We start from the raw sequence: 54,274 nt of genomic DNA, 5'->3' as shown, positions 1-54,274 counted from the left end.
CCTCAGACCTCGCCGCCCCCGACCCGCCCGCCTCCGTGCCCGCGCCCCCGACCCGCCCGCCTCCGTGCCCGCGCCCCCGACCCGACCCGGCCCGCCGCGACCGCTTCGGCCTCCCCTACCCCCGGTCCCCCGCCGGTCTCGCGTCCCAGCGCCAGCCGTTCGCGCGGTCCGGCAGGCCGGGCAGTGAGGCGCGGCCCGTGGCCCAGCGGAGGGTGGGCCACGGGGGTGCGAGGTCGCGGGGGACGTCGGGGAAGAGGCGGTCCAGCGACCGGGCGACCTGCGCCTCGGGCGGGTTCCACTCCAGGCCCAGGCCCTGGGCGAGGTCATCGGTGTGCACGAGGGTCTCCACGATGCCCATCGCGGCGAACCCGGCCGCGTCCGCCCGGCCGAAGACGTGCTGGGCGCGGGCTTCGGGCGGCGTGACCCGTACGACCGCCGCGAGCAGCCCGCCGCACGCGTCGATCACGCGCAGGAGCCCGGCAGGACCGTGCGCGGGATCGGCGCGGATCGTGTTCGCGGGGCCGCCGGGTGTCGTGCTCTCCCAGCGGAAGGGCACGTCGTCGTCCGCCGGTGGGGCAGCGGGGGCCAGTTGGGCCGCGTAGGCGAAGAGGTCGTCGGCGAGGTGCTCGCCCGTCTCCCAGCAACTCCACGTCAAGGGCCCCGCCGGGACCGACCATGACGGGGCGCCTTCGCTGGTGGCGGGCGCGAGTGCCGCCATGGCGCGGGCGACGGTCTCCCGCACGTCGTCGGCCCAGCGGGCCCCTTCGTACTCGGCGGTGGTTCCGCTCACTTGGTCAACTCCCTGATAGACAAGGCTGGTTTTTCCGCTGTGGCGACTCGGCGCCCGTGCCCGCCCGGCAGCGGACGGTGTCCAGGCCGAGGCGGGAAGCGCGAGCATGACGGCGGACCCGTCGCACAGCGCGCCCGCTGTCTCGCGCCCGGCGGCGGGCACGAGTCGGCCCCGACGGCGGTCCGCGCAGTTCCTCGACGTCAGGCAGCCCCGAAGCGGCGAAGGAGCGCAGTTCGTGCTCCAGGAAACGCGGTTCGTGGGCAGACAGGCGTGCTGCCGGATCCGGCGCGGGCTCCCACGGGTCACCGCCCATCCTCGTCCCTCGCGGCGAACCCGTGCCCCGGCGGCGCCCATCCCCTCCCGTACGAGCGTCCCGTGCAACGACGCGAGGAACGCCGCGTGCCCCCTAGGCACCGGCACCGCCACGGTCAACAGGCCGAAGGTTGAGGGCTCCTGAGCGAGGACGCGGCGCACGAGGGCCGGGTGCCTGGCAAGCGGGTCCAGGCGGACGAGCGCCCCGCCGCACGCACTCCCTGATCACGACGGCGGGTCTCCGCCCCGAAGGAGGCGCGCCGCCGAGCGCCGCCCTCTCCTCCGCCCGCAGCTCCACGACCGTGTGCGGACCGGCCGTCGAGCACGCCGCACGAGTACCGGCGCGGGTCGAGCGCGACGACAGTCCACGCGGCGGCCACCAGCAGCGCGAAGCTGTCATACGCCCCAGCGTCTCCCCCGCCGCACCGGAGCAACACCGGCCCGCCGCCCCGCACTCCGCCGGGAATGCGCTCCCCGGCACGGGCAGGACCCCGACCTGCGAGCACGCAAGGTCACCCACCCCGCCGCCGCCTTGACCGCCCCCTCCGGCTCCGCACTCCCCCGTCTTCACGAGGCGCGAGGCTACGGCCCGCCCCTCGCGCCCGCGAACCCTTTTCGCCCACCCGCGCCGAGACCCTCGACCTCACCCCATGCCCCCCCCAGACCGCCGCCCGCCCTCTCACCGGACGTCATGCCCGCCGCCGCACCACCAAACCCACCAGCCACGCACAAGCCCCCGATCGAGTGACACACCGGACGAACGGGAACTCACCGCCCACGAAGGCACGCCCCTGGCCGACCTCCCGGCGCGGGCTCCGGGCCGTCGTCCCACCGACCCCTGTCCGGCACGCGCCACGCACCAACGCGCCCCGCGCGCCCCGTTATTCGGTGGCCGTAGGTCCCGCGCCGTGTTCCCCTCCCTCCATGGCTTCTCTCATCAGGCACCTGACCGTCGACTGCACCGACCCTCACACGCTCGCGACCTTCTGGGCCGCCGTCCTCGACGGCTCGCTCGCCGAGGACGACTTCCCCGGCGATCCCGAGGCTTCGGTGCGCACCCCGGACACGGGGCTCCTCTTCGTACGCGTCGACGAGCCCAAGACGACCAAGAACCGCTGGCACGTCGACCTCCAGCCGCAGGACCGCACACGTGACGAGGAGGTGGAGAGGCTGCTCGGTCTCGGCGCCACGCTCCACGAGGACCACCGGCTCGCGGACGGCCGTGGCTGGGTCACGCTGCGGGACCCCGAGGGGAACGAGCTGTGCGTGGAGCGGAGCCAGGCCGAACGGTGAGGAGCGACGGCGCGGCGACCACCCGACCGGTGAAGCCGAACGCTGAGGCAGCCGCCCGGTGAAAGGCGACCGCTGACCACATCCGGCGGGCAAAACGAACGCTGACCGCAGGCGAGCGTTCAAAACAGGCGAACGCTCAAGACCGGCGCGCCGTCGGGACCGGCACGCCGTCGCGACCTGCGCGCAGTGCAGACCTGCGCGCGGTCGAAGCGCCCGGTCAACGCGTGCGCGCGCCGCGACCTCCCCCAGCGGCGGGCGGGCAGGGGGGCCGGTCGGCGGACGGGGCCCTCTTCGGCGGTAGGCCGCGAGGACGACACGGTAGGCGTGAGGAGGACAGCGCAGCCGAGACGCGAGGACGTACGAGATGAGCCAGGAACAGCGCACGCACCGCGCGATGCGGGTGGAGGCGGCCGGCGAGCCCTTCACCGAGGCGCGGGTCGAGACCGGGGAGCCGGGGCCCGGGCAGGTGCGGATCGCCGTCGAGGCGTGCGGGGTGTGCCACTCGGACACGGCTGTCGTGAGCGGCGCGCTGGGCAACCCCTTCCCTGTCACGACGGGGCACGAGATCGCCGGGCGGATCGACGCGCTCGGCGCGGGGGTCGACGGCTGGGAGGTCGGGGACCGGGTCGCCGTCGGGTGGTACGGCGGGAGCTGTGGGCACTGCGACGCGTGCCGTACCGGGGACGGAGTGCTCTGTCCCGAGGCGGAGATCCCCGGTGTCGCCTATCCGGGCGGGTACGCGGAGTCCGTGATCGTGCCCGCCGTCGCGCTCGCCGCCGTCCCGGACGGGCTCAGCGCGGTCGAGGCGGCACCGCTCGCCTGCGCCGGGGTCACCGTCTACAACGCCTTGCGGCGCAGCGCGGCGCGGGCCGGGGACACGGTCGCGATCCTGGGGCTCGGCGGGCTCGGGCACCTCGGCGTGCAGTTCGCCACGAAGATGGGTTTCCGCACGGTGGCTATCGCCCGTGGGGCGGAGAAGGGCCCTTTCGCGGCGGAGTTGGGCGCCGCGCACTACGTCGACAGCACGAGGCAGGATGTCGCGGCCGAGCTCCGGGCGCTCGGCGGCGCGAAGGTCGTGCTCGCGACCGTCACCGAGGCCCAGGCCATGGCCGACGCCTTCGAGGGGCTCGGCCGCCGGGGCGAACTCGTCATCGTCGGCATCGCCCCCGAGCAGCTCGGCCTCAGCGCCGCGCAGTTCGTGGACAGGGCCCGCCGCGTCTACGGCCACGCCTCCGGAATCGCCGTCGACACGCAGGACACGCTCCGTTTCGCGGCGGACACCGGCATCCGCCCCTGGACAGAGGAACGGCCGCTCGCGGAGGCGGACGAGGCGTTCGACCGGATGCGGCGCGGGGAGGCCCGCTTCCGGATGGTGCTGACGGTGTGAGGGCCGGGCCGGTCGGACGAGATCGGACGGGGGCGGGGCACGACTGAGCGGTGACGGTACGAGGCGCGCGGCACCACGAGGACGAGCGGGCCGGTACGAGGACGAGGGGGCGGGCGGTACGCGCAGGGGCCCCGATCGGGAGCGCGCCCCGGGCCCGGCTTGCCTGACGTCCCGCCCGTACCGGGCGGCGCACGTCCAGCCGCCCCGAGGACCCGCGTCCCAGCACACCGCAGGACGCGCATCGTGCTCCACCACCGACCGCCCCGCCCGGCGGCCTCGCGGCTCCGCCGCCTCGGGTCCGCGCGGCGAACCCGTTCGTTACAGTGAACGGGCCCGGGGCCGCTCCGGGCCGTGACGGCGAGGCGAGGCGAGCGAGGGACATGGACGGCGACGACACCACGGACCCCGCGCCACCCGGCGGCCGGGCCCCCGCGTCTCCACGCCGCGCCGCCGCGCCCCGTACCGCCGCCCCGCGCAGCCGCCGCGACCGCCCCGCGAAACCGGCGCTGAGCCGCTCCGGCATCGTCGCGGCGGCGATCCGGGTGATGGCCGCCGAGGGCCTCGACAAGGTCACGATGCGGCGCCTCGCGAAGGAACTCGACACCGGGCCCGCCTCGCTCTACGTGTACGTCGCGGGGACGACGGAGCTGCACGCGGCGATCCTCGACGAACTCCTCGGCGAGGTGGAGGTCCCCGCGTCCGCCGAGGTCGCTCCCGAGGTGGACGCGGCGGGGTGGGAGCGGCGGCTGATCGGCCTGCTCCACTCGTACACGCTCCTCCTCTTCCGTTACCCGGGCCTCGCGCGCTCCGCGCTCGTCGCCCGCCCCAGCGGCCCGCACTACCTCGACCTCATCGAGCGCATGCTCGCCCTCCTCGCCGAGGGCGGCGTCGCGGCCGACCGGGCCGCCTGGGGCGTGGACCTGCTGCTCCAGCACGCCACGGCCACGGCCGCCGAACAGACCGACCGCGACGCCTCACCGGTCGCCGACGAGGAGTGGCAGGCGATCCGGCACGCCGTCCACGGCGCCGACCCCGCCCGTCACCCGCACATCCGCGCGGCCTCGTCGCGCCTCCTCTCCGGCACCCCCGACGCCCGCTTCACGTGGTCCTTCCGCGCGCTGCTTCACGGCATCAGGCACACCCCGCTGCCCCCGGACGGTCCCTCCCGGGACTGACCACGGGCAGGCCCCGGCCGGCCCTCGGACAGTTGCCGTCCGTCCTCCGCCGGGTCGCGGCCCGGCTGACGGCGTGCGCGGGCGTACGGTCACGGCCGCACCGACCGGAAGCGGCCACCGGCCGAGCACCGCCACCCCCACCACCCCGAAGCAGCCACCGGCCGGACAGCGCACTCAGCCAGACCGTCCGCCGACGCGACGCGCCCTCACTCCCCCACCCGCCCGTCCGTCAACTCCCGCACCACGTCGAGGTGTCCCGCGTGCCGCGCGTACTCCTGGAGGACGTGGAAGAGGATCCACGACAGCGTGGGCGGCTCGGCCGGGGGCGGGAAGCGGCCCGTGCTCGCCGCGCGGTCCTGGAGCCCCGCCGCCGCGACGATCCGCCGCGAGTGCGCGCACTCCCGCGCGAAGAGGTCCCTGATCCCCGCCGGGGACTCGTCCGCGCGCACGTGCCAGCGGCCCGATTCCGGGTCGTTGTCGCCCCAGGCCGTGGGCTCGTCCATCTTCTCGCCGAGGAAGCCCCAGCGCAGCCAACGACGTTCGACGTACGCGAGGTGCTTGAGCAGTTCGAGCGGCGACCAGCCGGAGGGCAGCCTGCTCCCGCGCAGCTCGGCCTCCGAGAGCCCGTCCAGCTTGGCGAGCACGGTGGCGCGGTAGTAGTCCAGGTAGGCGGGGAGCAGCGCCGCGGGGTCGGTGAGCGACCACGGGGGCTCGACGGGCGGGCCGGGGAGGGGCGCGTCAGCATTGGGGGGCGAGTTGTCACTCATACGAAAACGCTAGCCCCCGCGTTCGCCCCGCTCCACCCGTGCGCCCCGCTCCACCCGTGCGCCCCCGGCGCCCCCATCACCGCGTCCGTTCCACCACTTGCCTGGAGTCCACTCCAAGGCGTTGGCTGGATGGCATGAGGTACACGCAACTCGGACGTACGGGACTTGAGGTCAGCAGGCTGGTCCTGGGGACGATGAACTTCGGGCCGCAGACCAACGAAGCCGACAGTCACGCCATCATGGACGCCGCGCTCGACGCGGGAGTCAACTTCTTCGACACGGCCAACGTCTACGGCTGGGGCGAGAACAAGGGCCGGACCGAGGAGATCCTCGGGACCTGGTTCGCGCAGGGCGGCGGCCGGCGCGAGAAGGTCGTGCTCGCCACGAAGGTCAACGGCTACATGGGCGCCGGTGACCCCTGGCCGAACCACCACAAGCTCTCCGCCGCCAATATCCGCCGCGCGGTCGACGCGAGCCTCAAGCGGCTCCAGACCGACCACATCGACCTGTACCAGTTCCACCACGTGGACCGGAACACCCCGTTCGAGGAGATCTGGCAGGCGATCGACGTCCTGATCCAGCAGGGCAAGATCCTCTACGCCGGTTCCTCGAACTTCCCCGGCTACAAGATCGCCCAGGCCAACGAACTGGCCTCGCGGCGCGGCATGGTCGGCCTCGTGAGCGAGCAGTGCCTGTACAACCTGGCCGAGCGCCGCGCCGAGATGGAGGTCGTCCCGGCCGCGCGCGAGTACGGGCTCGGGGTCATTCCCTGGTCGCCGCTGCACGGCGGGCTGCTCGGTGGCGCGCTCAAGCGCGAGCGCGAGGGCACGGCGAGCGGCCGCAGCGCGAGCGGTCGCAGCGCCGACGCGCTGAAGAACTCGGCCGTGCGGGACCAGATCGAGCGGTACGAGGCACTGCTCGACAAGCACGGGCTGCTGCCCGGCGACACCGCCCTCGCCTGGCTCCTCACCCGTCCGGGCGTGACGGGCCCGATCGTCGGTCCGCGTACGAAGGAGCAGCTCGACTCGGCGCTGCGCGCCGTGGACGTCGAGCTCTCGGAAGAGGTCCTGAACGGCCTCGACGAGATCTTCCCCGGCCCCGGGCCGTCCCCGGAGGCGTTCGCCTGGTGACGGCGGGCCTCCGGCAGGAGGCGCGCGCGGTGGCGGCGGTGCGGGGCTACTGGCCCACGGCCGCCGCCACCGCCACGACGACGAACATCATTACGAGCACACCGGCCATGATCCGGTTCCGGGTCTTCGGGTCCACGTTTCGAGCCTAGCCGTCCCGCCGGGCAGGCCCGGCCAGGGGGTACGTCGCCTCCGTCACGTACTGGTTCGCGATCCCGTGCCCGCCCGGCACGCTCCGCAGGAGCCGCACACGGTCGGCGGTCCAGGCCCGGCCGGAGAAGGACCCGAGCAGCTCGTCGTGCGAAGCGAGCAGTGCTTCGCACGCGCGGGGGGACATCCTCCGCGAGACCCGCGCCAGCGACAGGTGGGGCCGGTAGGCGTGCTCCGTCGCCGCGCCCAGGGCCCGCGCGTCCCCGGCGAGGGCGCGCAGGGCGGCGATGTCGCCCCGTACTCCCGTCCACAGCGTCCCGCCACGGAAGTCCCCCGCGCCCGCGAGGGACAGGCGCAGGGGCGCGTGGGCGGCGGCCAGAGCGGTCAAACCCCGTATCAGCGGCTCCTGTTCGGCGTTCCCGTAGAACGCCAGCGTCACGTGCCAGCCGTCGGGGCGGGTCCACCGCACCTCGTCGGCGCCCGGCAGGCGGCGCAGCGGGCGGACGGCGGCGGCGAGTTCGTCGAGGGCCTCGGGCGGGGGCAGGAGCGCGGCGAAGAGTCTCATGGTGCCGGGAACGATTCCACAGGCGCCGAGGGAATTCCCGCCCGCCTGTGGATAACCGGGCAGGCAAGCCGATGGTCCGACAAGCGGCCGAGGTGCCCGAGGCGGCGCCTCGACGCCCGCGAAACGTCTCCCGGGGCACAGTGGCGGCACGCGGCCAGCATCCGGCGCCCCGCTCCCCTACCCTCGCGGGCATGGACACCTCCCGAGCGCTGACGCTCAGACCCGGCAAGGCAAGGGACGTCCCCGCCGTCCTCGCGCTCCTGGACGGGGCGGTGGACTGGCTGACCGCGCAGGGGTTGTCGGGGCAGTGGGGCACCCGGCACTTCACCGACAGGCCGCGCGCCGTCGAACTGGTCGAGGAGTACTTCGCGAAGGGCGAGCCCTGGGTCGCGGAGCTGGACGGGCGCGTCGTCGGCTCCATGACGCTGAGGGAAGGCCCGGGGCCCTCCCCCGGCCCCGCGCCCGAGCCGGAGCGCTCCCTGCACTTCCTCGTGAGCGACCGGAGCCTCGCGGGTCACGGCATCGGCGCCGCGCTCGTCGCGCACGCCGTCGCCGAGGCGCGGCGCGCGGGGGCCGGGCTGCTCCGCGTCGACTGCTACGCGGGCGACGACGGACGGCTCGTCGACTACTACGTGGCGTGCGGATTCCGCCCTGCGGAGCGCTTCGACCAGGACGGGTGGCCGGGCCAGGTCCTCACGATCCGCCTCGACGACGCCCGGAGCGCGTAGGGCCCGCGCGCCGAGCACCGCGCCGCCGACCCGGCCGCAGGCACCTGCCGCAGACGGCGGGGCACGCCCCACGCCCCCGCTGCCGCACAGACGCGGAGAACGACGCCGACGCCGACGCGGACCACGCTCTCCCGCGAACCGTGCTCCGCGTCGGCCCACTCCCGTACGCCGTCACCGCACTCCCGTAAGCCGTCGCTCCTCCCGGAGGGCGCTTCCGTAGCCTGTGCCGCGTGACCGAGAGCCGTCCCCGCCGTCCCCGCCGTCTCCGCCGCGTCGCCGTCCTCGTGCTCGAAGGCGCCAAGCCGCTCGACGTCGGCATTCCCGCGCAGGTCTTCTCGACCCGCGCGAGCATGCCGTACGAGGTACGCGTGTGCGGCGCCGCGCCGGGGCTCGTGACGGGCGGGGACGGTCTCTCGTACGGCGTCGCGCACGGGCTGGAGGCGCTGGAGTGGGCCGAGACCGTCTTCCTGCCCGGCTACCGCCACCCCGACCGCGAGGACCCGCCCGCCGAGGTCGTCGCGGCGCTCCGCACGGCGCACGCGCGCGGCGCCCGGCTCGCCGCGATCTCCACGGGCGCCTTCGCGCTCGCCGCGACCGGACTGCTCGAAGGGCGCCGCGCCACGACGCACTGGCACTACACGCGCGCCCTCGCCGAACGCCACCCGGGCGTACGCGTCGACGAGAACGTCCTCTTCGTCGATGAGGGCACTGTCCTCACCTCGGCGGGCGCCGCCTCCGGTATCGATCTGTGCCTGCACATCCTGCGCCGCGACCTCGGCGTCGCCGCCTCGCACCACACCGCGCGCCGCCTCGTCGCGGCGCCGTACCGCAGCGGTGGCCAGGCGCAGTACGTGCCGCGCGCCGTCCCCGAACCGCTCGGCGAGCGCTTCGCGGCGACCCGCGAGTGGGCCCTGCGCCACCTCGGCGAGCCCCTGAGCCTCGGCGTCCTCGCCCGGCACGCCGCCGTCTCCGCGCGCACCTTCTCGCGCCGCTTCGCCGACGACACCGGCTACACGCCCATGGAGTGGGTGACGCGCGTGCGGATCGACGCGGCGCGCGCGCTCCTGGAGCGCTCGGACCGGGGCGTCGAGCAGATCGCCGTCGAGGTCGGGCTCGGCACGGGCGCGAACCTGCGGCTGCACTTCCAGCGGGTCCTGGGCACGAGCCCGAGCGAGTACCGGCGCACGTTCTCCCGCGGCGAACCCGGAGAACACGACGGACGCGACGGGCATAACGGACGCAGCGGACACGACGGACGTGAGGGGCAGAACACACGCGACGGACGGAACGCGCGCGACGATCCCCGCGACTGAGCCGCTGGCGTGATCCTTGCGCACCCTGGCGCTTCCGCCTCGGCCACGGCCCGGCGCGCGGCGCGAGTCTGGTGGGGAAGGCAAGAGCCGCAGCGCAGAACGTCAGGAAGGGCCCTCACCATGACCCGTATCGCCATCAACGGATTCGGCCGCATCGGCCGCAACGTCCTCCGCGCCCTCGTCGAGCGCGACAGCGAGCTGGAGGTCGTCGCGATCAACGACCTCGGCGACCCGGGGACGCTCGGGCGGCTGCTGCGGTACGACACGACGGCGGGGCGCTTCGGGCGGCCCGTGAGCGTCGACGGGGACACCCTCGTCGTGGACGGGCGCCGGATCAAGGTGCTCGCCGAGCGCGAGCCGGCCCGGCTGCCGTGGGCGGAACTCGGCGTGGAACTCGTCCTGGAGGCGACCGGTCGTTTCACCTCCGCCGACGCCGCGCGCGCCCACCTCGACGCGGGTGCGCGCAAGGTGCTCGTGAGCGCGCCGTCCGCCGGAGCGGACGTGACGCTCGCGTACGGCGTCAACACCGAGGCGTACGACCCCGCGACGCACCACATCGTCTCGAACGCCTCCTGCACGACGAACGCCCTCGCCCCCCTCGCCTCCGTCCTGCACGAACTGGCGGGCATCGAGCACGGCTTCATGACGACCGTGCACGCCTACACGCAGGAGCAGAACCTCCAGGACGGCCCGCACCGCGACGCCCGCCGCGCCCGCGCCGCCGCCGTCAACATCGTGCCGACCACGACAGGGGCGGCGAAGGCCATCGGGCTCGTGCTCCCGGAACTGGACGGCAAGCTCTCGGGCGACTCGATCCGCGTGCCCGTCCCGGTCGGCTCGATCGTCGAGCTGAACACGACGGTGGCGCGCGAGGTGAGCCGCGACGACGTGCTCGCCGCGTACCGCGAGGCCGCCGCCGGACGGCTCGCGGGCGTCCTCGAATACGCCGAGGACCCGCTCGTCTCCTCCGACATCGTCGGCGATCCGGCCTCCGCCGTCTTCGATGCCGCCCTGACCCGCGTCGACGGCAAGCACGTCAAGGTCGTGGCCTGGTACGACAACGAGTGGGGCTTCTCCCACCGCGTCGTGGACACGCTGGGGCTGCTGGCAGGCTGAGGGAGCCCCTGAGGGGCGGCACCAGGCGCGCAAAACGCCCGTAGGGGTCTGTACAGATGTCTGTACAGACCCCTACGAGCGTTCCTCCGCGTTCCGCCACGGCGACCGACCGGCCGGAAGGCCGCAGACCCGGGGGCCGTGGGCCGGGGTCCGCCGGCCGGGCAGCCGGGATCGGCCAAGGGCTCACGCCACCGCCGCCAGCTCCTTCGCCCCCTGCCCCTCGCGGGGCACGAAGCGCAGGCGCGGGTGGCCGTGGTTCCAGCCGAACTCCATGCGCAGGCCGCCGATACGGGCCAGGACGAGCCCGACCGCGACGGCGGCGACCGCCGTGATCACGCCACCTGCCGCGAAGCCGACGCGGGCGCCGTAGGTGTCGGTGAGCCAGCCGAAGAGCGGGCCGCCGATGGGCGTACCACCGGTGAAGACCATCATGTAGAGGCTCATCACGCGCCCGCGCATCTCCGGCTCGGCGGCCATCTGGACGGCCTGGTTGGCGGTCGTGTTGGACGTCAGGCCGAACATGCCGATCGGCACGAGCAGCGCGGCGAAGACCCAGTAGGAGGGCACGACGGAGGCGACGATCTCCAGGACGCCGAAGGCGATCGCGGCCCCGACGAGGAGCCGCAGCCTGGTGCGCGCGCGGCGCGCGGCGAGCAGCGCTCCGGCGAGCGAGCCGACCGCCATGAGGATGTTGAAGACCGCGTACGTGCCCGCTCCCGCGTCGAAGACGTCGTCGGCGAAGGCCGAGAGCCAGACGGGGAAGTTGAAGCCGAAGGTGCCGACGAAGCCGACGAGGACGATCGGCCAGATCAGCTCGGGCCGCTTCGCGACGTAGTGGAGCCCCTCGCGGAGCTGGCCCTTACCGCGCGGGGTGCGGTGGCTCTCGTGCAGCTCGCCCGAGCGCATGAGGAGCAGGCCGACGATCGGCGCGACGAAGGAGAGCCCGTTGAGGAGGAAGGCGTAGCCGCTGCCGACCGCCGTGATGAGCGCGCCGGCGACGGCCGGACCCACGAGGCGGGCCGACTGGAAGTTCGCTGCGTTGAGCGAGACCGCGTTGCGCATCATCCCCGGGCCGACCATCTCGGAGACGAAGGTCTGCCGGGCCGGGTTGTCCACGACCGTGACGAGGCCGAGGACGAAGGCGGTGAGGTAGACGTGCCAGACCTGGACGTTGTCGCTGAGGGTGAGGACGGCGAGCGCGAGTCCCGTGAGGCCCATGACGGCCTGCGTGACGAGCAGCGTCTGCCGCTTCGGCAGGCGGTCGACGAGCACGCCGCCGTACAGGCCGAAGAGCAGCATCGGCAGGAACTGGAGCGCGGTCGTGATGCCCACGGCGGCCGAGGACCCGGTGAGGCTCAGGACCAGCCAGTCCTGGGCGATGCGCTGCATCCAGGTGCCGATGTTGGAGACGACCTGGCCGGTGAAGAAGAGCCGGTAGTTGCGGACGCGCAGCGAGCTGAACATCGAGGTGCGGCGCGGGGGCTCGGGATCGGCGGGCGGCTGGGGAGTGCCGGCGCGCTCGTGCTCGGAAGGCTTTCCAGGCACGGGGTGCGTGGAGGTGCGCGCCTCGGACGCGGTACGGGCGTCGCGCGCGCTACCGGCGTCGGACGCCGTACGGGCATCGGGCGCGGTACGGGCGTCGGGGCGCCCGGTGGCGGGTTCTTCGACGGGGACCGGGATCTCGTCCGGGTCCTCCTGGGCGGCGTCCGCTTCGAGAGCCTCGCGCTCCGCCGTGCGGCGGGCGGGGTCCTCGGCGGAGCCGGGAGCGGGGCGGGCGGTGGTGTCGTGGTGGTCAGGTGCGGGGGCGGAGTCTGCTCCGGGTCCCGTACTCAAAGAGTTTCGCCTTCCTTTCGCTCACAGGTGCGCGAGCTTCTCCAGCACCGGGGCGGCTGCCCGGAGCTTCTCCCATTCGTCCTCGTCCAGCTCGGCGGCGAGCTGGGCCAGCCACACGTTCCGCTTGCGGCGGCTCTCGGCGAGCATCGTCTCGGCCCGCTCGGTGGGGCTGACGACCTTCTGCCGACGGTCCTCCGGGTGCGGTTCGAGCCGGACGAGGCCCTTCGTCTCCAGGAGTGCCACGATCCGCGTCATCGACGGCGGCTGCACGTGCTCCTTGCGCGCCAGCTCACCGGGGGTCGCGGAACCGCACCGGGCGAGGGTGCCGAGCACCGACATCTCCGTGGGACTCAGCGACTCGTCGACTCGCTGGTGCTTGATACGGCGGGAGAGCCGCATCACGGAGGAACGGAGTGCGCTGACGGCGGCGGCGTCCTCACCCTGACTGAGGTCGAGCATGGTAGTTAGCGTAACTCATTACTCTGACTAAAGAGACTGTGGGGAGGGTGCCCCGACATGACCTGCCCCACACCCGCCCGCCACCTCCGGGACACTCGCACGCAAGACCGCACTCACCCGTACGAGTGAGTCCCGGCCGGAAAATATCGATCCCACCCCCAGTGCCGTGATTCTGGGCGTATGGGGACCGATGTGCTCAGCCTGCGGATCGACGGCGAACTGCTCGACCGGATGCGCGCGCACGCCGCGCGGCGCGGCATGACCGTGCAGGACTACGTGATCAGAACGCTCGTGCGGGAGGACTTCGACGAGCGCTTCAAGGTCGCGGTGGAGAAGACGGAGAAGTTCTACGGGTGAGGGCCCCGGGGCGGCGGGAGTGGGGTGGAGTGGGGGTGGGCGCGTGACGGGGCGGCGCGCGAGGAGGCGTGCGGGGCAGGGGGCGTCCCGAGTGGCGCGTGGGCGTGGACGGCGCGGGTGAGCGGCGCGCGAGCGTGGACGGCGCGGGCGAGCAGCGCCCCGCGCTCAGTGGGAATCCCGCCACCCGCCACGGTCCGAGTCCCGAGCCCCGGGGTCCTCGATCCCTGACCGCCGCCCCCGGAAAACGACCGACCCCCCGCAGCGCGCACCGCACGCCCCGGGGGGTCACCCGCATCTCCGGCGCCCTACGTGAGCTGGAGCGCCGGCATCAGGTAGTAGAAGGCGAACACGGCGGACACGATGTACATCGCGACCGGCACCTCGCGCCACCGCCCGACGACGATCCGCAGCACGGTGAAGGTGATGAAGCCGATCCCGATGCCGTTCGTGATCGAGTAGGTGAACGGCATCATCACCATGGTGAGGAACGCCGGGATGGCGATCGTGAAGTCGGTCCAGTCGATCTTCGTGATCGATCCCGAGAGGATCAGGAAGCCGACCGCGACGAGCGCCGGAGTCGCCGCCTGCGAGGGGACCATCGTGGCGACCGGGGTCAGGAAGAGCGCGAGGACGAAGAGCCCGCCGGTGACGATGTTCGAGAAGCCGGTCCGCGCGCCCTCGCCGACACCCGCCGTGGACTCGACGAAGCAGGTCGTCGCCGAGGAGGACGAGGCGCCGCCGACGGCGACGGCCACCCCGTCGACGAAGAGGATCTTGTTCATACCCGGCATGGAGCCGTCGGGACGGGTGAGGTGCGCCTCGTCGCCGACGCCCATGATCGTGCCCATCGCGTCGAAGAAGCACGAGAGCAGCACGGTGAAGACGAAGAGGATGCCGGTGAGGACGCCGACGTGCTGGAAGCCGCCGAAGATGCTCACGTTGCCGATGAGCCCGAAGTCGGGCGTGGAGACCGGGTTGCCCGGCCACTTCGGTTCGGTCAGGCCCCAGGCGCCCGGCTTGATGTCGGCGACCGCGTTGATGAGCACGGCGACGACGGTCATGGCCACGATGCTGATGAGGATCGCGCCCGAGACCTTGCGGACGAGCAGGGCGACGGTGAGCAGCGCGCCGAGGACGAAGATGAGCACGGGCCAGCCGTTGAGGTGGCCGTCGCCACCGAGCTGGAGCGGGACCGTGGTCTGGGCGACGTCCGGGACTCGGGAGACGAAGCCCGAGTCCACGAGCCCGACCAGGAGCACGAAGAGACCGATCCCGATCGAGATGCCCTTGCGCAGCCCGTTGGGGACCGCGCTCATGACGCGTTCGCGCAGCCCGGTCGCGACGAGCAGCATCACGACGAGACCGGCGAGGACCACCATGCCCATCGCGTCCGGCCACGTCATGCGGGGCGCGAGCTGGAGCGCGACGACCGTGTTGACACCGAGGCCCGCGGCGAGCGCGATCGGGACGTTGCCGATGACCCCCATGAGGAGTGTCGTGAAGGCGGCGGTGACGGCCGTCGCGGTGACGAGCTGGCCGTTGTCGAGGTGATGACCGTTCATGTCCTTGGCGGTGCCGAGGATGATCGGGTTCAGCACGACGATGTACGCCATCGCGAAGAAGGTGGCGAAGCCACCCCGGATCTCACGACCGAAGGTCGAGCCACGCTCGGAGATCTTGAAGAAACGGTCCGCGGCGTTCCGGGGCGGAACCCCGGACGGTCCTCCGGACGCGGGGTCCTGGGCGATTGCCGAGGTGGGCATGGGGGAAACCTCTGGTCAGGAGAGCGAAGGCAACGGGGACGACGGGTGGGACACGTGAGCTCCCGGTCGCTCTCCGTCGAGCAATTCGGTCGCTTTGTCGCTTCTTACGAAAGAACTCAGCCACACCCGAGCGGGTTCAGTATGAAGACCAGAACGCCAAATAGCTATCTCCGCGCGTAGAACGCAAGTCGGGCTGATACGGCGTGTCGCGTGGATCAAGAGATGACCTCGGGATATAAGCGCGGCGGAGTCACCCGGGGACCGCGCGCGTCCGCCGCGTAAGCTGGCCCCATGGAGAAGTGGACGCCGCGGCACGAGGCACCGGAACCGCTCGAAGGCCCGGTCGTGGCCACGGTCGCGACCGGTACGGGGATCTGGTTCCTGCTCTTCCTCGTCCAGCTCCCGTTCTACGGCTGGTTCGACGACCACGGGCACCTGTGGTGGCTGTGGACCTGCGCCGCCGGAGCCGGTCTCGGCCTCTTCGGCACCTGGTACGTGCGTCGCCGCGACGAGGCGATCAAGCGCCACGCGGCCGAGCGGGCGGAGGCGGAGCCGGGGGTCTGACCGGCTCGTGGTGGAGCCTGACGGGCTCGGTGGCGGGGGCCTGACGGGCTCGGTGGCGGGGGCCCGGGGGTCTAGAAGCCGGGGCCCGACGGCCCAGAGGCGGGCCTGAACAGCCCGGAAGCCGCTGCTCCGACGCCGACTCCCCGGCGGGGCCCCGGCGACACAGGGCGACGACTGCGCTCAGGGCTCGCGCGTGAAGTACTTCCGCGCGACCGCCACGTTGTACTTGCGGAACATCTCCCCGAGCACGCGCAGATCCGCCTCCTCCCAGTCCGCGAGGAGGTCGGCGAAGTCCTCCTGACGGCGTCGGCGCACCTCCGCGGCCAGGCGGCGGCCCGTCTCGGTGGGAGCGATGAGGCTGCGGCGGCGGTCGGCGGGGTCGGGGGTCGTGGTCGCGAAGCCCTTGCGGCGCAGGGCGGCGACCTGACGGCCCGCCGTCGAGGGGTTGAGGCCGAGCATCGCGGCGAGGGCGTTGATGTCGGGGGGTTCGGGGGCGGCGCCGAGCGTGCGGAGCATGAGGTACTCGGAGCGGTCCATCTCGCTGTGCGTCCGCGACCTGCGGTGGAGCAGTTCGAAGTTGCGGTTGAGGAAGGCGGTCTGCCGCTCGATCCGGTCGATGAGGTCCGGGCGGGGCGACTCGGCCCCGTCCGGCCGGTGCTCGACGGTCATCCTGCTGGCACTCCCCGTGAGGAATATCGGTACGGTACTTGTTATTATATGTAACGTACACGCTCCGGAGGCCTCGTCTCTTCGACCCGCCCGGGGCCCTCCTTCCCCGAGTGACAAGGACCAGATGGCAGAGGGCATACGCTCCGAAGCACCGCACGCCGCCTCCGCGGCCCCGCACCCCACGACCTCCCAGGCCGCGCCCCCTCCCGGCGCGCCGCACGCGACGACAGCCGACGGCCGCAAGGCCCCCGCACCGCGCACCCCCGCACTCCGCGTCCCCGTCGTGCCCCGCGCCTCCGCGCTCCGCGCCGCCGCCCACGGCATCCGGGATGCCCACCTCGGTTCCGACCCCGGACTCGGGCGGCTCCGGTCGGCGCTGACCGCGGGCCTCGCGATGGCCGGCGCGCTCGGCGTCGAGTACCTCTACGCGAGGCTCGCCGGTGCCGCTCCGCAGGACATGATCGTCTACATGATCATCGGCACGGTGATCGCCATGCTGGGCTCGAACGCCCTCGCCGGTCCCTCGGTCGTGGCGAACCTGCGCATCGCCGTGTTCTTTCCCGTCGCCCTCTTCGCCGGGCTCCTGCCGGGCATCGCCGTCGCCGCGCACGACGTGCCGATGCTGGCCGGTTTCGTCGTCGTGATGTTCGCCGCCGTGTACGTGCGCCGCTTCGGCCTCGCCTACTTCTTCTACGGCTTCATGGGCTGGATGGGGTACTTCTTCGCGGCCTTCCTCCACCCCCAGGTGTCCCAGCTGCCCGGCCTGGTCGTCGCCGTCCTCCTCGCCACCGTCTGGGTCACGGCCCTGTGCCTCGCCCTCCTGCGCCACCGCGCGGGCAACGCGCTGCGCCACGCGCGCGCCGCCTTCGGCGCTCGTGCCCGCGCCGTCGCGCGCACCGCCGCCGCGCTCCTCGCCGCCGAGCGACCGCGCCGCCGCGCGCGCCTGCGCCGCGAACTCCACCTCCGTCAGCTCGGCCTCGCCGAGACGGCGCTCCTCGTCGAGGGCTGGTCGACGGAGCCGGGCGCGCTGCCCGAGGGCTGGTCCCCGCGCGCGCTGCGCCGCCGCCTCCTGGAGGCGCAGCTCGCCATCGAGGCCATGGCGCACGCCGCCGACACGCTCGCGCGGCAGCCGTACGAGCCCGAGGGGCCGCGCGCCGCCGCGCACGCCATCGCGCAGGCCCTCGGCCACCACCACTACCCGCGGGCCGGCCGGCTCGCCCGCGCGCTCCTGGAGTCCCGCCGCTCCGACGCGCCGGGCTCCGCGCCGGGCGCCCTGCCCGCCGCGCGACAGCTCGCCGCCGCCGCCGCGACGTACACCGGGCTCGTGGGCCGCGTACCCGCGCCCGGCACGACGCCGCCCGCCGACAGCGGTTTCGAGCCGGCCGTCGCGCTGAGCCTCGGCAACCTGCCGGGCTCGCCGTCCGTCGCCAAGGACGTGCACGCGCGCGGACGTGGCTGGAATCCGCTGCGCAGGGTGCGGCTCTCGACGCGGCAGGCGTTCCAGGCCGCCTTCGCCGGAGGGCTCGCCATCGTCGTCGGCAAGGCGATCTCCGAGCAGCGGTACTACTGGGCCGTCATCGCCGCGTTCGTCGCCTTCACCGGTACGGCGACGCGCTCCGAGACCGTCATCAAGGCCGGTCACCGCGTCCTCGGGACGCTGCTCGGCATTATCGCGGGCATCGGGCTCGCGCACCTCACCACCGGGCACGACCTGCTCGCGCTGACCCTCATCGTCGTGAGCATGAGCGTCGGTTTCTACCTGGTGAAGGTCTCGTACGCCTACATGATCTTCTTCGTGACGATCATGGTGGCGCAGATGTACACACTGCTCCACGAGTTCTCGGCGGAGCTTTTGCTGCTGCGCCTGGAGGAGACGGCGGCGGGGGCGCTCGTCGGCATCCTCGTCAGTCTCCTGTTCCTGCCGACCAGCACGCGCGACACCGTGAACGCGGCGCGGGCCGAGCTGTTCGGGGCGCTCACCGAACTGCTCGAAGGGGTGGCGCTGCGCTTCGAGGGCGCGGCCGTGGAGGACGCCGACCCGGACGCGCTCGCCCGCGAGGTGGACCACCGGCTGCATGCCCTCGCGCTCGTCGCGCGCCCGCTGACCCGGCCGCTGGTCCGGCGCCACGACCCCTCGTACCTCCGCGAGCGGCTGCGCGTCTACGCGGCGGCGGCGCGCCGGGCCCGTGTCCTCGTGCCGCTCGCGAGCGCGGCGACGCACACGGCGGCCCCGACCCCGCCGCGCGCCCACCTGGCCACGGCGACCCGTGCCCTGGCCGCGGCCACCCGCGACCTGACGAGCCACCCGGACCGTGCCGTCGTCGCGACGGACGAGGTCCGCACCTCCCTCGCCGCGGCCCGCGCCTCCCTCGCGGCGGCGGAGGAAGCGGCCCGCGCCGAGCACACGAGGACCCCGCGCGCCCTCCTCCCCCTCCACCACCTGTGCGACCTCCTCGACGACCTGGCCACAGCCCCGGCCCTCCACCGCGGCGGCCCGGCTCCGGCGATACCGGCCCGGGAAACAGCGCCCGCCACACCGATGACGACAGCGCCGACGGCGGCCGCGCCGGTGACGCAAGCGGTGGTGGATGGCTCCCCGCTGGGGACCGCGCCAGTGGGGAACGTCGAGATCCCCCGCCTGACGGAGCGGCGGGGCTGAACGGGCAGGGGACATCCCCGTACGGCGCGGGTCCGTACCTCCCCACGTCCACGCCCCACCTGCCCCCCTCCCCCTCAGGCCCTACTGCGAAAGAATGACCCGCGCCCCGGGGGATCCCCCCACAGGCCGAAATCTTGCGTGGCACGCAGGTTTTTACTCTTCTCGACAGGTGGTGGGCCTGCTCAGCGCATACGGTCGGTTCCATGACGGATGGGGTGAAGGCCGACGAGGGGCCTGGGGGCGGGGCGGGGGCCGGTGGCGGGGTCGCCGCCGGGCTGAGTGATGCCGAGGTCGCGGAGCGGGTGGAGCGGGGGGAGGTCAACGACGTCCCCGTGCGCAGTTCGCGCTCGCTCAAGGAGATCGTGCGGGCGAACGTCTTCACGCGCTTCAACGCGATCATCGGCGTGCTGTGGCTGGTCATGCTCGCCGTGGCGCCCTTCCAGGACAGCCTCTTCGGGTACGTGATCGTCGCCAACACCGCGATCGGCATCTTCCAGGAGTGGCGCGCCAAGCGGACGCTGGACTCGCTCGCCGTGATCGGTGAGGCGAAGCCGACCGTCCGCAGGCAGGGGCGGTCCCGGGAGATCTCGGCGAGTGAGCTGGTGCTCGGGGATCTCGTCGAGATCGGGCCCGGGGACAAGATCCCGGTCGACGGCGAGGTCGCCGAGGCCGAGAGCCTGGAGATCGACGAGTCGCTGCTCACGGGCGAGGCCGATCCCGTCGTCAAGCGGCCGGGGGACCCGGTGATGTCGGGGAGCTTCGTCGTCGCGGGCGGCGGGGCGTTCACGGCGACGAAGGTGGGGCGCGAGGCGTACGCGGCGCGGCTGGCCGAGGAGGCCTCGCGGTTCACACTCGTCAGCTCGGAGCTGCGGACGGGGATCTCGACGATTCTGAAGTACGTCACCTGGATGATGGTGCCGACCGCGATCGGCCTCGTCGTCAGCCAGCTCGTCGTCAAGGAGAACAACTTCAAGGACGCCGTGGCCCGCACGGTCGGCGGCATCGTGCCGATGGTCCCCGAGGGCCTCGTGCTGCTCACGTCCGTGGCCTTCGCGATCGGCGTGATCCGTCTCGGGCGCAAGCAGTGCCTGGTCCAGGAGCTTCCGGCGATCGAGGGGCTCGCGCGCGTCGACACGGTGTGCCTCGACAAGACGGGCACGCTCACCGAGGGCGGCATGGACGTCGCCCGGCTCGCGCCGCTCGGCCCGTACGACGAGGAGCGGGCCGCGACCGTGCTCGGCGCCCTCGGCGCCTCCGACCCGCGGCCCAACGCGAGTCTCCAGGCCGTCATCGACGCCTACCCCGACACGAGCGGCTGGCGGGTCGAGCAGGCGCAGCCCTTCTCCTCGGCGCGCAAGTACTCGGGCGCCGTGTTCGCCGGGCAGGGCGGCTGGCTGCTCGGCGCCCCCGACGTCCTGCTGCCCGCCGGTCATCCCGCGCTCGCGGAGACCGAGGAGCTGAACCGGCAGGGACTGCGGGTGCTGCTCCTCGCCAGGGCGCGCGAGGGCGCGGCGCTCGACGCGCCCGGAGCGGCCGAGGGCGCCGAACCGGCCGCGCTCGTCGTCCTCGAACAGCGGTTGAGGCCGGACGCCGCCGAGACCCTGAGGTACTTCGAGGAGCAGCACGTCGCGGCGAAGGTCATCTCGGGGGACAACGCGGTCGCGGTGGGCGCCGTCGCGGCGAAGCTCGGGCTGCCGGGGGCGGACAGCGCGGTGGACGCGCGCGAGCTGCCGAAGGACCCGGCGGAGCTGGCCTCGGCGATCGAGAAGCACACCGTCTTCGGGCGGGTGACGCCGCAGCAGAAGCGCGAGATGGTCGCCGCGCTCCAGTCGCGCGGGCACACGGTCGCGATGACGGGCGACGGCGTCAACGACGTCCTCGCGCTCAAGGACGCGCAGATCGGCGTCTCGATGGGCTCGGGCTCCGAGGCGACCCGGGCGGTCGCGCAGATCGTGCTGCTCAACAACAGCTTCGCGACGCTCCCCTCGGTCGTCGCCGAGGGCCGCCGCGTCATCGGCAACATCACGCGCGTCGCGACGCTCTTCCTCATCAAGACGGTCTACTCGGTGCTGCTCGCGGTCCTCGTGGTCTGCTCGCAGGTCGAGTACCCGTTCCTGCCGCGGCACCTGACGCTGCTCTCGACGCTCACGATCGGTGTCCCCGCCTTCTTCCTCGCGCTCGCGCCGAACAAGGAACGCGCCCGCCCCCACTTCGTGCGGCGCGTCATGCGGTACGCGATCCCCTGCGGCGTCGTCGCGGGCGCGGCGACGTTCCTCGCGTACCTCCTGGCCCGCGCGCACTACTCGGGGCCCGGGGCGCTCGGCGCGGAGACGAGCGTGGCGACGCTGACGCTCTTCCTCATCTCGCTGTGGGTCCTCGCGATCGTCGCCCGCCCGTACACGTGGTGGCGCGTCCTGCTGGTCGCCGTGATGGGCTTCGCGTTCCTGCTCGTCCTCGCGGTGCCGTGGTTGCAGGACTTCTTCGCGCTGAAGCTCGTCGGGACGACGATGCCGTGGACGGGCGTGCTGATCGCGGTGGTCGCCTCGGTGGTCCTGGAGTTCGTGTGGCGCTGGGCGGGCCGCCGGTTCCCGAGCGAGCCGGCGGCGCAGACCCCGGCGCGGGCGCGGCGGCTCGCGCGGCGGGACGGGGCGCGGCGGGCGGGGTCGCGGAAGGACGGCTGACGCGGGAGGGATCGCGGAAGAGCGGCTGACGCGGGCGGGGCGCGGAAGGACGGCTGACGCGGGCGGGCCCCCGTACGCCGCTACGGGGGCCCGCTTCCAGCCGGGTGCGGCTTACTTCACGTCGACGTAGTCCGCCGTCGAGGAGACGGCGGGGGTCGTGGACGTCCCCGCGAAGGAGTAGCGGAAGTAGCCGTCCGCGGTGGCCTTCGTGGTCGTCTTCAGCTTGCCCTTGCTGTCCGTGGTGACGGTCTTGAGGGTCGTGTAGGTGCTCGACCCCTTCTTCTTGAACTGGAGCTTCACGGACTGCTTGGTGTAGCCCGCGTACGTGTCGGTGTCCCAGTTGGCGCGGGTCAGGGTGCCCGTGACGGTGATCGTCTTGTTCTTCTTCACCGGCTCCGGGGACGCGTTGGCGGTGAGCTTGGAGGCGCGCTGGAGGGTGGCGGTGGCGGCCTTGTGCTGCTCGACGGTGCTGATCTTCGCGGGGTCGGCTGTCTCCGGCTTCTGGCCGTTCCAGGCGACGGCGCCGAGGAAGAGCTTCCAGCCGGTGCCGGCGTCCGCGTTGGAGAGCTTCGCGGCGGGGACCGTGATCTTCGTGCTGCACGAGAGCGAGGTCGTGGTGGGCTCCGAGCAGGCGATGCCACCGCTCCAGAACTCCCTGGTGGCGTGGTCGACGTCGCTGCCCCGGTAGAGGCCGACGGCGAGGTTGACGCTGCCGTCGAAGACATCGACCTTCTTGCCGCGCTTGGCGGTGAAGGTGACCTTGACCGCGGTGGTGGCCTTGCCGGTCGTCGCGACGACGGGCTTGCCGCCGTTCACGGTCGCCTTGCCGAAGCTCAGGTCGAGCGCCGGGGGCTTCGTCGCCGCCTGGGCGGCGGGCGCGGTGACGGCGCCGAGGGCGAGGGAGCCCGCGAGCGCGGCGACGGCCGCGGTGGCACGCATACGCATGTGTGTCCCCTGGGGGAGAAGGGTGCCCGCGCCGCGCCGGGTCCGGGCGGCGCGCGTACGGGACGCGGCGCGGTGGACGCACGGGGGCGCGGGGCACGTGTGAGCGAGGAGCCTCGTGGCTCGTACGAGGAGACAGGCCAAGGGGCTCTCCGGTTGTCCTCGCCGCCCAGACTTTCCGATCACATTAATTTCACAGCGGCGCCACATGCCCCCGGTCGCCGGGCGCTCAGGCCGCGTGCCTGCGGACCTTCAGCGCGTTGTCCCTGCGGTGGTGGGCCTCGCCGTCCGGGGCGTGCTGCACGCGGTCGTGCTCGGCGGCGACGAGAACGTCCCACTCGTCCTCGGGCAGCCGCAGGCTCTCCAGGAGCTCCTGCGGCGAGGGCAGGTGGAGGGCGAGGTGCGGGTCGTCCTCCTCGTACGACTCCCAGGGCGCGGGACCCGCGTGGCCGAGGACGAGGAGCGTGCCGCCGGGGGCGACGGCCGCGGCGGCGCGGCGCAGGATGGCCTCGCGCGGGAAGGAGACGTCGGGCGAGTGCAGGAAGGACGCGGTGACGAGGTCGTACGTGCCCTCGGGGAAGCTCGTGCCGAGGACGTGCCGCTCGAAGCGCGTGCGGTCGGCGACGCCCGCTTCGGCGGCGTGCGCGCGGGCGCGGGCGAGGGCGGTCTCGGCGATGTCGGTGCCCGTGACGGTCCAGCCGCGCCGCGCGAGCCACACGACGTCGGCGCCCTCGCCGCAGCCGAGGTCGAGCGCGCGGCCCGGGGGCAGCTCGGAGACCTCGCGGACGAGCGCCGCGTTGGGCTCGCCGCTCCAGACGCGGTCGCTCTCCGCGTACCGCTCCTCCCAGAAGGCGTGCCCGTCGCCGAAGTCCTCGCCGACCGTGTGCCTCGGGTGCCCGCTCATGTCCGTCCCTGCCTCTCTCGCCCACGCCCGCGCGACCGCGGGGTGAGCTGCCAGGGTGCGGGCGGGGGCGGGCGCGCGCCAAGCGGCCTTGCCGTTCCGGCAACAGGGCGCGCGCCCCGGGGCGCTCAGTCGAACCAGCGGTCGCGCGCCAGCTCGGCCGTCCGCGAGTCGTCCTCCAGGAGCGCGGCGACCTCGAAGCGGCGCGGCCACTGCCCCGCCGCCCACGCGAGCCCCGCCGCGACGCCCTCGACCGTCGCGGCGTGCACGGTGCCGTCCGGCGTGTGCCGCCAGTCGACCTCGACGCCCCCGGCGGTCAGCTCCTCGTACTCGGTGTACGTGGCGGGTGTGCGCGGCCCGAGGAGCGTGCGCACGGCGGCGGGCACGTCGTGCACGGTGCCCTCGCCCTCGACGGTCGCCGGGACGGCCTCGCTGAGCCTGCCGACCTGGAGGAGTTCTGCGAGCGCCCCCGCCAGCGCGGGCCGGACGGGCAGGAGCGGGCGGTCCCCGGCGAGCGGCAGCAGGTCGGGGGCGTCGGCCACGTACGCCTCGGTGGCGTCCACGACGCACGGGGCGGCGCCGGGCCCGGCGGGGACGGCGCGCAGGTCCTCGGGGAGCGTGACCTCCTCCGGGTCGAGCGTCGCGAGCGCGGAGTAGAGGCCGTGGAGCTGGGCCGCGGAGACCTCGCGGGACGGGTCGGCGAGGCGGTCGAGGAGTTCGGCGGCGCCGCCGGGCTCGTCGAGGAGCGCCCTCGCGCTCGTACGGACCCCGAGGGCGCGCAGTACCTCGGCGTCCTCGAAGCCGCTCGCGTCGGCCTCCTCGTACAACCCGGCGAGGAGCGGGTCGCCGCCCGCGGCGAGGAGCCCGGCGGGGCGGCGCCCGCCGAGGACGGGGTGGCCGCGCAGCCACCAGGCGGTGTAGGAGCGGACGGACTCGGTCGTGCCGTCGGGGAGCAGCACGCGCACGGGCGCGGTGAGCGCCTCGCGGTAGGGGGGCTGGGCGAGGAGGGCGAGGGCCTGGGGCCAGCGGTCATCGGCGACGAGGTCGAGGTCGCGGACGGCGAGGAGTTCGGTCGCGACGGGCGGCACGGGCGTGTCGGGGAAGCGGTCGAGGACGTCCTCGCACCACACGTCGACGGCGTCGAGCAGTCCGGCGTCGTCGGGCTCGGGCCAGTCGCCCTCGCGGGGTTCCAGCTCGTCGGGGTCGAGGACGGTGTCGTGGGCGCGGACGAGCGCGAAGGAGCTGAGCACGCCGCAGGCGGCGAGGGGCTTCTCGCCCCAGCGCGCGGCGAGGCCGGCGTCCACGGCGGCGAGCGCGTCCGCGCGCATCACGGAGGCGAACGCGCCGCCGGGGAGGACGAGTTCGCAGGCGGGGGCGAGTTCGCCGTCCTCGTCGGGGAGCGCGAGGGCGCCGAGCCAGGGCTCGTCACCCGCTTCGATGTGCGCGTCGCGGACGAGCCCGAGGACGAGTTCGGCCAGCTCCTCGGGGTCCGGCAGCCCCTCGCTCTCCAGTCCGCCGTCCCAGGGCTCCTCGTCGAGCGAGGCGGCGACGGCGGCGCGGACCTGCGGCGTCGTGAGGACGGCGCGGGGGGTCGCGGGGAGCGCGCCGAGCTTTTCGAGGAGCGGGTGGGCGGCCTCGGGGTCGGCGACCTTGAGGCCCAGGCGCGCGAGGGCCTCGGCGGCGGGCCCGCCGTCCGGGAGCGGCAGGAGCAGGTGGCGGGGGCCGAGCGCGGTGCGTCCGGAGGCGAGCGGGACGGGCAGCCCGGTGAGCCGGTCCGGGTCGACGCCCGCGAGGGAGTCGTAGAGGCGGTACCACCAGCCGGGGGCGCGTTCCAGACCCGCGAGGCGGTCGATGGCCTCGGTGAGCGGGACGCGCGCGATGTCCAGCGTGCGCAGCGCGGGATGGCTCTCCAGCCCGGCGGGGAGCAGGCTCGGCAGGACCTCGGCGAGGACGTCGACGGTCTCGCGGCCCGCGCCCGAGGCGACCTCGGCCTCGACGGGCCGCAGCGCCGTGAAGCTGCCGGGCTCCTCGCCCTCGTGCGGCACGGCGGGCGCGAGGAAGGCGGTACGGGGCAGCAGGGCGAGGATCGCCGCGCGCACGGCGCCGTCCAGCTCGGCGCGCCCGAGCGGCCCCGGCACGAGGTCGAGGAGCGCCGGGGTGACGGGCCGCCAGTCCGCGAGGAGTTCCGCGTACGCCTCGGCGGCGCGGGCGACGAGGAAGTCGGTGAGCGGCCCCGGCGCGACATGGCGGCGGCTCGTGTCGAGCGGGAGCGTCGCGATGAGCAGCGCGGGCACCCCGAGCGGTTCCTCGCTCGGCGTCGGGGCGTGCACGACGGGCACGGTACGGGGCGCCTGGGGCGCGCCCTCGGCGTCGACGGGCACCGCCCAGGTCACGGCCCACCAGGGGCGCAGGCGTTCCTCGACGGGGCGGCCCGCGAGGAGCGCGGTGTCGAGGGCGCCGCCGTGGCTGACGGTGCGCCAGCGGCGGACGACGCCGTCGTCCTCGATGACGGTGTACGGGGCCTCGGCGCGGCGACGCAGGACGCGGGTGCCCTCGGGGGTCTCGACGACGATCTCGGCGAGCCCGGGCAGCGAGAGGAGGAGCGCGTCGTCGATCCCGGCGAGGAGGCGCTCGACGAGGTCCTCGGCGACGCTGTCGCGCAGCGGGAGGACGACGACGGTGTCGTAGCCCTCGGGCGCGGAGCCCTCGGCGGGGAAGGGGAGGCGGAGCAGCGGCACATGGCCCTCGCGGCGCCGTACCTCCTCGTCGAGCGCGGGCACGCCGAGCGCGGCGACGGCCTCGCGCGCCTCGGTCAGCGACCAGCGCACGCCACCGGTGCGGCCGAGCACGGCGGGCTCGTCGCTCACCGCGAGGACCGCGGCGAAGCCGACGCCGAAGCGGCCGACCGTGCCCGTGCCGTCCTCGCGCTTCGCGGAGGCGCGCAGGGTCGCGAGCGAGGCGACGCCGCTCGCGTCGAGGGGGGCGCCGGAGTTCGCGACGGCGAGGACCGGTGGGTTGTCCCCGGCGCGGTCGCGCAGGGCGATACGGAGCCGGCCCGGCACTCCGGCGCGGGCGGCGGCGTCGGCCGCGTTCTGCGCCAGCTCGACGACGACGCGGTCCCGGTAGCCGCCGAGCGCGAGGTCCTCCTCGGCGTTGGCGTCCTCGCGCAGGCGCGCGGGGGAAGCGGACCAGGTGGCGAGGACCGCGTCGCGGAGGCGGGCTGTGCCGAAGACGTCGTCCGCGGTGGCGTGGGGGCGGGGGGATTCTTCGGCTTCTCGGGTCACAGGGCTCACTCCTCGGCGATGCGTGTGCCCCTGAAAGTAGCGGGGAATCGGGGCGGGCCCGGGCCGCGTGGTCGGCCTGCGCCCCGGTGGGGCTTTTGTCCTCCTCCGCCGGAGGGGCCGGGTGGCGGGTTCTTCGGCCGGCGTTCGAGGAAGCGGGCGGGGCGAAGAAGGCGGGCGCGAAGAGGCGGGCGCGGCGAAGAGGCGGGCGCCGGGAAGAGACGGCCCGGCGGCCACGAGACGGGCGCGCCGGAAGAAGCGGGCGGGGAAGGGCCGGGCGCGGGGAAGGAGCGGGCGCGCGGGAGCCTCCGGCCGTGGCCTCGCACCCCGGACGGGCCGAGCGCCGCCGCCGAGGGCGGGGGGCGGAGCGGGTCGCCCGGCGGGCCGGGGCCTACTCCACCAGCGGTTCCCCGACCTCGTCCAGGCGCAGCGGGGGAGCCTCCGGGGTCTTCGGCATGACCGCCGCTTCCGAGTGGCCGCCGCAGCCGTAGGAGAGCGAGACGACGTGACCGTCCGCCGGGGCGAACTCGTTGGCGCAGAGGCCGAAGGACTGGCGCAGGGAGCCGGCGAGCGGGATCAGGAAGGCGCACGTCCGGCAGGGCGCGGGGGCCGCCTGGGCCATCTGGGTGCCCGGCCCGTACTGCTCCTCCCAGCGCTCGGCGGCGAGGTCCAGGCCGTAGCGGGAGAGGACGCGCGGGCGGCCGAGGCCCAGCTCGCGGCCGACCTCGGCGATCGAGCCGCGCGAGGGCGCGGTGGGCAGGCCGGCGGGCGGCCCGTCGCTGACCTGGGCGTCCTCGGCGTCGGCGCGCTCGGCCAGCTCGGGGCTCAGCGCGGAGTCCGGCGGCGGGGTGTCGTCGTCGCCGTCGTACAGGCCCGGCTCCAGGCGCGGGTCCTCGGCCTCGGTGGGCAGGAGGTCCCCCGGGCCCATGTCGCCGGGGCGCAGGCGCTCGCTCCACGGCAGCCACTCGGGCGCGAGGACCGACTCGGGGCCCGGCAGGAGCACCGTCTCGTCGAGCGTGACGACCTTGGCGCGCGAGGCGCGGGCCACGGTGACGGCCCAGCGCCAGCCCCGGTAGGCGACGTCCTCGCAGGCGAAGTAGTGGGTGACGACCCGCTCGCCCTCCGCGACGGCGCCGACGTGCGCGCCGACGACACCCGGCGCGGCGGTCTCCTCCGCCGCGGCGCGCGCCAGGTCGACCGCCTCGGCACACAGGCGGTCAGGGGTGCGGCTTCGCGTTGTCGCTGCGCTCACAGGTATCGCTTCTCTCCTACGCCGTCTCACGAGTGCGCCCGCTCCGGCGGGGCCCGGACACGGTCGGGGGTGCGGACGGAGCGGACCAGGGGACCGCGTCGACGTCCGTACCCGGTCGGTTGGGGTCCCGGGCGCGCCTCCACCATCCATTCTGAAGGATCGCGAAAGGGCGCGCGGCCAGGAGTAACCGCCGTGGGCGCGCTGTGCACGCTACCCTCTCCGCGCCCCGGGGCCCACACGGACGTCCCCCACTCCCCCGTTCGCGCCCCTCGCGGCACCCCGTACCACCACCCCGCCGGCCCCCTCGGCGACCCGCCGCCGCACCGGCCGTACGGACCGCTCCGCCGTCGCCCGTACGTCCCCTTCCCGCACAGGGGACGCACTAGGCGGCGCACTTCGGGGCAGGATGACGACGTGACCGCTTCCACGTCGTCGGGTGAGCAGCGTACGGAGCGCGGGGGTCCCCGGCTCCGGCGGACGCGTGCCGCCGGACGGGTCGCCGCGGCGCCCTTCGCCTCGACGGGCCGCCTGGTGCGGCGCGTGACGCACGCGCACGGCGCGGGCGAGTCGGGGCTCGGCAAGCTCATCGAGTTGCACGGCGTCAACGGCGCGGGCGACGTGATGATCACGGTCTCGCTCGCCTCGACGGTGTTCTTCGCGGTGCCGACGGACGAGGCGCGCGGGCGCGTCGCGCTCTACCTGGCGATCACGATGGCGCCCTTCACGGTGCTCGCCCCGGTGATCGGCCCGCTCCTCGACCGGCTGCCGCACGGGCGGCGCGCCGCGATGGCGACCTCGATGCTCGCGCGCGCCGTCCTCGCGCTCGTCCTGTCCCACGCGGTGGTGAGCGGGAGCCTGGAGCTGTATCCGGCGGCGCTCGGGGTGCTCGTCGCCTCGAAGGCGTACGGGGTGGTGCGCAGCGCGGTCGTGCCGCGCCTGCTCCCGCCACGGTTCTCGCTGGTCAAGGCGAACTCGCGGGTCACGCTCGGCGGGCTGCTCGCGACCGGCGCGGCGGCCCCCGTGGGCGCCGGGCTGCAACTGCTCGGGCCGCGGTGGCCGCTGTACGGGGCGTGCGCGCTGTTCGTGCTCGGCGCGTTCCTGTCGTTCCGGCTGCCGCCGAAGGTGGACTCGGCGAAGGGGGAGCGCAGGGCGCGGCTGATCCCCGACGAACCGGTGCGGCCGCCGCACGACGCGCCCGTGCGCCTGGAGAAGGACGGGGAGCCGGGAGACGTGCGGCGCGAGGCGGCGCGCGGCGGGCCCGGGAGCGGCCCGGGGAGCGACGCCGGGAGCGGGGCCGGGCGGGTGAAGGGGCTGCGGGCCGTCGGCTCGACGGTGCTCCTCGCCCTCGGCGCGAACGCCGCGCTGCGCTGCCTCTCCGGATTCCTGATCTTCTTCCTCGCCTTCCTCCTGCGCGATCAGCCGCTCGGCGGGCGCAGCGCGGCGGTCTCGCTCGGGATGGTCGGGGTCGCGGCCGGGGCGGGGAACGCGCTGGGGACGGCGGTCGGGGCGTGGCTGCGCACGCGCACCCCCGAGTTGATCATCGTGACGGTCGTGGGCGGGGTGCTCGGGATCGCCATCACGGCGGCGTGCCTGTTCAGCCAGTTCTCGGTGGCGCTGCTGGCGGCGTGCGCGGGCTTCGCGCAGGCGCTCGCGAAGCTCTCGCTGGACGCGCTCATCCAGCGCGAAGTGCCCGAGCAGGTCCGCACCTCGGCGTTCGCGCGCTCGGAGACGATGCTGCAGATGGCGTGGGTGCTCGGGGGCGCGATCGGCATCGCGCTGCCGCTGAACGGGGTCCTGGGCCTCGCGGTCGCCGGGGCGATCGTCGCGACGGGCTGGCTGGGCACGCTGCGGGGACTGCTGCGCTCGGGCAGGAGCAGGCACGGGAGCGCGCGGGTCGCGTGACGGGGACGGCCTCCCGCCCGGAGGGCCGGACTCCCTGGAGGGGTCGGGCTTTCGCCGCTCCCTGACGGCGCGTCGGCGCGCACGGCACGCCGTACCCCGCGCGGGTGCGCACGAGGAGAGCCATATAGCCTGCCCCCCATGACCTCCCCGCGTTTCCCGGCCCACCGCCGCCGCGCCGTGGCCGCCATCGGCGCCGTGTCCGCCGGTCTCCTCGCCCTGTCGGCCTGCGACAAGCCGACCCCGCTGGCCACCGTGACGGTCGGTACGACCTCGGTGAACTCGGAGGCCACCTGCTACGACGACGGGCACGCCCTCGACACGGCGGCGCTCCAGAAGTGCCTCAAGGACACGAGCGACGCCAAGACGGTGAAGGTGGACCCGGACGCGACGGTCCGCTTCGGCGTCGACCCGGCCGTGGCCGACAAGGGCTGGACGTTCCTGCTGAACGGTCAGCAGATCACCGAGAGCAGCAAGAAGACCTACACGACCATCCCGGGCAACGTGTTCTTCAACGAGCAGTACGGCGGCCGGTCGTCGACCGGCACCGTCACGATCGTCGAGGGCGACGGCAAGAAGGCGTACGGCCTGTGGACGTTCAAGGTGAAGAAGGACGACTGAGCCACGTGACGACGAAGGACGGCTGAGCCACCCCATGCGCGTACTCATCGCCACCGCGGTCCCCGCCGAACGGGACGCGGTGGCGCGCGCGTTCCCCGGCCGTCCGGTGCCGCGCGCGCTGCCGGGCGGCCTCGAACTGCTCGCCGTGCCCGATCCGCTGCCGAGCGATCACCTCTTCTTCGACCCGCTGCTCGCGGGCCCGCTGCCCGTGGCGCCGCCGCTCCCGGAGCGCGGTGCCGAGGCGCCGGGCGCGGCCCAGGCCGTGCACCTCCTCGCGACGGGCGCGGGCCCCGCCGCCGCCGCGGCGGGCACGGCGGCGGCGCTCGCGGTGGCGGCGCTCGACGAGCGCCCGTACGACCTCGTGCTCTCGGCGGGGATCGGCGGCGGCTTCGCGCCGGTGGCACCGCTCGGGACGCTCGTGGTGGCCGAGGCGATGGTCGCCGCCGACCTCGGGGCGCAGACGGCGGAGGGCTTCGTGCCCGTGACGGACCTCGGCTTCGGGCGCGCCGTGCACGTACCGCCCGCGGCGCTGCTCCGCGACGTGACGCGCGCGCTGAGCCCGGACGACGCGGCGGACGCCGAGGACGCGCCCGAGCTGCCGCCGGTCGTGGTGGGCGAGGCGCTGACGGTCTCGACCGTGACCGGAACGGCGGAGCGGGCGGCCGAACTGCGGGGCCTGCGCCCGCGCGCGGCGAGCGAGGGCATGGAGGGCTTCGCGGTCGCCGAGGCGGCGTACGGGTACGGCATCCCGGCGCTCGAACTGCGCGCGGTCTCGAACCCGGTCGGCCCGCGCGACCGCGAGGCGTGGCGCATCCCCGAGGCGCTCGCCGTCCTGACCTCGGCCTTCGCGGCGCTGGCACCGGTGCTCCAGGAGGCACGGCGGTACGTGTGAGGAGCCGCGCGCGGGGGCGGGGCGGTGCCCCTGAGGGATCGCGTGCGGGGCCCGGGGCCGCGCCCGCGGTGGCCCGGCGCTCTCGGTGCGGCCCGGTGGGTGCACCATGAAGGGGTACGCGACGGGGGCGGATGATCAGGAGGCCGCGGGATGACGGTGACGGAGACGGGCACGGGCACGGACGGGACGGCGCCGGACGGCGGGCTGCCGGAGACGCTGCGCATCGCTTTCTCGCCGTGCCCCAACGACACCTTCGTCTTCGACGCCTGGGCGCACGGCCGGGTGCCCGGCGCGGCGGCGCCCGAGGTGACGTTCGCGGACATCGACATCACCAACGGCATCGCGGAGCGCGGCGGGGACGCCTCGCCCGAGATCCTGAAGGTCTCGTACGCCGTGCTGCCGTGGATCCTCGACGAGTACACGCTGCTGCCGTGCGGCGGGGCCCTCGGACGCGGCTGCGGGCCGCTCGTGCTGACGCGCGAGGCGGGGCAGGACCTGAGCGGGGCGAAGGTCGCGGTGCCGAGCGAGCGCTCGACGGCGTACCTGCTCTTCCGGCTGTGGGCGGCGGACACGGTCCCCGGCGGGGTCGGCGAGATCGTCGTCATGCCGTTCGACCAGATCATGCCCGCGGTGCGGGACGGTCGCGTCGACGCCGGGCTCGTGATCCACGAGGCCCGTTTCACGTACCAGAACTACGGGCTGCACAAGGCCGCCGACATGGGCGAGCACTGGGAGTCCACGACGGGCCTGCCCATCCCGCTCGGCGCGATCGTCGCCAAGCGCTCCCTCGGCGCCGAGCGCCTGCGCGCGCTGGCCGACACGATCCGCGCCTCGGTCCGCATGGCCTGGGCCGACCCGGAGGCGACCCGCCCGTACGTGGCCGCGCACGCGCAGGAGATGGACCCGGCGGTGGCGGAGCAGCACATCGGGCTCTACGTCAACGAGTTCACGGAAGACCTGGGCGAGGACGGCTACGGCGCGGTGCGCGGGCTGCTCGGGCGCGCGGCGGAGCAGGGGCTCGTGCCGGAGGTGCGGGCGGAGGCACTGGACTTCGGCTGAGGAAGCGGGGACCTCGGCAGCGGGCGCCGGGTGCCGTGCCGCCGTCCCGGGGAGCGGGTGAGGCGGGGCCGCTGGGGCGTGCCCGTGGGGGCGGTACGGGTGCGGGGTGGGTGCCCGCACGCGTACCGCCCCCGGGAGGGCCCGCTCAGACGTCGAGCTGGTCGGCGACCGCGCGGAGGAGGTTGGCGGTCTTGGCGCCGCTCGCCCGGTCGGGGTAGCGGCCCCGTTCGAGCTGCTGGGCGACGCCTTCCAGGAGGGTCGTCAGGTCCTGGACGATCGAGGCCAGTTCATCGGGTTTGCGGCGCTGGGCCGCGGCGACCGAGGGGGTCGGGTCGAGGACCGTCACCGTGAGCGCCTGGTCGCCGCGCTGGCCGGCCACGACACCGAACTCGACGCGCTGGCCCGGCTTGAGCGTCTCCACGTCCTGTGGCAACGCCGAGGAATGGACGAAGACGTCACCGCCGTCGTCGCGGGAGAGGAAGCCGAAGCCCTTCTCGCTGTTGAACCACTTGACCTTGCCGGTAGGCACCTGCTCGTCCTCGTCCTCGCTTGTCCACGGCGGCCCACCACAGCGGGAGCCGCCCCTGTCTCCGTCTCCGCCCGCCGCCGGTGCGCCCCCGGCCCCGGACAGGGACCGGCGGGAGCCGCAGGTGGTGCGCGGGGCGGGCCCCGGGCACCACGAACGGCCCGCCGACGCGCCCGAGGACCCGTCAGCGGCCTCGCGGGCCCTGGAGAGCACAGCAGCGGGCCATCGGGACCCGCCGCCGTCCAGGCTAGGGGGTGTCCGGCGATTCCGTGCGGTCCGCCGGGTGCCGCACCAGGCGGCGCCCCGCCCACGCGGAACCGTCCGCCGGGTACCGCCGCAGGCGGCGCCCCGCTCACGCGGAATCGTCGGACGCCCCCTCAGCGCGAGGGCGTCTGCCGAGACGTCCCGGGTTCCACCCCGGACCTTGGAACTACCCTGGTGCGGTGCCTGACAAAACCCCTGCCCAGGAGCCCGGCCCCGGCGACCGCCTCGTCGTCGCCGGAGGCGTCGTCTTCGTCATCGGCGCCGTCGCGACCCTCGTCACCCTCGCGCCCCTCTTCCTGCACACCGACCCCTTCCCGACGGTCGCGTACGCGGTGTGCATGTTGATGGGGGTGGGACTGCTGCTCGCGGGAGCGGGAGTGGTCCGGGGGATCGTGGCGGGGAGGCGGACGGCGGGGATGTGACCGCCCGACCACCCCCGGACAAGGGGCGGCTCGCGGGGCACCCCGCTCATGGCCATGCCCTCACGTGCGGGGCGCCTGGCCATGCCCTCGCGTGCGGGCGGCCTCGTGACCGCGAGGACGCCGCCCGTCGGCATCGGAGGTCACGCGGGGAGGGAGTCCCAGAACCGGTGGAGTACCTCGGCGCCCCGGTCAGGGTCCTGGAGCATCCAGTAGTGGGTGAGGTGCTCCAGTTCCACCGCCCGTGCTCCGGTTCGCGCGGCCACGTCCCGGTCCATCGCGGGCTGTGCCAGGGGATCGCCGGTCGGGATCAGGACGAGTCCCGGCGCGGGAGCGGGGCGGTCGAAGTCCTTGCCCCAGTCGGCGTGGAAGTGGGGCCAGGCCGAGCGGTAGAGCGTCAGGATGGCCGTGCTCATCTCCTCGTCGTGGACGCTGTCGACTTCCGCCGCCAGTTCGGCGCTCATCCCCCGGGGGCGGAGGAAGTCGCCGAAGCCGGGGCTGCCGGGCGTCCGGGCGCGCAGCGACGCGAGCAGTTCCTCGCCCTGCGGGGTCTTCTGGAAGAGGGTGGCGGCCTCGTGCCACCGATAGTCGGGGTGCCAGCCGTGTGCGACGTCGGACACCCAGCTGCGCACCGGAACGTCGTAGGCGGAGACGATCCGCATCACCAGGTGCGCGCCCCAGTCGTGGCCCACGAGATCGACGGGCTCACCGAGGGCGCGCAGCTCGTTCGCCAGCCAGACGGCGTACGCCTCCTTGCCGTCCAGGCGGGCCGGGCGAGGGCTGCCGAAGCCGGGCAGCCGCAGGGCCGTGGTGGGGCGGTCGATCCGGCTCCGGAGGTCGTCCCAGAGGGAGGGCGTCTCCGGTACTCCATGGATGAACACAACGGGCATGGCCGCTCCTGGCGAAGTGAAGTGGATTAGCTATCCACTTGACCGTAGCACCCACCTGATAAGTTATCCACATCGGTGGGAGAAGGAGGGACCATGAGGCCGGACGCCGCACGCAACAGGCAGAGGATCTTCGAGGAGGCCCGCGACGCCGTCCTCGGCGGGCAGACCGCGCTCACCCTCAACGAGCTCGCGCGCAGGGCGGGCGTGGGGGTCGGGACGGTCTACCGGGTCTTCCCCACCCAGCGGGCCATGCGCGAAGCCGTCCTGGAAGAGACCGTCCGAGAACTCATCGACGCCGCGACAGCGGCCGGCGGAAATCCCGAACCCGCCAAAGCGCTCATCGACTTCCTGCGCACGGCACTCCTGACCGCCCTGGCGCGACCGGGCCTGACCGACGTGCTGATCACCGGGACCGACGAGACCGACTCTCTGCACCGGGCCAAGGGAGAGCTGGTCGACGTCACCTCCCGCCTGCTCGCACGCGTCCGCCCCTCCCCCGCCCTCACCGGCGAAAACCTGCTCAAGCTCCTGTGCGGCCTGATCCACGCGGTCAGCGAGCACCCGGCGGAGCGGCAGCAAGCCGCGATCGGCAACTACCTCGACATCCTCCGGACCGGCCTCGCACCCACCACCCTCTAGGAGCGGCTCCGGGGTGCGGGCCGGGACCGAGCTCGGGCGGGGGGGGCGGGGCCGGGCGTGGGGGCGGCGGGGGCGAGCTCGCGCGAGGGGCTGCGGGGCGGGGCCGGGGAGCGGGGGCCTGGGGCCTGGGGCCTGGGGCCTGGGGCCTGGGGCCATCACATCGTGCGGCCCTCCTTGAGGCGGACGTGAAGGCACGGGCTGTCGCAGGGGTCGGGGGAGCCGGGGAGGAGTTCCCGGACGTGCGCGGTGTGCAGTGACTGTCGGCGTGGGCGCCGGTGCCGGCGGTTGCCGTGCCGGGCGTTGACGGGCCCGCGGACGGTGGCTCGCCCCAGGGGTGGGAACTCCCTCCCCCTTATCGCCGACTCCTGAGTGGCGGCAGGGTTTTCAGGTGCCGCCACGAGCGGAGGAGGAAACATGAGTCTGCGTGTCCAGATCCTGGTGTACGACGGTGCTGAGGAGCAGGACTTCACCGGTCCGTACGACGTGTTCGGGTGGGCCGCCCGCGCGGGCGGTGATGTCTCGGCCACCTGCGTTCGGGCCTCTGCCCCCGGCGAGGTGACCACCCTCTTCGGGAGCCGGCACGTCGTACCGGACGTGTGGGACCCGGTCGCGGGCGATGTCGTGATCGTGCCGGGCGGGGAGGAATGGCTGATCGAGGATGCCGGTACGCATCGCGCGCTCGTCCGCGCCCAGGAGGCCGGAGTCACCATCGCGGGCGTCTGCACGGGCGTCATGGTCCTCGCCGCGGCCGGGCTGACCCGGGGCCGCCCCTGCACGACGCATCACCTCACCAAGGCCGAACTGGCCGCGCGGGGCGGCACGGTGGTGGATGCCCGGGTCGTGGACGACGGGAACCTCGTGACGGCGGGCGGTGTCACGAGCGGACTCGACCTCGCGCTGTGGCTCGTCGAGCGGGAGTGCGGGGCCGAACTCGCGCTCTCGGTCGAACGGATCATGGAGTACGAGCGACGCGGCACCGTCTGGCGCGCCGACCGGGTAACCGGCTGAGGAGAGCGGGAGCACGCGGGCCGCGACCCCGCTCCGGCGTCCGGTCCGGGGGCGTCGGCTCGCTCCGTGCCCACGGCGTGTCAGTCAAGGGCGCAGCGGGGGGCGGCCGTTTGGTCCGAGGAGGGACGCCCTGGTTCTCCTCGGCGCGGACAGCCCCGCCGTCCTTCCAGGGCGACGACTGTCTGGCCCGCAGGGGGACGCCCTGGATCTCCCGGACGCGGGCAGCCCCTGCCCTCCCGGGGGGCCACCGTGCGGCCCGAAGGGGACGCCTGGTTCTCCCGGACGCGGAGAGCCCCCGCCCTCCCAGGCGGCCAACGCCCGGCCCGACGGGGACACCCTGGTTCTGTCAGACGCGGACAGCCCCCGCCCTCCCAGGGGCCACCGCCCGGCCCGAAGGGGACGCCCTGGTTCCCCCGTCGCGGAGAGCCCCCGCCCTCCCAGGCGGCCAACGCCCGGCCCGACGGGGACACCCTGGATCTCCCGGACGCGGACAGCCCCCGCCCTCCCAGGGGGCGGCCCCAGTACCAGTCTTCCAAAACCACCCCCACCCCCCGCCCTCTCCCGCCACATCTGTGGACAACTCCGGGAAACCCGCACAACGCCTCACTCCACCGAGTGAGACCCGTGCGCGCACAACGCGAGTTGTCCACAGCCTCCAACGTGACGATCACACCGCAGGGCCACCCGCGTCCCCCACGCCCTCCGCGTCATCCGCACGACCCGCCCCACCACCTACGCCGCCCCCAACTCCCGTACGGCCCGAACCCGCCGCGCCTCCGACATCGGCACCGCTCCCCCCGCCCGCCGCACTCCCCGCATCCGCGCCGCTCCCCGCATCCGCCCCGCCCACGTACTCCCCCAGCCACGCCGCGAACGCGTCGAGCGTGCCGAGGACCACGTCCGCCCCCGCCGCCCGCAGTTCCTCCTCGTCGCACGGACCCGTCGCCACCGCGACCGACACCGCGTCCGCCGTGCGGGCTCCGCGCACGTCCCCGATGTGGTCCCCCACGTACACCGAGGCACCCTGGGCGCGCAGCGCCGTCCCCTTCGCCTCCGCCCACAGCCCGCCGATCAGCAGGTCCGGCTCCAGGCCGAGGTGGCTGAGGTGCAGCGCGGCGTGCGCGCGGTTCTTGGCGGTGACGACGAGGACGCGCCCGCCCGCGGCCCGTACCGCCGCGAGCGCCTCCCGCGCGCCCGGCATCGCCGTCGTGTCGGCGATCGCGTGCGTGGGATAGAGCGCACGGTAGCGGTCGCTCATGGCGACGACCTGCTCCGGCGGGAACCAGTTCGCGATCTCGTGCTCCAGCGGCGGCCCGAGCCGGCTCGTCACGAGGTCCACGTCGATGTCCGTGCCCGTCTCCGCCGCGAGCGCCCGGTAGACCGCGCCGATCCCGCGCCGCGAGTCGACGAGCGTCATGTCGAGGTCGAAGCCGACGACCGGACCGCCGTCGGTGGTCTCGGAGAGCGGTACGGCGGAGGGGTTGGCCGCGAGATCGTGGCTGGTCACGGGGGCACTGGGGGCTATGTCCTGGGGCATGGTCCCCAGTCTCTCAGGCGGTACGGGGACGCCGCCCGTCCAGCGCCCCCGCGGTCGGCGTGGGCTGCGGGACGCGTGGGCAGTGGGCGCCGTGACCGGCCACAACTCGCGGCAGGCACCCCTGGCCACCCCCCGCCCCTGGCCACACCCCCACCGCCGACACGGCGTGCCCGCCACCTCGGCCGCGAGCACGCCGCCCCCGCCCCGTACGGGCCCTCAGTCCTTCGCCACGCGTTGCGAGCGCCAGACGAGGAAGAGCGCCGAGGAGATCGCCGCGACGCGCACCACCGACGGCCAGGTGTCGGCGATCGCGGCGCTCCACTCGCCCCGCGCCAGCGGCTCCCCCCAGCGGCCCTCGCCGCGTCCCCACAGCCAGACCGCCCCGGCCGCGAGCGAGAGGGCGGGGATGCCGATCACGGCGACCTTCGACTCGTTCGTGCTGAGCCGCCGCGAGGCCCAGGCCAGGAGCCAGCCGGCCGCGAGCGGCAGCCAGGAGCCGAGCACCGCGCCGACGACGAGTGCCGCCGCCGCGAGGAGCAGCAGCGGATTGCTGAACGTGCCGGGACGGGGCACCCGCAGGCGCCGCCGGGTCTTTTCTGCGGGCTCCTCCACGACCACTGTCTCGGGCGGCGTCTCCTTCTCCGCCCCTCCCGGACGCTGCGTCGGGACCCGGGGCCGCAATCCGAGCATCTCGGGTGCCTCGATCCCGCCGACGAACCCGGCGACCTGATCGCCGCCGCCGAAGAAGCCGTGCGACTCCGCGCCGCCCGCCTCCGTGCGCCACCACTCGGCGCCGCTCCCCACACCGCCGCTCCCGCCGCCCGCCGCCGACGCGCCGTCGTCGTAGTCCTCCAGGCCGCCGGTCCGTGCCGTACGGGGGTGCGGCACGCCGGGCACGGCCGGGTCGGGCCCGTCGCCCGCCGGAGAAGCGCTGTCCTTCGAGAAGCCGCGGAAGCGGGCCGGGCGGGTCGCCCGGTCCGGGGCGGGGGCGGAGGCGTCCGGTCCGGGCGCGGCCCCCGCTCCCGGCGAGCCCGCGCCCGCCACGACGTCCTCGGGGCTGCCGAGCCGCGAGAGGATACGGCGCACGGCGGCAGGCGAGTCCGGGGTCGTCGGCTTGGCCCTGCTGCGGTCGATCTCCCCGCGCAGCCCCGCCACGAGCCGCATCCGCTCCCCGGACGGCAACTGCTGTTGCTGCGCCAGATCCCCGACCCGGCTCAGGTAGTCGAAGACGAGCTGATCAGTCTCGATCCCCACCGCTGCCCCTCCACGTCCGAGAGCCCTCGCGCACTTCGCTGCGACGACGGTACCGAACTCGGCGCGGTCCACGGGGATATCGGCCCCGGATCACCCCCTCGCACGGGGATACGGGGCGCCTCCGGTGCGGGTGACGGGCGCGCACCGCGTCGGCGGGGGCGCCGTGTCGCGTGGCCGGGGGCGGGCTTCCCGTACGGGCCGTGCGCCGCCCGCGCCCGCGAAGGCCGCCCGGGGCGCCCCCGGGCAGCACGCCGGAAGGCCCCGTACCGAGGCCGTCGCGACCCCTGGCGCGGGGCGGGTCCGCGACACCCGAGCCGTCTCGCACCCACCCACCGCCCTCCGCACCCGCTACCGTGGGCGGGATGAGCAGCCCTGCACCAACCGAGGACGGACCGGCCACGCGACCGGGACCGCGTTCGCTCGCCGAAGCCCTGCGGGTACGTGACGACGCCTCGCTCGTCGCGCTGCTGCGCGCGCGGCCCGATCTGCTCAACCCGGTACCCGTCGACCTGACACAGCTCGCCACCCGTGCGGCGACGCGTGCCTCCGTCCTGCGCGCACTGGAACGGCTCGACCGTTTCGCCCTCCAGACCGCCGAGGCCCTCGCCGTCGCCCCCGACCCCGCCCCCTACGACCTGCTCGAAGGGCTCCTGACCGGCGACGAGGGCGACCCCGCCACCACGGAGGCCCTGCCGCGGACCCTGGCCCTGCTGCGCGAACGCGCCCTCGTCTGGGGCCCGGACGAGCGGCTGCGTCTCGTGCGCACCGCGCGGGAACTCCTCGCCCCGAGCGCGGCGCATCCCTCTCCCACGGGTCTCGGCCCGAGCCTCGCCGAGGCCACCGCGGGCATGTCCCCGGGACGGCTCCAGGTCATCCTGACGGAGGCCGGTCTCGGCTCGACGCACGACTCGGTGACCGCCGTCCAGGCGCTCACCGCGCTCTTCACCGACCCGGCGCGCCTCGGCGCGCTCCTCGACGAGGCTCCCGCCGACGCCGTCGAGGTCCTCGGCAGGCTCGTGTGGGGGCCACCATACGGGCAGATCACCGCCCACCCGCCGACGCACCTGCGCTGGCTCCTGGACCGCGGACTGCTCGTGCCGACCGCCCCCGGGACCGTCGTCCTGCCGCGCGAGGTCGCCCTGCACCTGCGCGGCGGGCGCGCGCACCGCACCGTCGAGCCCGCGCCACCGGCCATCGCCGTCCGCGCCGTGCGCGAGGAACGCGAGGCCGACGCGGCGGCCGCCGGGCAGGCGTACACCGCGCTCCAGACCCTGGAGGACCTGCTCAAGGAGTGGGGCTCGCCGCGCCAGTCGTGGTCGCGGACGAAGGACCTCGGCCCGGCCGTGCTCCGCGCGGGCGGCCTGAGCCAGCGCGACCTCAAGCGCACCGCCGGGTACCTGGAGACCTCCGAGGACATCGCCGCCTTCTGGCTCGAACTCGCCTACGCCGCCGGGCTCGTCGCCGCCGACGGCGAGGCCGACGAGCACTACGCGCCCACTCCGTACTTCGACGAGTGGCTCGATCTGCCGCCCGCGCGCCGCTGGGCCGTGCTCGCCACCGCGTGGCTCGGCGCGACCCGCACGTCCGGGCTCGTCGGCGGCAGCGACAGCAAGGACCGCACGCTCTCCGCTCTCGGCCCGCACCTCGACCGCACCGCGGCGCCCGAGGTGCGCCACCGTGTCCTCGCGCTCCTCGCGGAACTCGGCCCCGGCGGCGTGCCCGAGCCGGACTCGCTGCTCGCGCGGCTGCGCTGGGAGCGCCCGCTGCGCGGCGCCGCGCACGAGAACGACCTGCGGAGGGGCATCGCGGGCTGGACGCTCACCGAGGCCGAACTCCTCGGCGTCACCGGGCGCGGCGCGCTCACCCGGCAGGGGCGCGCGCTCCTCGACGGGCAGGACACGGCGCTCGTCGACATGCTCGCCGAACTGCTGCCCCCGCCGCTGGACCACGTGCTGCTCCAGGCGGACCTGACGGCCGTCGCCCCGGGGCCGCTCCAGCGTCCCCTCGCCGAACGCCTCGCGCTCCTCGCCGACATCGAGTCCAAGGGCGGCGCGACCGTCTACCGCTTCACCCCCGGCTCCGTGCGCCGTTCCCTCGACGCCGGTTACTCCGCCGAGGCGATCCACGAGTTCCTCGCCGCCCACTCCCGCACGCCTGTCCCGCAGCCCCTCGCCTACCTCGTCGACGATGTCGCCCGCCGCCACGGTCATCTCCGGGTCGGTGCCGCCTCCTCGTACGTGCGGTGCGAAGAGGCCACCGTGCTCGACGAGATCCTCGCCGACCGGCGCTCGGAGACGCTGCGGCTGCGCCGGCTCGCGCCGACCGTCGCCGCCTCGCCCTCGGAACCGGCCGTGCTCCTCGACGGCCTGCGCGGCCTCGGCTTCGCCCCGGCCGCCGAGGGCCCCGGCGGGGACGTCCTCGTGCGCCCAGGCGCGCAGCACCGCACACCGCCGCGCCGCGCCCCGGAACCGGTCGGCGAGGGCGGGGCGCACCCCCGGCAGACGATGCTCGCGGCGGCGGTACGGGCGATCAGGGCCGGTGACACGGCGGTGACCACTCCGCCACCGGCGCCCCCGGCCGGGCTCGTCACGCCCTCCGAGCCGCCCCGCGGCTCGGCGTCGGAAACCCTCGTCACCCTCCAGAACGCCGTCCTGACGGGCGAGTCCGTCTGGATCGGCTACATCGACGCGGAGGGCGCCGCCGACCGCCGCCTCATCGCCCCGGTCCGCGTCGAGGGCGGCTTCGTCACCGCCTACGACCACACCGCCGGGGAACTGCGCACCTACCCCCTGCACCGCATCACCGGCGTCGCCGAGATCCCCGCCCCGGCGGAGGGCGAACCGGCACCGGCGTCCGGGCAGGGCGGGGGCTGACGGCGGGCGGGGGCGGGGGCACCCGCGCCCGCACCGCTCGGCCCCGGCGCGGAGCAGGCCCCCACGGGCGTGCGCCGGCCTCGCGGACCTCGCGGGGCGGTCGTCGTCCGGGGGGCGTCCGCAGGGCGCTCGCCCGCGCGATCCGCTCAGGCCCTGGGGCCGGAGAGTCCCGTCGTCGGCCCCGGTTTCGGCTCGGCGCCGCGGCGGGTGGGCAGGGCGCGGGCCGTCGAGGCGCGCAGGCGGGCCAGCCGACCGGAAGCGGCGGGTGACGCCGCGGGCTCCGCCGGGGCCTGCGGCTCCGGCGCGGTCCCGGGACGGGGCTCGTGTCGTGGGGCCGCCGGCTTCCGGAAACGGCGGACGCGGGACGGGCGCGGGTCCGTGCGGCGGCGGAGCGAACGGGCCAGACGGCGGCCGAGGAACGCGTACCCGAGCAGCGCCCCCGATGTGTTCAGGATGACGTCGTCCACGTCGAAGGCCCGGCCCTGGATCACCGCTCCCTGCGCGAGCTCGACCAGCGACATGACCAGCAGGGTCACGACGAAGACCCGCACCAGGCGCAGCCCGCGCGGCGCCAGGAGCGGCAGCAGGACCCCGAAGGGGGCCCCGAGCAGCAGGTTCCCGCCGACCTGCTTGCACGCCGCGAGGAACGTGTAGTCCTGCGCGTACTGCCGCAGCGAGTGTCCCGGCCGCAGGTTCGAGCCCGCGAGGCCGTCCGAGGCGGGCGAGGGCGTGAGCGTCAGTTTCGCCAGCACCGCCGAGAACGCCACGAGCAGCAGGAACGCCACCACCATCGTCAGGCCGAGCAGCAGTGCCCGGCCCCAGGTCCTGCGCACCACCACAGCGTTGTCCGCCACGGCACCGTCCGTCTCCCCGGCGGCGGGATCTTCCCCACCGGCGGCAGGCTCCTCCCGGGGCGGTACGGGGCCCGGCCGGGACCTTCCCCGTCCCGGCCACGCCTCCCGCCACCGCCCGTGCCGTACCGCCGTCCCGGACCCCGTGTCCGGCTTCGCCCGCTCGTTCCGCCCAGCCCTCGTCATACCGGCCGCTTACCCCAACACCTCCCCCACACACGGCTGTTGCTCCAGCAGGCCGAGGCCCCGCTCCGCCCCGGGACCGAGGCGCCGTCCCGCCCAGCGACCGATGCGCCGGAGGGGACGCGAGTGCTGGGATGGGCCGGTGAACGCGCACCAGGACACCCCAGGACCGCATCCGGTCGCCCAGCACTCCGACGGCCTCCCGCAGCAGAGCGCGGAGGCGGGCCCAGGGCCCGGCCCCGCGCGACCGGAGGCCCCCCGGCGGGCGGACCCGGCGCCCTCCGGCGGAACGGACGCGTCGACGGCACCGCGCACCTGCCCGGCCCCCAACGCCGAGGCCGCGCACCGGCTCGCCCGTGCACGCAATGTGTGGCTGTGCACCACCCGCGCGGACGGCACGCCGCACGTGACTCCCGTGTGGTTCGTGCACCACCTCGACCGCTGGTGGATCGGCAGCGACGAGCGGGCGGTCAAGGTGCGCAACGTGTGGAGCGCGCCCACCGTCTCCCTCGCCCTCGAGGACGGCGACCACCCTCTCGTCGCCGAGGGCACGACGCGGGTGCTGGCGGCACCGTTCCCGCCGGACATCGTCGCGGCCTTCCGGGAGAAGTACGACTGGGACGTCTCCGCGCCGCGCCCCCACGCCGGCGCCCGTGTCCTCCTGGAGGTGCGCACCCGGCGCTGGCTCCTCGCGGGCACCGCGCGGTGAGCGCGCCACGTGATCCGGCCCACCCCCGCGCCCCGAGGCCCGACGGGCGCGCGGCGTACGGAGGTAGACTTCCTTGTTTCGCGCGCAGACGCGGCCACGGCAGGGCCCGGGCCCCGGAGGGGTCCCACGACCGGCCCGCGGCGGCGCCGTGCGCGGTGCGGCACTCGTCGCGCGCCGGACGCCCGGCGAAGTCATCGGACGATCCCCGCCCACGGAGGGACGATCCCGCCCACGGAGGTATGCGTGTCCTGCCTGATCGTGCAGAGCGACAAGACTCTGCTGCTCGAAGTCGACCATGAGCGCGCGGACGCGTGCCGCCGGGCCATCGCCCCCTTCGCCGAACTCGAACGCGCCCCGGAACACATCCACACCTACCGGATCACCCCTCTCGGCCTGTGGAACGCCCGCGCCGCCGGTCACGACGCCGAACAGGTCGTGGACGCGCTCGTCGAGTACTCCCGCTACCCCGTCCCGCACGCGCTCCTCGTGGACATCGCCGAGACGATGGCCCGCTACGGCCGGCTCAGTCTCCACAAGCACCCCACCCACGGCCTGGTGCTGAGCACCACCGACCGTCCCGTGCTCGAAGAGATCCTGCGCTCCAAGCGGGTCCAGCCGCTGGTGGGGCAGCGCATCGACGCGGACACCGTCGCCGTGCACCCCTCCGAGCGCGGCCAGATCAAGCAGACCCTGCTGAAGCTCGGCTGGCCCGCCGAGGACCTCGCCGGCTACGTCGACGGGGAGGCGCACGCCATCGACCTCGCGCAGGACGGCTGGTCCCTGCGCCCGTACCAGAAGCAGGCCGTGGACAACTTCTGGCACGGCGGCTCCGGCGTCGTCGTCCTGCCCTGCGGGGCCGGGAAGACCCTCGTCGGCGCGGGCGCGATGGCCGAGGCGAAGGCCACGACGCTGATCCTCGTCACGAACACCGTCTCCGCCCGGCAGTGGAAGCACGAGCTGGTCAAGCGCACCTCCCTCACCGAGGACGAGATCGGCGAGTACAGCGGGACGAAGAAGGAGATCCGGCCCGTCACCATCGCCACCTACCAGGTGCTGACGACGAAGCGGAAGGGCGTCTACCCGCACCTGGAGCTCTTCGACTCGCGGGACTGGGGCCTCATCGTCTACGACGAGGTGCACCTGCTGCCCGCGCCCGTCTTCAAGTTCACCGCCGATCTCCAGGCGCGGCGGCGGCTGGGGCTCACGGCGACGCTGGTGCGGGAGGACGGGCGCGAGTCGGACGTCTTCTCGCTCATCGGGCCCAAGCGGTTCGACGCGCCGTGGAAGGAGATCGAGGCGCAGGGCTACATCGCCCCGGCCGACTGCGTCGAGGTACGCGTCAACCTCACCGAGTCGGAACGCCTCGCCTACGCGACGGCCGAGACCGAGGAGAAGTACCGCTTCTGCGCCACGACGCCGAGCAAGCAGCGGGTGACACGGGAGCTGGTGAAACAGCACCAGGGGGAGCAGACCCTGGTGATCGGCCAGTACATCGACCAGCTGGACGAGCTGGGCGCCGAGCTGGACGCGCCCGTGATCAAGGGCGAGACGAGCAACGCGCAGCGCGAGAAGCTCTTCGACGCCTTCCGCGAGGGCGAGATCTCCGTCCTCGTCGTCTCGAAGGTCGCCAACTTCTCCATCGACCTGCCCGAGGCGACGGTCGCCATCCAGGTCTCCGGCACCTTCGGCTCCCGGCAGGAGGAGGCGCAGCGGCTCGGCCGGGTGCTGCGGCCGAAGGCGGACGGGCACGAGGCGCGCTTCTACTCGGTCGTCGCCCGCGACACGATCGACCAGGACTTCGCCGCGCACCGGCAGCGCTTCCTCGCCGAACAGGGCTACGCGTACCGCATCGTGGACGCGGACGAGCTGTCGAAGGAGAGCTGAGTCGGCTCGCGACAGGCCGGGCGGCCTCCAGGCGACCGCCCGGCCGCCGGGCCGCTTCGCCGAGGGAGCACCGGCTGCGGCGTCCGTGGGGCCCACGCCCACGCTCCCGCCCGCGCTCCCGGTCAGGCGGCGGAGGGGCGCCCGCAGTTTCCCCCTCATGTGCGGTGGTCCCCCGGCGCGCTCTCCGCGAGGTGCCGCAGCCGTGGCGCGACACCGGCCCGCTCGTCGTACGTACCGAGCAGGGCGACCTCGCACGCGGCGGTGGCGAAGGCCCGCAGCGCGCGCAGCGAACCGCCGAGCCCGCGCCGCCCCGCCGCGACGGCGGGCGCGGCGAGGCGCGAGGGCGACAGGGAAGAGGCGAGGGACGAAGCGGACACGGACGGTGTGGTGTAACTCACGCTGCTCATGCCTCCAGCGTGCCCGCTCCACCACCCCGAGCGGATCAACCCACGGGTTGACATCTCCCGTTCGCCGCCTCCGCCCCCAGGGGGAGCGCACCCCGGAGGCGATCCCTGAGAGGGACCCGGAGACGACCCGGAGGCGGGTCGAACGGAATCCCTAGGGGATGGGAGGGCCCCCGACGGGCCACAACGAAGGGGGTGGGCAAGGGAGTTCCCGGGATACGCCGAAACGGCGGGAGATCACCCTCGGCCACGGGGCGGCAGATGTCCTTCGGCCGAAGGCGGCAGATCGCCTCGCCTTGAAGGCGGCAGATCACCCTCGGCCGCAGGACGGGAGATCACCCTCGGCCGAAGGCAGCAGATGTCCCTCGGCCGCAGGACAGGAGATCCCCCTCGGCCAAGAGACCGCCCGACAGGAGGCTTCCGGACAGGAGGCCGCCCGACAGGAGGCCGCCGGACTCCCCGCCCTCCTTCCTCCGCCCCCTGACCCCATTTGGGCTCTCCCCTCCCTCTCCCCTACAATCGCGCGTCTGCCCGCCTCCCTTCCGTGGAGCGCTGCCTGCCGGACGGAAACCGGCGGCACCTCGGCGACCGCGACCGCCCCGGCCCCCGGCCGGTTCCCGGCGGCCGGGCCGTTCGTCTCATTCGTTCGCCATTCGCGCGGCGCCACCGCCTTCCGCCTCGCGCGCGCACTCGTGCCCGCGCACGCGTGCCCGCGGGGTGGTGCCCGGCCGCGCGCGCCCTTCCGGCAGGAGGCCGTACCGTGAGTCACCCGTCCGCGTCGTCCCCGTCCACCGCGCCCGCCGATCCCCCGCCCGGCGGCGAGCCCGCCGGTGCCCCGCCCGATACCGGCACCGACCCCCTCGCCCGCGAGCGCGCCCACCTCTCCCTCTCCCGTACCGCGCTGCGCGTGATGCGCGAGGAGACGGAGAACCTCGACATCCGCGACGTCACCGCGAACTGGGTCAACGCCGCCGTGCTCCAGGCGCAGATCGAGGAGCGCGTCAAAGCGCTCGCGGATCTCGCCGACACGCCGCTCTTCTTCGGGCGGCTCGACTTCACCCGCCCTCCGGGGCTCGAGGACGCCGAGGGCGCGGAGGGGGAGCGCTTCTACATCGGGCGGCGGCACGTGCACGACGCGGACGGCGATCCGCTCGTCATCGACTGGCGCGCGCCCGTCTCGACCGCGTACTACCAGGCGTCGCGGCAGCGGCCGATGGACGTCGGGCGGCGGCGGCGCTTCGGCTACACGGGCGGTGAGCTGACCGCGTACGAGGACGAGGTGCTCTCCGGGCCCGGCGCCGAGGAGAGCGACCCGGGGACGAGCAAGCTCCTGCAACGCGAGATCGAGCGCCCGCGCGTCGGTCCGATGCGCGACATCGTCGCGACGATCCAGCCCGAGCAGGACGGCATCGTCCGCGGGGACCTCAGCGGCACCGTCTGCGTGCAGGGCGGCCCGGGCACCGGGAAGACCGCGGTCGGCCTGCACCGTGTCGCCTACCTCCTCTACGCCCACCGCGACCGGCTCGCCCGCACCGGAACGCTCGTGATCGGCCCGAACCGGTCCTTCCTGCACTACATCGAGCAGGTGCTGCCGGCGCTCGGTGAGATGGAGGTGCGTCAGGCGACCGTCGCCGACCTCGTCGCCGTGCCGGGCGTGGAGGTGCGCGGCGAGGACGACGCGCGGGCCGCGACCGTCAAGGGCGACGCGCGTATGGCCGCGGTGCTGCGGCGGGCGCTGCGCGCGCACGTGACGATGCCCACCGAGGGCGTGGTCGTGGTGCGCGGCTCGCGGCGCTGGCGCCTCGCGGCGTACGAGGTGGAGGAGCTGGTACGCGAGCTGCTCGACCGCGACATGCGGTACGGGGCGGCCCGCGAGGCGCTGCCGCAGCGGCTCGCGCACGCCGTCCTCGTCCAGATGGAGCGGGCCGGGGAGGCGCCCGACGACCGGGTGCAGGCGACCGTCGCGCGCAACGCCGCCGTGAAGGCGGCGGTCAACGCCGTGTGGCCGAAGGTCGATCCCGCGAAGCTCGTCCTGCGGTTGCTGAGCGACCCCGCGTTCCTCGCGGAGCACGCCGAGGGGCTGCTCGACGCAGGGGAACAGGCCGCGATCCTGTGGCCGAAGCCGGCGCGCTCCGTGAAGAGCGCGCCGTGGTCGGCGGCCGACGCCGTTCTCGTCGACGAGGCCCGCGACCTCGTCGAACGCACCCCCTCGCTCGGCCACGTCGTGCTCGACGAGGCGCAGGACCTCTCCCCGATGCAGTACCGGGCGGTGGGCCGCCGGTGCAGCACGGGCTCCGCGACGGTCCTCGGCGACCTCGCGCAGGGCACCACGCCGTGGGCCACGCGCACGTGGGCCGAGGCGCTGCGCCACCTCGGCAAGGAGGACGCGCACGTCGAGGAACTGACGGCCGGTTTCCGTGTGCCGCGCGAGGTCATCGCCTACGCCTCGAAGCTGCTGCCCGCGATCGCGCCCGGCCTGGCCGAGGTGCGCTCGGTGCGCGAGTCCCCCGGTTCGCTCCGCGTCCGGCGCGTCGACGAGGAGGCGCGCGAGGCCGCCGTCCTCGCCGCCTGCCGCGAGGCACTTGCCCACGAGGGGTCCCTCGGTCTCATCGCCGCCGACGCGCGCGTCCCTGCGCTCGCGGCGGCGCTGGCCGACGCCGGGCTCGCGCATCTCGCGCCCGGCACCGAGACCACGCGCGAATCCCGCCTCACGCTCGTCCCGGCCTCGCTCGCCAAGGGCCTGGAGTACGACTACGTCGTGCTCGACGAACCGGCCGCCGTCGTCGCGGGCGAGGCCGACGAGCCGACCGGGCTGCGCCGCCTGTACGTGGCGCTCACCCGCGCGGTCTCGGGACTCGCCGTCGTCCACGCGGAGGAACTGCCGCAGGCCCTGACCACGGTGTAGCGGGCGGACGCGCACGGGCGACCGCGACAGGAGCGGTCGCCGTGCGCGGCCCTCGCCCCGCGCGGGCGCGCGCTCCCTCAGCCGAGCGCCTCGCGCCAGCGTGCCACGGCCGCCGCGTCGACCGGCCCGTCCCAGCCCGCGGGGCGGGCCGCGCTGCCGATGTGGAAGGCGGAGATACCGGCGGCGCGCAAGGCGGGGAGGTGGTCGAGGCGCAGGCCGCCGCCCACGAGGAGGCGCTGCGTGTAGCCGGGGCTGCCCTCGCGCGCCGCTTCCTCGCACAGCACGGTCAGCCCCTCGTCGACGCCGCCCGCCGCACCGGCCGTGAGGTAGGTGTCGAGGCCCGGCAGTCCGTCGAGTTCCGCGCGCAGCGCCTCGCGGTCGCGACTGCGGTCCACGGCGCGGTGGAAGGTCCAGGCGCAGCCGTCGAGGGCGTCGGCGAGACGCTTCAGCGTGTCCAGGTCGGGGTCGCCCTCGGGGTCGAGGAAGCCGAGCACGAACTCCCGCGCGCCCGCCGCGCGCAAGCGCGTCGCGCGGTCCACGAGCGCGGCCACCCCGCTCGTCCCGCCCGCCGCGAAGCCGTCGCTCAGGCGCAGCATCACGCGCAGCGGGAGGGCGACGGCGGCGCGGATCTCGCGGAAGGTCTCGACGGTGGGCGTGAGCCCGTCGGCCGCCATGTCGCTGACGAGTTCCAGGCGGTCGGCCCCGCCGTCCCGCGCGGCTCTGGCGTCCGCCGCGTCGAGGGCGATCACCTCCAGGAGTGCGGCTGTGCCTTCGGGCATGGTCATGGCCCCTCTTCCCGTCCGTCCCGTGTCCGGGCACCCTTCAGGGGCCCCGTCTGCCGGGGCCCGCCGCGTCGCGGACCCGCCGTCGCGCGCGTCAGGGCAGGCACGGCCACTCCTCCGGAACCTCGCCCCGTCGCGAGACCCCCGGGCGTCCCGCCGGGAGGAGAAGCGGTCTAGTCCAATCGCGCTGGAGGGCAGCCTACGCGGCACCCGGGGCCCCGGGCAGCACCGTCCGGGGGCGTACGGGCGGCGGACCGGGGCGCGCGGGCATCGCGCAGAGGGCCGCGCCGGGGGCGCCGGTTCTCCCGGGTGGCGGCCGTCCCCGTACCGCGAGGGGCGGGGCCAGGAGGGCGCGGGGGAGAATGGGCGGCATGGACGGTGAGCGGGACCTCGCGGAATCCGGGCGCGCGGCGGCGTACGAGGAGCTGCGCGCCGCCTTCGCCGTGACACTGCTGCGCGTGCGGGGCGGGGCCCCCGGGCCCGCCCCGGAGCCGTACGCCGACGCGCTCCTCTCCCGCTGGGCGGAGCCCCAGCGCAAGTACCACACGCTCGACCACCTGCGGGCCGTGCTGCGCCACCTCGACACGCTCACCGCCGAGACCGCGCGCGCCGCCGCGCACGGCACGGCGGCGGAGCGCGCGTGGGCCGAAACGGTGCGCGACCCGGACACGGTGCGGCTCGCGGCCTGGTTCCACGACGCGGTCTACCGGCCCGACCGCTCCGAGAACGAGGAGCGCAGCGCGACGCTCGCCGAACGCGCCCTGCGCGAGGCGGGACTCGCCTCGGGGCCCGTCGCGGAGGTCGCCCGCCTCGTCCGGCTCACCACCGACCACGAGACGGCGGAGGGCGACGGGGACGGCGAGCTGCTGTGCGACGCCGACCTCGCGGTGCTCGCGGGGCCGCCGGAGGAGTACGCGGCGTACGCCGCCGCCGTCCGCGAGGAGTACGGCTTCCTCCCCGAGGAGCGGTTCCGCCACGGCCGCGCCGAGGTCCTGCGCCACCTCCTCGCCCTGCCCCGCCTCTTCCGCACCCCGTACGGGACCCGCCACTGGGAGCAGCGGGCACGCGAGAACCTGGCGACGGAACTGGCACTGCTGGGCGGATGACCACCGCGCCGGACCGCCCGGCGGTGGCTCGACGGAGGAGCCGGGGGGCGGTTCGGCCGGGGAGCACGCGGCCCCCGGCGTGGCAGTCGGACGCCCCCGCGCCCCCGCGCCTGCCGTCCGCCCGTCTACGGAGCCCGCCCCGCCTCCCCGCGGTCACCTCGTGTCTTGCGGCGGCGCAGGCCCGCCGCGGTGAGGCGGGCCACGAGCTCCTTGCTGCCGATCCCGGTGGCTCCCGCCGCGAGGGCGTCCGCGTACCGCTGCGCCGGGAGGTCGTAGTGGTCGCGGTCGAAGGCGCGGCGGGGCACGCCCAGCTCCCGCGCGAAGCGGTGCAGTTCCTCGTAGGAGTCGTCGCTGACGAGGTGCGACCACATGCGGCCGTGCCCCGGCCAGTTCGGCGGGTCGATGTAGACGGTCACCGGACGCCCGGTACGGAGTCGAGCGCCCCGACGGGCGCGACGAGGACACCCGCCTCGGAGCAGACCCAGTGCGGATCGGGGCCGAGTTCCGGTTCGACGACGAGGGCGTGCGGCTCCTCGTCGGTGCACACGGGGCACAGCGGCCAGCGCCCGTGCTGCTCCAGGAGGCCGTCCTGGACGTCCTGCGCGACGAGTCCGGCGACGAACTCGGCACCGTCCGGCCACTGCTCCACCCACCAGCGGCGCTGCGTCACCGCCTCCTCGACGAGCGAGACCACGCGCGCGTCGCTCACCTCGCTCGCCCCGAGGTCCGCGAGCACCCGGGCGCGCGCGGCGTGCAGCGTCTGCTCCAGGGGGCCGGGCTCGGGGGCCGCCCCGGACGTGCCGGAGGAGTCGGAAGGGGTCATGGGCCCATTGTGCGGCAGGGGCGCCGGGACCGGAAACGCCCGTGGGCGACCCCCGGGACGTCCGGCGGTGGCCCTGCGCGCGCACCCCGAGGCGCCCCCGGAAGCGACCCGTCGGCGACCCCCGAGACGCCCCGCGGGCCCCTTCGAACGGCCCCCTGGAAGAACCCTGAGACGCCGCGCCCCGGCCGCCCGCGCCCGCTGTCCGGCCCACGCGTCGGTCCCTCGTCCTTGACCCCCACCCCTTGCTGAAAGTAAATTTCAGCCGTGACCAAGGACGTGAAGGATTTTGCCAACGGCGCCCCCGCGCTGGGCCGCCCCGCCACCGGGCCCGGCCGCGCCACGCGCCCGGCCGCCGCCTCCACCCCCGCCCCGGCCGCCGCGCACCGCGCCCCGGGCCGTGCCACCCCGGCCCCCGCCCGCCCCCACCCGGGCGCATCCTCGCCCGCACCCCCCGCTCCGGCCGCGCTCGCCGCGAAGGTGCGCACCCTCGCCCCCTCCATGACACGCTCCATGCAGCGCGTCGCCGAGGCGGTCGCCGCCGACCCGGCCGGCTGCTCGGCGCTCACCGTGACCGGGCTCGCCACGCGCACGGGTACGAGCGAGGCCACCGTCGTCCGCACCGCGCGCCTCCTCGGCTATCCGGGCTACCGCGATCTGCGGCTCGCCCTCGCGGGCCTCGCTGCGCACCAGGAATCGGGCGCCGCGCCCTCCGTCACCGCCGACATCGCGCTCGACGACCCCATAGCCGACGTCGTCACGAAGCTCGCCCATGACGAACGGCAGACCCTCGCCGACACGGCGGCGAACCTCGACACGGCCGCCCTCGGCGCCGCCGTCACCGCGCTCGCGCAGGCCCGCCGCATCGACATCTACGGGGTCGGCGCCTCGCACCTCGTCGCGCAGGACCTCGGGCAGAAGCTGCTGCGCATCGGCCTCTTCGCGCAGGCCCACGCGGACCCGCACCTCGCCATCACCAACGCGGTGCAACTGCGCGGCAGGGACGTCGCCGTCGCCATCACGCACTCGGGTTCCACGAGCGATGTCGTCGAGCCGCTGCGCGCCGCCTTCGAACGCGGTGCCACCACCATCGCCATCACCGGCCGCCCGGACGGCTCCGCCGCGCAGTACGCCGACCACGTCCTCACCACCGTCGCGGCCCGCGAGAGCGAACTGCGCCCGGCGGCCATGTCGTCCCGGGCCAGCCAGCACCTCGTGGTGGACTGTCTCTTCGTCGGCGTCGCCCAGCGCACCTACGACCACGCCGCCCCCGCCCTCGCCGCCTCCTACGAGGCCCTGGCGCACCGTCACCGGCCCCGGCACGGCCTCGGCGACCAGGGCTGAGCCGAGGCCCTACCGGTTCCCCCGCCCGTCCCGTCGTCCGCCCACCCGGCGACAACGCTGTCACGCCGCCGTCCCGGCCTCGCGCGACGGCCGCCCCGCCCCGTACAGCCCCGAGCCGTCCTCCGTACGGAAGCCCCCAGACCTCCGGCCAGCCGGGCCGGACAGCACCGCCTTCACCGCCCGCACCACCTGTCCCTCAGCACAGCGGAGAGCCGCACATGACGACCACCGGGCCCACCGACCGGGCCGCGCATCCCGATGCCCCGCACGGCCGGAACCCGATCCCTTCCGGGGGCCGCGCGCCCGCCCCCGGAGCCGCCCCGTACGAAGAGCTCCGGGCGGAACTCGCCCACCTCACGACTGAGCAGTTCCGCCCGGAACTGGCCGAGATCGACCGGATGACGACCGAGGAGATCGCGCGGACGATGAACGGGGAGGACGCGACCGTCCCCGCCGCCGTCGCCCGCGCACTCCCCCGTATCGCCGCAGCGATCGACGCCGCCTCCGCCCGCATGGCGCGAGGGGGCCGTCTCGTCTACGTGGGCGCCGGGACCGCGGGGCGGCTCGGCGTCCTCGACGCGAGCGAGTGCCCGCCGACCTTCAACACCGCCCCCGGCGAGGTCGTCGGCCTCATCGCCGGCGGCCCCTCCGCGATCATCACCGCCGTCGAGGGCGCAGAGGACGACACCGAGCAGGCCGCCGCCGACCTCGACGCCCTCGGCCTCGGCCCGGACGACGTCGTCGTCGGCATCTCCGCCTCGGGCCGCACCCCGTACGCGGTCGGCGCCGTACGCCACGCGCGCACCGTCCGCGGCGCGCTGACCATCGGCCTCTCGTGCAACGCCGACAGCCCCCTCGCCGCCGAGGCGGAGCACGGCATCGAGGTCGTCGTCGGCCCGGAGCTCATCACCGGATCGACCCGCCTCAAGGCGGGCACGGCGCAGAAGCTCGTCCTCAACATGCTCTCGACGATCAGCATGATCCGGCTCGGCAAGACCTACGGAAACCTGATGGTCGACCTCCGCGCCTCCAACGAGAAGCTCCGCGCCCGTTCCCGGCACATCGTCGCCCTCGCCACCGGCGCGGACGACAGCGAGATCGAGGCCGCGCTCGCCGCGACCGGCGGCGAGGTGAAGAACGCGATCCTCGTCCTCCTCGGCCATGTCGACGGCCCCGAATCCGCCCGCCTCCTCCACGCCCACGGAGGCCACCTGCGGGCGGCGCTGGAGGAGGCGGCAAGGGGCTGAGCCGACGGGGCGGGAGGGGGAGGCGGGGAGCCCCGGGGCCCGTCTCCCGCTCCCCCGCGCCACCCCTCCCGCCC

General features: G+C 74.9%; 44 protein-coding genes and 1 pseudogene. 25 read left to right on the top strand and 20 right to left on the bottom strand.

Annotation, left to right across the window (positions count from 1 at the left end):
* Window positions 1-115: 115 nt before the first annotated feature.
* Complete coding sequence (locus tag IF99_RS0119955; RefSeq protein ID WP_030997960.1) at window positions 116-790, bottom strand: hypothetical protein; 675 nt, start codon at window positions 788-790, stop codon at window positions 116-118.
* Window positions 791-2,026: 1,236 nt separating this feature from the next.
* On the opposite strand from IF99_RS0119955, the gene IF99_RS0119950 reads away from it, so the two are divergent.
* The 3 genes from IF99_RS0119950 to IF99_RS0119940 all read left to right on the top strand — a co-directional run bounded on the left by IF99_RS0119950 (window position 2,027) and on the right by IF99_RS0119940 (window position 4,957).
* Complete coding sequence (locus IF99_RS0119950; protein ID WP_030997959.1) at window positions 2,027-2,395, top strand: VOC family protein; 369 nt, start codon at window positions 2,027-2,029, stop codon at window positions 2,393-2,395.
* A gap of 364 nt (window positions 2,396-2,759) precedes the next feature.
* On the top strand, window positions 2,760-3,782 hold the full coding sequence (locus tag IF99_RS0119945) for an alcohol dehydrogenase catalytic domain-containing protein (protein WP_030997958.1): 1,023 nt from the start codon (window positions 2,760-2,762) through the stop codon (window positions 3,780-3,782).
* Window positions 3,783-4,162: 380 nt separating this feature from the next.
* Window positions 4,163-4,957, top strand: coding sequence for a TetR/AcrR family transcriptional regulator (locus IF99_RS0119940; RefSeq protein ID WP_030997957.1), 795 nt, complete (start codon window positions 4,163-4,165; stop codon window positions 4,955-4,957).
* Window positions 4,958-5,163: 206 nt separating this feature from the next.
* Here the strand turns inward: IF99_RS0119940 and IF99_RS0119935 are convergent, their stop codons facing one another.
* The gene (locus IF99_RS0119935) at window positions 5,164-5,724 is read right to left on the bottom strand and encodes a DinB family protein (protein WP_030997956.1); all 561 of its coding nucleotides are present in this window, start codon (window positions 5,722-5,724) and stop codon (window positions 5,164-5,166) included.
* A 134-nt stretch (window positions 5,725-5,858) separates the two neighbouring features.
* On the opposite strand from IF99_RS0119935, the gene IF99_RS0119930 reads away from it, so the two are divergent.
* Window positions 5,859-6,854 carry an aldo/keto reductase gene (locus IF99_RS0119930; RefSeq protein ID WP_030997955.1) on the top strand — a complete coding sequence of 332 codons (996 nt, stop codon included), beginning with the start codon at window positions 5,859-5,861 and terminating at the stop codon, window positions 6,852-6,854.
* 145 nt (window positions 6,855-6,999) lie between these two features.
* Here IF99_RS0119930 and thpR read toward each other — a convergent pair whose 3' ends face one another.
* Window positions 7,000-7,566 carry an RNA 2',3'-cyclic phosphodiesterase gene (gene thpR, locus IF99_RS0119920; RefSeq protein WP_030997954.1) on the bottom strand — a complete coding sequence of 189 codons (567 nt, stop codon included), beginning with the start codon at window positions 7,564-7,566 and terminating at the stop codon, window positions 7,000-7,002.
* Between the two features lie 191 nt (window positions 7,567-7,757).
* Here thpR and IF99_RS0119915 point away from each other — a divergent pair, with 191 nt between their 5' ends.
* The 3 genes from IF99_RS0119915 to gap all read left to right on the top strand — a co-directional run bounded on the left by IF99_RS0119915 (window position 7,758) and on the right by gap (window position 10,723).
* Entirely contained in the window at window positions 7,758-8,294 is a 537-nt protein-coding gene (locus tag IF99_RS0119915; RefSeq protein ID WP_030997952.1) for a GNAT family N-acetyltransferase, read from the top strand.
* A 230-nt stretch (window positions 8,295-8,524) separates the two neighbouring features.
* Complete coding sequence (locus tag IF99_RS0119910) at window positions 8,525-9,607, top strand: GlxA family transcriptional regulator (RefSeq protein WP_234340768.1); 1,083 nt, start codon at window positions 8,525-8,527, stop codon at window positions 9,605-9,607.
* A 120-nt stretch (window positions 9,608-9,727) separates the two neighbouring features.
* The gene (gene gap / locus IF99_RS0119905; RefSeq protein ID WP_030997950.1) at window positions 9,728-10,723 is read left to right on the top strand and encodes a type I glyceraldehyde-3-phosphate dehydrogenase; all 996 of its coding nucleotides are present in this window, start codon (window positions 9,728-9,730) and stop codon (window positions 10,721-10,723) included.
* Window positions 10,724-10,906: 183 nt separating this feature from the next.
* Here gap and IF99_RS0119900 read toward each other — a convergent pair whose 3' ends face one another.
* The gene (locus IF99_RS0119900) at window positions 10,907-12,556 is read right to left on the bottom strand and encodes an MFS transporter (RefSeq protein WP_199806524.1); all 1,650 of its coding nucleotides are present in this window, start codon (window positions 12,554-12,556) and stop codon (window positions 10,907-10,909) included.
* Between the two features lie 21 nt (window positions 12,557-12,577).
* Window positions 12,578-13,015 (bottom strand): MarR family winged helix-turn-helix transcriptional regulator, encoded by a 438-nt coding sequence (locus IF99_RS0119895; RefSeq protein ID WP_030997948.1) that lies wholly within the window; start codon window positions 13,013-13,015, stop codon window positions 12,578-12,580.
* A gap of 180 nt (window positions 13,016-13,195) precedes the next feature.
* On the opposite strand from IF99_RS0119895, the gene IF99_RS32660 reads away from it, so the two are divergent.
* Window positions 13,196-13,372, top strand: a complete 177-nt coding sequence (locus IF99_RS32660) for a ribbon-helix-helix protein, CopG family (RefSeq protein WP_078519003.1) — start codon at window positions 13,196-13,198, stop codon at window positions 13,370-13,372.
* Window positions 13,373-13,677: 305 nt separating this feature from the next.
* Here IF99_RS32660 and IF99_RS0119885 read toward each other — a convergent pair whose 3' ends face one another.
* Window positions 13,678-15,135: an NCS2 family permease gene (locus IF99_RS0119885; protein ID WP_030997947.1), complete on the bottom strand. Its 1,458-nt coding sequence runs from the start codon at window positions 15,133-15,135 to the stop codon at window positions 13,678-13,680.
* Between the two features lie 291 nt (window positions 15,136-15,426).
* Here IF99_RS0119885 and IF99_RS0119880 point away from each other — a divergent pair, with 291 nt between their 5' ends.
* The gene (locus IF99_RS0119880) at window positions 15,427-15,699 is read left to right on the top strand and encodes a DUF2530 domain-containing protein (protein WP_030997946.1); all 273 of its coding nucleotides are present in this window, start codon (window positions 15,427-15,429) and stop codon (window positions 15,697-15,699) included.
* 180 nt (window positions 15,700-15,879) lie between these two features.
* Here IF99_RS0119880 and IF99_RS0119875 read toward each other — a convergent pair whose 3' ends face one another.
* Window positions 15,880-16,368 (bottom strand): MarR family winged helix-turn-helix transcriptional regulator, encoded by a 489-nt coding sequence (locus IF99_RS0119875; RefSeq protein ID WP_030997945.1) that lies wholly within the window; start codon window positions 16,366-16,368, stop codon window positions 15,880-15,882.
* A 124-nt stretch (window positions 16,369-16,492) separates the two neighbouring features.
* Here IF99_RS0119875 and IF99_RS0119870 point away from each other — a divergent pair, with 124 nt between their 5' ends.
* Window positions 16,493-19,027, top strand: a complete 2,535-nt coding sequence (locus tag IF99_RS0119870) for an FUSC family protein (protein ID WP_030997944.1) — start codon at window positions 16,493-16,495, stop codon at window positions 19,025-19,027.
* Window positions 19,028-19,230: 203 nt separating this feature from the next.
* A complete protein-coding gene (locus IF99_RS0119865; RefSeq protein WP_078655179.1) occupies window positions 19,231-21,708 on the top strand; it encodes a cation-translocating P-type ATPase in 2,478 nt (825 codons plus the stop codon).
* 111 nt (window positions 21,709-21,819) lie between these two features.
* On the opposite strand, the gene IF99_RS0119855 is transcribed toward IF99_RS0119865, so the two are convergent.
* The 4 genes from IF99_RS0119855 to IF99_RS0119840 form a co-directional block, all read right to left on the bottom strand.
* The gene (locus tag IF99_RS0119855; RefSeq protein WP_037827209.1) at window positions 21,820-22,647 is read right to left on the bottom strand and encodes a hypothetical protein; all 828 of its coding nucleotides are present in this window, start codon (window positions 22,645-22,647) and stop codon (window positions 21,820-21,822) included.
* Between the two features lie 232 nt (window positions 22,648-22,879).
* A complete protein-coding gene (locus tag IF99_RS0119850; protein WP_030997940.1) occupies window positions 22,880-23,554 on the bottom strand; it encodes a class I SAM-dependent methyltransferase in 675 nt (224 codons plus the stop codon).
* 125 nt (window positions 23,555-23,679) lie between these two features.
* Entirely contained in the window at window positions 23,680-26,835 is a 3,156-nt protein-coding gene (locus IF99_RS0119845) for a sacsin N-terminal ATP-binding-like domain-containing protein (RefSeq protein WP_030997939.1), read from the bottom strand.
* A 388-nt stretch (window positions 26,836-27,223) separates the two neighbouring features.
* Window positions 27,224-28,084 (bottom strand): DUF3027 domain-containing protein, encoded by an 861-nt coding sequence (locus IF99_RS0119840; RefSeq protein WP_030997938.1) that lies wholly within the window; start codon window positions 28,082-28,084, stop codon window positions 27,224-27,226.
* Window positions 28,085-28,498: 414 nt separating this feature from the next.
* Here IF99_RS0119840 and IF99_RS0119835 point away from each other — a divergent pair, with 414 nt between their 5' ends.
* From IF99_RS0119835 to IF99_RS0119820, 4 genes are all read left to right on the top strand, one after another.
* Window positions 28,499-29,986 (top strand): MFS transporter, encoded by a 1,488-nt coding sequence (locus tag IF99_RS0119835; RefSeq protein WP_030997937.1) that lies wholly within the window; start codon window positions 28,499-28,501, stop codon window positions 29,984-29,986.
* 138 nt (window positions 29,987-30,124) lie between these two features.
* Window positions 30,125-30,604, top strand: a complete 480-nt coding sequence (locus tag IF99_RS0119830; RefSeq protein WP_030997936.1) for a hypothetical protein — start codon at window positions 30,125-30,127, stop codon at window positions 30,602-30,604.
* Between the two features lie 34 nt (window positions 30,605-30,638).
* Window positions 30,639-31,496 (top strand): futalosine hydrolase, encoded by an 858-nt coding sequence (locus IF99_RS0119825; protein WP_030997935.1) that lies wholly within the window; start codon window positions 30,639-30,641, stop codon window positions 31,494-31,496.
* Between the two features lie 150 nt (window positions 31,497-31,646).
* Complete coding sequence (locus IF99_RS0119820) at window positions 31,647-32,555, top strand: 1,4-dihydroxy-6-naphthoate synthase (RefSeq protein WP_051703584.1); 909 nt, start codon at window positions 31,647-31,649, stop codon at window positions 32,553-32,555.
* A 145-nt stretch (window positions 32,556-32,700) separates the two neighbouring features.
* Here the strand turns inward: IF99_RS0119820 and IF99_RS35620 are convergent, their stop codons facing one another.
* A complete protein-coding gene (locus IF99_RS35620) occupies window positions 32,701-33,084 on the bottom strand; it encodes a cold-shock protein (RefSeq protein ID WP_009066836.1) in 384 nt (127 codons plus the stop codon).
* 440 nt (window positions 33,085-33,524) lie between these two features.
* On the opposite strand from IF99_RS35620, the gene IF99_RS0119810 reads away from it, so the two are divergent.
* Window positions 33,525-33,767: a hypothetical protein gene (locus tag IF99_RS0119810; protein WP_030997932.1), complete on the top strand. Its 243-nt coding sequence runs from the start codon at window positions 33,525-33,527 to the stop codon at window positions 33,765-33,767.
* Between the two features lie 140 nt (window positions 33,768-33,907).
* Here IF99_RS0119810 and IF99_RS0119805 read toward each other — a convergent pair whose 3' ends face one another.
* The gene (locus IF99_RS0119805) at window positions 33,908-34,654 is read right to left on the bottom strand and encodes an alpha/beta fold hydrolase (RefSeq protein ID WP_030997931.1); all 747 of its coding nucleotides are present in this window, start codon (window positions 34,652-34,654) and stop codon (window positions 33,908-33,910) included.
* A 93-nt stretch (window positions 34,655-34,747) separates the two neighbouring features.
* Here IF99_RS0119805 and IF99_RS0119800 point away from each other — a divergent pair, with 93 nt between their 5' ends.
* Together IF99_RS0119800 and IF99_RS0119795 are read left to right on the top strand one after the other, a co-directional pair.
* A complete protein-coding gene (locus IF99_RS0119800; RefSeq protein WP_030997929.1) occupies window positions 34,748-35,293 on the top strand; it encodes a TetR/AcrR family transcriptional regulator in 546 nt (181 codons plus the stop codon).
* A 414-nt stretch (window positions 35,294-35,707) separates the two neighbouring features.
* Window positions 35,708-36,301, top strand: a complete 594-nt coding sequence (locus IF99_RS0119795; RefSeq protein WP_078655178.1) for a DJ-1/PfpI family protein — start codon at window positions 35,708-35,710, stop codon at window positions 36,299-36,301.
* Between the two features lie 832 nt (window positions 36,302-37,133).
* On the opposite strand, the pseudogene IF99_RS0119790 reads toward IF99_RS0119795, so the two are convergent.
* Together IF99_RS0119790 and IF99_RS0119785 are read right to left on the bottom strand one after the other, a co-directional pair.
* Window positions 37,134-37,838, bottom strand: a pseudogene (locus IF99_RS0119790) (HAD family hydrolase); the annotation flags it as partial.
* A 216-nt stretch (window positions 37,839-38,054) separates the two neighbouring features.
* Entirely contained in the window at window positions 38,055-39,092 is a 1,038-nt protein-coding gene (locus IF99_RS0119785) for an HAAS signaling domain-containing protein (RefSeq protein ID WP_030997926.1), read from the bottom strand.
* A 362-nt stretch (window positions 39,093-39,454) separates the two neighbouring features.
* Between IF99_RS0119785 and IF99_RS0119780 the strand changes: the two genes are divergently transcribed.
* Window positions 39,455-41,965, top strand: coding sequence for a helicase C-terminal domain-containing protein (locus IF99_RS0119780; RefSeq protein WP_037827205.1), 2,511 nt, complete (start codon window positions 39,455-39,457; stop codon window positions 41,963-41,965).
* A gap of 146 nt (window positions 41,966-42,111) precedes the next feature.
* On the opposite strand, the gene IF99_RS30950 is transcribed toward IF99_RS0119780, so the two are convergent.
* Entirely contained in the window at window positions 42,112-42,756 is a 645-nt protein-coding gene (locus IF99_RS30950) for a VanZ family protein (protein WP_037827214.1), read from the bottom strand.
* A gap of 385 nt (window positions 42,757-43,141) precedes the next feature.
* On the opposite strand from IF99_RS30950, the gene IF99_RS33545 reads away from it, so the two are divergent.
* Together IF99_RS33545 and IF99_RS0119765 are read left to right on the top strand one after the other, a co-directional pair.
* Window positions 43,142-43,708 carry a pyridoxamine 5'-phosphate oxidase family protein gene (locus tag IF99_RS33545; RefSeq protein ID WP_107048988.1) on the top strand — a complete coding sequence of 189 codons (567 nt, stop codon included), beginning with the start codon at window positions 43,142-43,144 and terminating at the stop codon, window positions 43,706-43,708.
* Window positions 43,709-43,951: 243 nt separating this feature from the next.
* A complete protein-coding gene (locus IF99_RS0119765; RefSeq protein WP_030997921.1) occupies window positions 43,952-45,592 on the top strand; it encodes a DNA repair helicase XPB in 1,641 nt (546 codons plus the stop codon).
* A gap of 155 nt (window positions 45,593-45,747) precedes the next feature.
* Here the strand turns inward: IF99_RS0119765 and IF99_RS31705 are convergent, their stop codons facing one another.
* Window positions 45,748-45,999, bottom strand: coding sequence for a hypothetical protein (locus tag IF99_RS31705; protein WP_030997920.1), 252 nt, complete (start codon window positions 45,997-45,999; stop codon window positions 45,748-45,750).
* A gap of 757 nt (window positions 46,000-46,756) precedes the next feature.
* Between IF99_RS31705 and IF99_RS0119755 the strand changes: the two genes are divergently transcribed.
* Complete coding sequence (locus tag IF99_RS0119755; RefSeq protein WP_030997918.1) at window positions 46,757-48,901, top strand: HelD family protein; 2,145 nt, start codon at window positions 46,757-46,759, stop codon at window positions 48,899-48,901.
* A 77-nt stretch (window positions 48,902-48,978) separates the two neighbouring features.
* On the opposite strand, the gene IF99_RS0119750 is transcribed toward IF99_RS0119755, so the two are convergent.
* On the bottom strand, window positions 48,979-49,686 hold the full coding sequence (locus IF99_RS0119750; RefSeq protein WP_030997917.1) for a copper homeostasis protein CutC: 708 nt from the start codon (window positions 49,684-49,686) through the stop codon (window positions 48,979-48,981).
* 368 nt (window positions 49,687-50,054) lie between these two features.
* Here IF99_RS0119750 and IF99_RS0119745 point away from each other — a divergent pair, with 368 nt between their 5' ends.
* Window positions 50,055-50,789: a hypothetical protein gene (locus IF99_RS0119745; protein WP_030997916.1), complete on the top strand. Its 735-nt coding sequence runs from the start codon at window positions 50,055-50,057 to the stop codon at window positions 50,787-50,789.
* Window positions 50,790-50,914: 125 nt separating this feature from the next.
* Here the strand turns inward: IF99_RS0119745 and IF99_RS0119740 are convergent, their stop codons facing one another.
* Together IF99_RS0119740 and IF99_RS0119735 are read right to left on the bottom strand one after the other, a co-directional pair.
* Window positions 50,915-51,205 (bottom strand): DUF4031 domain-containing protein, encoded by a 291-nt coding sequence (locus tag IF99_RS0119740; protein ID WP_030997915.1) that lies wholly within the window; start codon window positions 51,203-51,205, stop codon window positions 50,915-50,917.
* Window positions 51,202-51,612 carry a hypothetical protein gene (locus IF99_RS0119735; protein ID WP_030997914.1) on the bottom strand — a complete coding sequence of 137 codons (411 nt, stop codon included), beginning with the start codon at window positions 51,610-51,612 and terminating at the stop codon, window positions 51,202-51,204. Before IF99_RS0119735 ends, IF99_RS0119740 begins: the two co-directional genes overlap by 4 nt.
* Before the next feature lie 264 nt (window positions 51,613-51,876).
* Here IF99_RS0119735 and IF99_RS0119730 point away from each other — a divergent pair, with 264 nt between their 5' ends.
* Window positions 51,877-52,953 carry a MurR/RpiR family transcriptional regulator gene (locus tag IF99_RS0119730; RefSeq protein WP_030997913.1) on the top strand — a complete coding sequence of 359 codons (1,077 nt, stop codon included), beginning with the start codon at window positions 51,877-51,879 and terminating at the stop codon, window positions 52,951-52,953.
* A 218-nt stretch (window positions 52,954-53,171) separates the two neighbouring features.
* The gene (gene murQ / locus IF99_RS0119725; protein ID WP_078655175.1) at window positions 53,172-54,200 is read left to right on the top strand and encodes an N-acetylmuramic acid 6-phosphate etherase; all 1,029 of its coding nucleotides are present in this window, start codon (window positions 53,172-53,174) and stop codon (window positions 54,198-54,200) included.
* Window positions 54,201-54,274 lie beyond the last annotated feature (74 nt).

This window comes from Streptomyces sp. NRRL F-5630 (assembly GCF_000719475.1).
Lineage (GTDB): Bacteria > Actinomycetota > Actinomycetes > Streptomycetales > Streptomycetaceae > Streptomyces.
The sequence above is the reverse complement of the archived record's forward strand: the minus strand, read 5'-3'. Positions and strand labels throughout refer to the sequence as shown.

Excerpts from the sequence above, each read along its gene's own strand:
- IF99_RS0119850 (WP_030997940.1), bottom strand. The coding sequence starts at position 23,554 with ATGAGCGGGCACCCGAGGCACACGGTCGGCGAGGACTTCGGCGACGGG.
- gap (WP_030997950.1), top strand. The coding sequence starts at position 9,728 with ATGACCCGTATCGCCATCAACGGATTCGGCCGCATCGGCCGCAACGTC.
- thpR (WP_030997954.1), bottom strand. The coding sequence starts at position 7,566 with ATGAGACTCTTCGCCGCGCTCCTGCCCCCGCCCGAGGCCCTCGACGAA.
- IF99_RS0119820 (WP_051703584.1), top strand. The coding sequence starts at position 31,647 with ATGACGGTGACGGAGACGGGCACGGGCACGGACGGGACGGCGCCGGAC.
- IF99_RS0119885 (WP_030997947.1), bottom strand. The coding sequence starts at position 15,135 with ATGCCCACCTCGGCAATCGCCCAGGACCCCGCGTCCGGAGGACCGTCC.
- IF99_RS0119915 (WP_030997952.1), top strand. The coding sequence starts at position 7,758 with ATGGACACCTCCCGAGCGCTGACGCTCAGACCCGGCAAGGCAAGGGAC.
- IF99_RS0119825 (WP_030997935.1), top strand. The coding sequence starts at position 30,639 with ATGCGCGTACTCATCGCCACCGCGGTCCCCGCCGAACGGGACGCGGTG.
- IF99_RS0119805 (WP_030997931.1), bottom strand. The coding sequence starts at position 34,654 with ATGCCCGTTGTGTTCATCCATGGAGTACCGGAGACGCCCTCCCTCTGG.
- IF99_RS0119800 (WP_030997929.1), top strand. The coding sequence starts at position 34,748 with ATGAGGCCGGACGCCGCACGCAACAGGCAGAGGATCTTCGAGGAGGCC.
- IF99_RS0119945 (WP_030997958.1), top strand. The coding sequence starts at position 2,760 with ATGAGCCAGGAACAGCGCACGCACCGCGCGATGCGGGTGGAGGCGGCC.
- IF99_RS0119780 (WP_037827205.1), top strand. The coding sequence starts at position 39,455 with ATGAGCAGCCCTGCACCAACCGAGGACGGACCGGCCACGCGACCGGGA.
- IF99_RS0119875 (WP_030997945.1), bottom strand. The coding sequence starts at position 16,368 with ATGACCGTCGAGCACCGGCCGGACGGGGCCGAGTCGCCCCGCCCGGAC.
- IF99_RS0119830 (WP_030997936.1), top strand. The coding sequence starts at position 30,125 with ATGACCTCCCCGCGTTTCCCGGCCCACCGCCGCCGCGCCGTGGCCGCC.
- murQ (WP_078655175.1), top strand. The coding sequence starts at position 53,172 with ATGACGACCACCGGGCCCACCGACCGGGCCGCGCATCCCGATGCCCCG.
- IF99_RS0119950 (WP_030997959.1), top strand. The coding sequence starts at position 2,027 with ATGGCTTCTCTCATCAGGCACCTGACCGTCGACTGCACCGACCCTCAC.
- IF99_RS0119795 (WP_078655178.1), top strand. The coding sequence starts at position 35,708 with ATGAGTCTGCGTGTCCAGATCCTGGTGTACGACGGTGCTGAGGAGCAG.
- IF99_RS0119880 (WP_030997946.1), top strand. The coding sequence starts at position 15,427 with ATGGAGAAGTGGACGCCGCGGCACGAGGCACCGGAACCGCTCGAAGGC.
- IF99_RS30950 (WP_037827214.1), bottom strand. The coding sequence starts at position 42,756 with ATGGTGGTGGCGTTCCTGCTGCTCGTGGCGTTCTCGGCGGTGCTGGCG.
- IF99_RS0119930 (WP_030997955.1), top strand. The coding sequence starts at position 5,859 with ATGAGGTACACGCAACTCGGACGTACGGGACTTGAGGTCAGCAGGCTG.
- IF99_RS0119865 (WP_078655179.1), top strand. The coding sequence starts at position 19,231 with ATGACGGATGGGGTGAAGGCCGACGAGGGGCCTGGGGGCGGGGCGGGG.
- IF99_RS0119735 (WP_030997914.1), bottom strand. The coding sequence starts at position 51,612 with ATGACCCCTTCCGACTCCTCCGGCACGTCCGGGGCGGCCCCCGAGCCC.
- IF99_RS0119935 (WP_030997956.1), bottom strand. The coding sequence starts at position 5,724 with ATGAGTGACAACTCGCCCCCCAATGCTGACGCGCCCCTCCCCGGCCCG.
- IF99_RS32660 (WP_078519003.1), top strand. The coding sequence starts at position 13,196 with ATGGGGACCGATGTGCTCAGCCTGCGGATCGACGGCGAACTGCTCGAC.
- IF99_RS0119750 (WP_030997917.1), bottom strand. The coding sequence starts at position 49,686 with ATGACCATGCCCGAAGGCACAGCCGCACTCCTGGAGGTGATCGCCCTC.
- IF99_RS31705 (WP_030997920.1), bottom strand. The coding sequence starts at position 45,999 with ATGAGCAGCGTGAGTTACACCACACCGTCCGTGTCCGCTTCGTCCCTC.
- IF99_RS0119855 (WP_037827209.1), bottom strand. The coding sequence starts at position 22,647 with ATGCGTGCCACCGCGGCCGTCGCCGCGCTCGCGGGCTCCCTCGCCCTC.
- IF99_RS0119895 (WP_030997948.1), bottom strand. The coding sequence starts at position 13,015 with ATGCTCGACCTCAGTCAGGGTGAGGACGCCGCCGCCGTCAGCGCACTC.
- IF99_RS0119870 (WP_030997944.1), top strand. The coding sequence starts at position 16,493 with ATGGCAGAGGGCATACGCTCCGAAGCACCGCACGCCGCCTCCGCGGCC.
- IF99_RS0119745 (WP_030997916.1), top strand. The coding sequence starts at position 50,055 with ATGGACGGTGAGCGGGACCTCGCGGAATCCGGGCGCGCGGCGGCGTAC.
- IF99_RS0119940 (WP_030997957.1), top strand. The coding sequence starts at position 4,163 with ATGGACGGCGACGACACCACGGACCCCGCGCCACCCGGCGGCCGGGCC.